This window comes from Brevundimonas sp. AC546 (assembly GCF_979258305.1).
In genome coordinates this window covers 5,001-61,115 of the sequence record NZ_OZ409849.1, presented here as the reverse complement: position 1 = coordinate 61,115, position 56,115 = coordinate 5,001, and the positions used below count along the sequence as shown (strand labels likewise).

Below are 56,115 nucleotides of genomic sequence, written 5' to 3'. Positions count from 1 at the left end.
CCGTCGCGGCTCTAGCGCCGCTCGACCGGCTGGGGGAACCAGGCGGTGAAGGCCGCGCCCATGCCGGGTGCGCTTTCGACGACCAGGCCGCCCTGATGCCGATTGATGATGTGCTTGACGATGGCGAGCCCCAGGCCAGTCCCCTGTCGCTCGCCGCTCTTCTGGCCCTCGACCCGATAGAAGCGCTCGGTCAGCCGTGGCAGGTGTTCGCGCGCCATGCCGGGTCCATGATCCCGCACCGTCACCGCGGCATAGGAGATGCCGGACGCGCGGTCAGGGGTGACCAGCGGCAGCCGGGTCGCGCCGGGCATCCGCGACGCCCAGGCCTCGTCGAACGACAGGTCCGAACGGACCGAAATCTCGACCGTCCCGCTCCGTGACGAATATTTGACGGCGTTGTCGAGCAGGTTCTGCACGACCTGCAGGATTTCGTCGCGATCCCCACTGATCGACGCCCTCGCCTCCCCCTGATCCAAGGCGATGACGATCTCTTTTTCACGCGTCAGCACGCTGATGGCGTCCACCACATCGGAGGCGGCGCGGTCCAGATCGACGCGGCCCGAGGGCGGAATATGCTCGTTCAGTTCGATGCGGCTGAGCGACAGCAAGTCCGCGACCAGACGCCCCATCCGGTCCGCCTGGGCCGACATGATGTCGAGGAATCGGTCGCGCGCGGCGACGTCGTCGCGGGCATGACCTTTCAGCGTCTCGATGAAGCCGCTCAAGGAGGCCAGCGGCGTGCGCAGTTCATGGCTGGCGTTGGCCAGGAAATCGACACGCATCATTTCGGTGCGCCGGGCGTCGGTCTCGTCGCGCAGGATCAGCAGGGCCAGCTCCGCCCCGGGCAGCGTTCCCGCCTCTACGGACAAAGGCCGCGTCCAGGCCCGCCAGCGCCGATCCCTCTGCCCGCCCGTCGCATAGTCCGTGGTGCGGGCCGTGCCCCCGAACAGGGCCTCGTCCACCGCCTCCAGCACGCCGGGTTCGCGAATGACCTGAACCAGCAAGGCGCCCTGACGCTGTATCCGCAGAAGGTCGCGCGCGGCGCCATTGGCCATGACGATGCGTCGGCCGGCGATGTCGTCCGGCTCGCCCCCGCTGACGACCAGCACCGGATCGTCCAGCGCCTCGAACACCCGATCCAGCAGGTCGCCGTTGACTACATCCGAGGCGGACTCCGCCGCGCCGCCGTCATGTGCGGCTGGAGCCGTCGTCGCCGCTTCGGACACGTTCAGAAGCCAGGCCGAGGCAGCCACGACCACGGCCCCGCCGACAAGCCAGTTCGCCAGTTCGGGATGAAGGACCGCCAGCAGCAACAGGACCACGATGGCGATGCCGATGCTGGCGCCCACCGTCCATAGCCGCGAGGTGGAGACCGGCGCGACGGGCGATGGCGAGACTTCGTAAGGCATGGAGTGGAGGCGACCTCGTTCTGGAACGCGTTTTCCGATCCTTGCACGGATTCTGTGACGGCGCTCCGACAGCCTGAGGTCATTAGAAGCTTCGCCGCACGGTTTCTTTAGGATTATCGCCCATGGTATCGCCCAAGGGGGCTTCGTGGACCGCATTATCTTCTGCATTGCGCGCGATCACGACTGGCGGATCACTCTGTTCGCAGTGCTGATCTGCATGGTCGGCCTTGGCGTTTCAACCCGCTTGATGCAGCGGATGGGAACCCGCGATCCCAGACGTCGCCGTCGATCTGTCATCCTGGCCATCATCATCGGCGCACTATCGATCTGGGCGACCCATTTCGTCGCCATGCAAGGGTTTGTCGCCGGCGTGCCGGTGCGTTACGACCCGGTGCTGACCCTCGCGTCCATGGGTGTCGCCCTCGCCATGATCGGCCTGACGATCGGTTCAACCATAATGGGCAAAGGCCCCATCTGGCGGGTTCTGGCGGCCGTGATCGCCGTCGCCGGCGTCGGCGCCATGCATTATCTCGGCATGGCCGCAATCAAGGCGCCTGCGCATATCAGCTGGGATCTGGGACTTGTGGCGACCTCAATCGCCGCCGCCATGGCCGTCGGGTGCAGCACCGCCTTGTTCTACCGTCGCGGCGGCGCCGCGCGGCTGCTCATCACGACGACAGGCTTATCCCTGACGATCATCTCGTTGCATTTTATCGGCATGGCGGCGATCAGCATCACGCCCGACCCTGCCGCCTCCCTTGATCAAGGAATCTCGACCGGCGCCATGCGAATCCTGCTCGGCGCCATTCTGCTGCTGATCTGCGGCGTAGCCTGCGCTCTGGGCGTCATGGCCTATATGTCGCGCGCGACAGCGCTGCGCCGCATCCGCGAGGCGGTGGACGCCATGCCGGATGGATTAGGCTTCTATGACGCAAGAGATCGACTGGTTCTGTGGAACGCCCGCTACGCCGAGGTGAATCCCGAGCTTGAGCCACACCTCGTCGTCGGCCTGTCCTTCCGCGAGGCGCTGCGCATCGGTATCGACGAGGGTCGCTACGATGAGGCCACGGGGCGCGAAGAGGAATGGCTGAACGAGCGCATGCTGGCGCGACGGCAGTTGTCGTCCAACAGCGAGCAGCAGGTCGCCGGCGGCCGTTGGCTGCGCATCCAGGATCGGCGCACCTCCGAAGGTGGCACGGTCACGGTCTGCAACGACATCACCGACCTTAAACGGGACGCCGAAGCGCTGGCCGAGGCCCGCGACGCCGCAGAAGCCGCCAACGTCGCCAAGAGCCAATTCCTGGCCAATATGAGCCACGAGATTCGCACACCCCTGAACGGTGTGATCGGCCTATCTCAGGCGCTGTCCAAGACGGATCTGACGGCCGATCAGCGCGAAATGCTTGACCTGATGCAGGCGTCGGGAAAGACGCTGCAGACCCTGCTCAGCGACATTCTGGATCTGGCCCGCGTTGAATCGGGCAAGCTGGAATTGACCGACGACGCCTTCGAACTGGCGACCGCCGTGCGCGAAGCGGCGCAGCTCTATGCCGAGAACGCCCGCGAGAAGCATCTCGACTTCCACGTCGACATCGATCTGGAAGAGGACATGTGGGTGCTGGGCGACGCGGTGCGCCTGAAACAGGTGCTAACCAATCTGATCTCCAATGCGGTGAAGTTCACCAGCCAGGGTTTCGTCGGCCTGATCGTCCAGCGCGGCGTGGATCGGGACGGAAGCCCCGTCCTGCGTTTCACCGTCGAGGATAGCGGCATCGGCTTCGACGCCGCGACCCGCAGCAGATTGTTCAGCCGATTCGAACAGGCTGACGGCGGCATCACGCGCCGGTTCGGCGGCTCCGGCCTTGGCCTGTCCATCTGCCGTCAGCTGGCGGAAATGATGGGAGGCGACTTGGGATGCGAAAGCGAACCCGGCGGCGGGGCAGCCTTCATCCTGACGCTGCCGTTTAGACAATGCGAAGCTCCGTCACTCAGAGAGCCTCTGGCTACGGAAGCATATGCCGACGACGAACAGCGCGCCGTGCGCGTGCTGGTGGCGGACGACCATCCGACCAACCGCCGCGTCATCGAACTGATTCTCGCCCAGACGCCGGCCCAGATCGTGATTGCAGAGAACGGCGCCCAGGCGCTGGAGGCTTTCCGCGCCGGGACGTTCGACCTGGTGCTGATGGACATGCAGATGCCGATCATGGACGGGTTGACGGCGACGCAGGAGATTCGCCTGCACGAGGCGACGATGGGAATGGATCGCACGCCGATCGTCATGCTGACCGCCAACGCCATGCCCGAACACGTCGCCGCCGGACGCGCGGCCGGGGCCGACCACCATCTGGCCAAGCCGTTCAACGCCGCCGAACTGCTGGGCATCGTCGCGGCGCCTGGCGCGCTGCTCAAGGATCGCGCGCAAGCAGCTTAAGCGGACCTTTGACGGTTGCGCCTTGGGCATGATGCGTGTAATAGCCCGCGCTCTTGAATTCGAGGGTTCATCACCCCCGCCGCGAGAGCCCAGGGTTGGCGCGGCGTTTCCGTTGTTGTTGAGGCGAGCCACATGGCCGAGATCATTCTGAACGTGGACGTCCGCGATGGCGTCGGCACCGGCGGCGCTCGCGCTGCGCGTCGCGCTGGTTTCGTGCCGGGCGTGCTTTACGGCGGCGAGCAAGCCCCCGTCGCCATTTCGGTGAACGAGAAGGACTTCCGCAAGTCGCTCTACACCGGCAAGCTGCTGGGCCACCTCGTGACCCTGAAGTATGGCGATGAGACCCAGCCGGTCATCGCCAAGGATGTGCAGTTCGACCCCGTGTCGGACCGTCCCCTGCACTTCGACCTGATGCGCGTCGATGCGAAGGCCCCGCTCAAGATCGAAGTGGCGGTCCACTTCGCGAACGCCGACGAAGCTCCGTTCTCGCGTCAGGGCGGTTCGCTGGAAGTCGTGCGTCACGCCGTCGAGATCCTGGTCCGCGCCGACCAGATCCCGGAAGAGCTGGTTGTCGATCTGGCCAAGGCCGAGATCGGTGACACCATCCGCATGTCGGACATCAAGCTGCCCAAGGGCGCGGAAGCCACCATCACCGACCGCGACTTCGTGATCGCCACGATCAAGGTCTCGTCCGCCGCCCTGTCGGCCGCCGCCGATGAAGCCGCCGAAGCCGAAGCCGCTCCGGTCGAGAAGACCGAAGACTGATCCTTCGTCTCTTCGTGAAGATTACGCCCCGCCCGGTTCGCCGCGGCGGGGCTTTTCTTTGCCCGACGCACGCGGCATGAGGACGCCATGATCATCATCGCTGGGCTCGGCAATCCGGGCGGCAAATACGAAAAGAACCGCCACAACATCGGCTTCATGGCCGCCGACGAGATTTCGCGGCGCTGGCGCTTCGGTCCCGAGCGGGCCAAGTTCCAGTCGATCGTCAGCGAGGGCCAGGTCGAGACGGCCGACGGTTCGGTCAAGGTGCTGCTGATGAAGCCTCAGACCTATATGAACGAGAGCGGGCGGGCCGTCGGCGAAGCGGCGCGCTTCTACAAGATCAAGCCGTCCGAGGTCATCGCCTTCCACGACGAGATCGACCTGGCGCCCGGGCGCTTCCGCATGAAGACAGGCGGCGGCGCGGCCGGTCAGAACGGCGTCCGCTCCCTGATCAGCCACCTGGGCGCCGACTTCCGTCGCGCGCGCATGGGCATCGGCCATCCGGGCGAGAAGGAGATGGTCATGCCCCATGTGCTGGGGGACTTCCACAAGGCCGAACAGCCGTGGCTGGACGCCATGCTCCAGGCCTGCGCCGACGCCCTGCCCTTCGCCGCCGCCGGCGATGACGAACGCTATCAGGGCGAGGTGATGCGCCTGGCCCCCGCACCGAAATTCAGCCCGCGTCAGGCGGCGCGCGGCGAGCTTTAGGACAAACCGCCGCCTATCGCGCCGTCACGAAACGCCGTAGAGGCGAGGCGTGACCCGTTCCCAGGCCGATCATTGGTCGACTTCGAAATCGCTCGCCTTCCTGGCGGCGGTCTTCGCGCTCGTGCTTGGAAGCCTGTTGCCCTTCGCGGCCCTGGCGGCGGTCCAACCGGGCCAGCCGCTGGTCATCTGCTCCGCTGAAGGGCCGCAGACGATCCAGTCCGGCGGGATGGACGGCCCGGTCAACAAGCACGTCGGGGCCAAATGTGCGGCCTGCGTCATGCCCCTGGCCGCCGCCCTGCCCTGCCCGCCCGCACCGCAGCCCACGCCGCTCGTTCGCACCGTCGAGCGCATCGTCTATGCTCCCGCCAGCGTCAGCCCGCCGCCGCCCGCACGTGCGCCGCCGCGCCCCCCCTCCACCGCACCGCCCCAGGCCTGAACCAGACCCCGAGCCCGCGCCGGCCTTGAGCCCGCGCGCCCTTCTCGTTCTGATTTCAGGATCATCATGTCTTTCAAGACCACCGCAGCGCCCTGCGCGCTGTTGCTCGCCGCCCTGGCCAGCGCTGGATGGGCCAGCCCCGCCGTCGCTCAGCAAACCTCCGAGCCCGCCGTGCTCGACAGCGTCATCGTCACTGGCCGCCGCGATGCGGAAGACCCCGCCGTCGTCGCGGATGCCCGCGCCCTGCTGTCTCGCACCCCCGGCGCCGTGGCCGTGGTGGCGTTGGAAACCTACCAAGACCGCTACGCTCTCAGCTTTGCAGACACACTACGCGGCGTGCCCGGCGTTTTCGCCCAGCGCCGCTGGGGCGAAGAGGTTCGCCTGTCGATCCGAGGATCCGGCATCGGCAACGGCGCCCATCTGCGTGGCGTCCTGCTGGCCCAGGACGGCGTGCCGTTCAATGCGCCAGACGGGTTCGGCGAGTTTCAGGAGATCGACCCCCTGATCGCGCGCCATATCGACGTGTACAAGGGAGGCAACGCCCTGCGCTTCGGCGGTGCAGCCCTGGGCGGCGCGATCAATGTGGTCACGCCCACCGGTCGCACGGCCGCCAGCCGCAACCTGATCCGCGTTGAAGGCGGATCGTTCGACACCCAGCGCGGCCATGTCGCCGTCGCTCGCGATCTTGGCGACTGGGACATCTACGCCGCCGCCACCGTCGCCCGCTCGGACGGTTTCCGCGAAAATCAGAGTTCCGACAGCAAACGACTGACCCTGAACCTGGGTCGCACCTTCGGCGAGGGACGCGAGTTGCGCCTTATCGTTCAGGGCAATGATCTGGACCAGTCGGTGTCGTCCGCCGTCACCTTGCAGCAGGCGCTGACCGACCCGAGCGGCGTGCCCGACAACAACCGCGCCCTGGCCTTCGCCCGCGATGTAAAGTCCCTGCGCACCACGGTTCTGGGGCGCTGGCGTATCGACGACAGCCTGTCCGTCGAGGGGGCCGTCTATGTCGTGGACAAGGATCTGTATCACCCGATCTCCATCGTCATCGACCAGAACAGCCTGCAATGGGGCGGCTATGGCCGCGCGGACTGGAACGGTCGGCTGGGCGGCCTGCGCGCCGACGCCTATGCCGGCTTCAGTTATCGGGGCGGCACGACCGACGCCTTCACCTTCGTCGCGGCCGGCGGCGCACGACCGGGGGCCAAGATCGGCGATTCGGTTCAGGACGCCGCGGGCCTGGATGTCTTCGCAGAGGGGCGCCTGTTCGTGACCGACCGACTGGCCCTGGTCGCAGGCGGCAGCTACGGTCGCGCAGAGCGGGATTTCACCAACAATCTGGTCCCCAGCAACAATGCCGACGCGACCTTCGACTGGTTCTCGCCGCGCATCGGCCTGCTTTGGGAAGACGAAACCGGCACGCAGGTCTACGCCAACCTGACCCGCTCGGTGGAGGCGCCCAGCTATGGCGCCCTGGTTCAAAGCACCGTGCCGCGTTTCGTCGACCTTGAGGTTCAGGACGCCTGGACTGGCGAGGTCGGCGCCCGGGGCCGACGCGGCCCCTTCACCTTCGACCTGTCAGCCTATCGCGCGGAGATCACCGGCGAACTGCTCAACTTCATCGTCACCCCGGACATCCCCGCCTCGACCTTCAATGCGGGCGACACGGTTCACCAGGGGATCGAGGCCGGGCTGGATTGGCGGATCATGACCGGACCCGGCGGTCGGCTGACGCTCCGCCAGACCTACGCTTGGTCCGACTTCTTTTTCGCCGGAGACCCGGTCTATGGCGACAACCGCCTGCCGGTCGTGCCGGAGCATCTGTATCGTGCGGAGCTGAAATACGCCCATCCGTCGGGCTGGTTCGTGGCGCCCAGCGTAGAGTGGTCGCCGACAGACGTCCTGATCGACTATGCCAATACGCGTAGCGGCGCAGACGGAACGCCGCTGACCGCGCCCGGCTATGCCATCCTGTCGTTGAATGCGGGCTGGAGCTTCGACAACGGCGTGTCCCTATTTCTGGACGCACGCAACCTGACGGACGAAAACTACATTTCCTCGGTCAACGCCGTCACGGATGCGCGGGTCGCCCCGACGGCGGTCTTCGTGCCGGGCGAGGTGCGGTCGGCCTATGTGGGAGTTCGCTATGCGTTCTGAACCGACGGACGATCTCTCCGGCGCCTACCGCGCGGTATGGCGCTGGCACTTCTATGCGGGTGTGTTCGTCATGCCGGTGCTGATGCTGCTGGCCCTGACCGGCGGGCTGTATCTGTTCAAGGACGAGATCGACGGGTTTCTGTATCGCGACATGATCCGCGTGCCGGCCGCCCAATCCCAGACGGCGCCCGAGACCTGGCTGGCCAACGCGGCGCGAGCGGGCGGCGGCGGGCGGGTCGCCAATCTGGTCATGCCCAGCCGCGACGACCAGGCGATCAGGCTGCGGGTGGATCGGCCGGATGGGGGCCAGAAGACGGTCTTCGTCGATCCGCACACCGGCCTCGTCACCGGCGTGATCCCGGCCGGCGGGTTCATGGAACTGGTCAAGAAGACCCACAGCCTGACGCTGCTGGGTCGGCCCTTCAACATCCTGGTCGAGATCGTGGCGGGCTGGACGATCATCCTGTTCGCCACGGGTCTCTACCTGTGGTGGCCGCGTGGGCGCGCGGCAGCGACCTTCGCGCCTCAGACGACCGATAGCAGGCGACGCCCCTTCTGGCGCGACCTGCATGCCCTGACGGGTTTCTACGTCGGCGGGGTCGTGCTGTTTCTGGCGGTCACGGGCATGCCGTGGTCGGCGGTGTGGGGTGACCGGGTCATGGGGCTGGTCAAGGAGACGGGGCTGGGTCGGCCGCCCGCACCCGTCGCCGGGGCCTGGCAACGCGCCCAACACCATGACGAGCCCGCCGGCGCCGGCTGGACCATGGAAGGGATGGTGATGGCCCATGATCACGCCGGCCACGGCGGACTGGCGCAGGTGCTGCATGTCGCGGATCAGGCCGGTCTGGCGCGGCCCTTTGCAGTGAATATCCCAGCAGCCGACGGCACGGCCTACACGGTCACGACCCAGGCGACGCGGGTTCAGGACAGCCGCTCGCTCTATATCGACGCTGCATCCGGGCGTCTGCTGGGCGACATCGGCTATGATCAGTTCGGCGCCGGCGCCAAGGCCATTGAACTGGGTATATTCACCCACCAGGGGACGCAGTTCGGTCAGGCGAACCGTATCGTCATACTGTTAGGCTGCATCGGCGTCTGGCTCCTGGCGATCAGCGGCCTTGTCATGTGGTGGAAGCGTCGCCCCCCGAACCTGTCGCGCCGCCGCCTGGGTGCACCGCCTGCCCCGCCAGGTCCGCGCGTGCGCGCCGCCGTGCTGGGCATCGTCCTGCCCCTCGCCATCCTGTATCCTCTGACGGGACTGAGCCTTATCGCCGCCGTGCTGCTCGATCGAGCCGTGCGACCGATGATCCGGCGCCGTTCCGCCGCTTCGTGAAAGACCTGACGACATGAAAACCAAACTCGCCCTCGCCGCTGTCGGCCTGTCTTTGGCGGCCTGCAACCAACCCGAACAGGCGAAGGCGCCCGCAGCGGATGCGGTCGGTCCTGTCGCAGCGGCCGCTGTAGTCGCAACCGGGGCCTGGTGCCGCCCGTCGCCGAATGGGGCAAAGGCCGGCGGCTGCTACGTCACCCTCAAGGCGACGACCAACGATCGCCTAACTGGCGGTTCGACGCCCGCCGCCGGGTCGCTGCAAATCCATGAGATGACGATGGAGGACGGCATGATGAAGATGGGCGAGCTGACGCAGGGCCTGCCCCTGCCGGCCGGTCAGGCCGTGGCCTTGGCGCCTGGCGGCAATCACCTGATGCTGATCGGCCTGACCGCGCCGCTGGCGGAGGGTTCGACCGTCCCGTTGACGCTTCAGTTCGCCTCGGCGCCGGCCGTCACGGTGCAGGCTGCGGTGCGTCAGCCGGAGATGGCGGGCATGGATCACGACGCGCATTGACGCCAGTTGAAGCGCGAGCCTGACAAACCGGTTCGAACCGGGTAAAGGCTCGCGCCTCACGAGGAATACCATGGCCCTTAAAGTCGCGATCGTCGGCCTGCCCAATGTCGGCAAGTCCACCCTGTTCAACGCCCTGACCAAGACGGCGGCGGCCCAGGCGGCCAACTATCCGTTCTGCACCATCGAGCCGAACACCGGCGACGTGGCGGTGCCGGAGGCGCGGCTGAACGCCCTGGCCGAGATCGCCGGCTCCAAGGAGATCATTCCCTCGCGCATCACCTTCGTGGACATCGCGGGTCTGGTGCGCGGCGCATCCAAGGGCGAGGGCCTCGGCAACCAGTTCCTGGCCAATATCCGCGACTGCGACGCCGTGGCCTTCGTGGCCCGCTGCTTCGTGGATGACGACATCACCCACGTCGAGGATCGCATCGATCCGATCGCCGATCTGGAGATCATCGAGACCGAGCTGATGCTGGCCGACATGGAGAGCCTGGAGCGCCGCCGGCCCCAGCTCGAAAAGCGCGCCAAGGGCGGCGATAAGGAATCCGGCCTGACGCTGAAACTGGTCGATCTGGCCCTGGCCCAGCTGAACGCCGGCAAGCCCGCCCGCACCGCCGACGTGTCCAAGGACGACGCCAAAGCCTGGCATATGCTGCAACTGCTGACGGCGCTTCCTGCCCTCTATGTCTCCAACGTAGAGGAAGGTTCGGCCGACAAGGGCAACGATCTGTCCGACAAGGTCGCCGCCCGCGCCGCCCAGGACAACGCCAACTCGGTCGTCATCTCGGCCCAGATCGAATCCGAAATCGCCGTGCTGGATGACGAGGAGCAAAAGGAGTTCCTGGAGACTCTGGGTCTCGAAGAGCCCGGCCTGAACCGACTGATCCGCGAGGCCTACAAGCTCCTGGGCCTGCAGACCTATTTCACGGTCGGCCCCAAGGAGGCCCGCGCCTGGACCATCCCCGTGGGCGCCACCGGCCCGCAGGCGGCCGGCGTGATCCACACCGACTTCGAAAAGGGCTTCATCCGCGCCGAAACTATCGCCTACGACGACTTCGTCTCCCTGCGGGGAGAGGCCAAGGCGCGCGAGGCCGGCAAACTGCGCGCCGAAGGCAAGACCTATGTCGTCAAGGACGGCGACGTGATGAATTTCCTGTTCAACTAGGCGGCGCTGCGGGCGGGGTCTCGGCCCCGTCCTTCTTCATCATCTTTTCCAGCGGATTGGCGGGATCGGGCGCACGCGGCGAGCCGGGGCAGCGCGCCAGTTTCACCGTCGTCATGTTCCGGTCGACATAGGTCAGGTTCATCACGTCGCCGCTCGTGCCCATATGCACGCGCTCGGTTTTGATCTGGCCTTGAGCCGCGCACCTCAGGGCCGCGACATAGCCTGAGTTCGTCTCGTCGATGCTGGCGATATCGCAATTGTGCCCATAGGCGTCGAACCGCAGCGGCGTCAGGGTGATCGGGCTGCGCTCACCCTGAGACTGGGCGCACCATTGCGGATTGGCCGCCCACACTCCCACGAAACTGCGCGGCCCCCGCCCCGCCAGCGCCGACGGCCCCTTAGGCTCGATCTGCTGCATGGCCTCGGGCGTGCGCAGCGGCGCAGCCGGCTCATTGGGCGGATTGACCTGCCGATCGCCACAGGCGGCCAGAGCGGCGATGGCGGCCATCATCGGGAACAGGGCTGTTTTCATCCCGCCACAACGTCACGGCCAAGGTTCGGGTTCAAAACCGCACAGTCATTGCGGTTGATTCTGATAGTCGTTCGCAGTAACACGCCCGCCAGTCATCAAGCGGGGCCATTCATGCGTAACCTTCTCCTCCTCTCCACCGCCGCAGCCGCCTTCGGTTCGGCCCTGATCATCCAACCGGCGCGCGCTGAAGCGCCCGCAGCGGCGCCGGCGGCCGAAGTCGATCCGGTCGTCGTCATCGGCACGCGCTCGCAGCGGCTGGCCTCCAATACGCCGGCGACGGTCAGCGTCATCGACGCCGCCCAGATCGAGACGATGCTGGCGACCGACATCAAGGACCTGATCCGGTTCGAGCCGGGCGTCAGCGTTCCCACCTCCCCTGCGCGTTTCAGCCTGGCCCTGTCCGGCGCGGGCCGCGACGCCAACTCCGGCTTCACCATTCGCGGCATGGGCGGAGATCGGGTGTTGATCATCAATGACGGCGTGCGCCTGCCCGCCGGCTTCTCCTTCGGGGCCCAGGCAGTCGGTCGTGGCGGTTACAACGACCTGGATCTGGTCAAGTCGGTCGAGATCCTGCGCGGCCCGGCCTCGGCGCTTTATGGGTCTGACGGCGTCGCCGGCGCCGTGGCCTTCACGACCAAGGATCCGTCCGACTTCCTGATCGGCGACCAGACCTTCGGCGCGCGCGGTCGCGTGGCCTACAACTCCGCCGACGAAGGCTGGACCGAGGGCGTGGCCTTTGCCGGTCGGTCGGAATCGCTGTCAGGGCTGTTGGCCTATACGCGCCGCGACGCGCAGGAGACCGAGAACAAGGGCTTGGTCGGTGGCGTCGGCGCGACCCGCACCGAGCCGAACCCCCAGGACTTCAGCTCCAACGCCATCCTGGGCAAGCTGGTGTGGGAGGTGAACCCGAACCACACGCTGCGCCTGACCTATGACCATCTGGATTCGGAGATGGACGGCGATGCGCTGAGCAGCCGCTCGGCGACCGTTCTGGCCGTCACCGCCCACGACGAGACCCAGCGCGACCGCGTCAGCGCGGACTGGCGCTTCCAGGACTTCGCCGGCCTCAGCGACGGCTCGGCGTCGTTGTATTGGCAGGACGCCACCACGCGTCAGTACACGTTCGAGGACCGCATCCCGGCGGTGGACCGCGTCCGCGACACCACCTTCGACAACACCGTCTATGGCTTCGCCGCCCAAGGCGCCCGCGTCTTCGGTGAAGGCAGCGCCATGCAGCACCGCGTCACCGTCGGCGGCGACTGGTCGATGACCAGGCAAGAAGGCGTCCGCGACGGCGTGACCCCGCCGGTAGGCGAGACCTTCCCCATCCGCGCCTTCCCCAAGACCGAGTTCCAGATCGCCGGACTGTTCGTGCAGGACGAGATCGAACTGCTGGACGGCGCGCTCAGCATCATCCCGGCCGTCCGCTATGACTGGTATGACCTGTCGCCCAAGGTCGACGCCCAGTTCCCGGCGGCGGCTTCGGGCCAGAGCGACGACCACATCTCGCCCAAGCTGGGCGTGGTCTATTGGACTGGCGCGCACCTTGGCGTCTTCGCCAACTACAGCCTGGGCTTCCGCGCACCGTCGCCGATGCAGGTGAACAACTTCTTCGAGAACCCCGTCTTCGGCTATCGCTCGATCCCGAACCCGAACCTGTCGCCCGAAACGAGCGAAAGCTTCGAGGCCGGCTTCCGGCTGCGCGATATCGATGTGGCGGGCGGCAAGATGCGGTTGAACACCACCGCCTTCGCCACCCACTATGACGACTTCATCGACCAGGTGGTGGTCAGCGGCACGGGCGTCCCCGGCGTCGATCCGCTGGTCTATCAGTACGTCAACCTGACCGAGGTGGACATCAGGGGGCTGGAAGCGCGCACCGACATCTATTGGGACAATGGCTTCAGCCTGATCGGCTCGGCCGCCTATGCTGAGGGCGAACAGACGACCGACGGGCGCCGTTCCGAGCTGGGCAGCATCGATCCGGTCAAGGTGGTCGCCGGCGTGAACTATGCCGCTCAGTCGGGCGTCTGGGGCGGTTCCGCGACCGTCACGTGGTCGGGCAAGAAGGACGCCGCGACCTATGGCGGCCTGTCGTGCGGATCGGCCTGCTATCTGGGCGACAGCTTCACCCTGCTGGACCTGACGGCCTATTGGAACGTGACGGAACGGGCCACGCTGCGGGCCGGCGCCTTCAACGTCTTGGACGAGACCTATGGCTGGTGGAGCGACGTGCGCGGCCTGTCCGCCGCCTCGACCGTCAAGGACGCCTACACCCAGCCGGGCCGCAACTTCGGCGTCTCCCTGACCTTGCGCCTGTAAGCGACCATGCAATCTTCCCACATCTCAAGGAGCCGCCCGATGCGCGCCATATTGATCGCCGCCGCCCTGTTGACGGCCGCCGCCCCGACCGTACAGGCGTCGGACGCCGCCGCCACCCAAACCGCGCCGTCCTCTGCGCACGCCAGCGCCTTCGAACGGGATCGTCAGTCGATCCTGGCCCAGGCCGGCCAATACCGCGTCCACTTCGACATGCGCGAGAACGTCAGCTTCCGCGCCGACTACGACCCGCTGGAGGAGAAGCTGTCAGGCGGCAGCGAGATCGTCCGCGTGGTCTATGACAAGGGCGACCGCATCAGCCTTCAGCACATCCTGGTGATGGAGCATGAGGGCCAGGTCATGGTCATCAAACACTGGCGTCACGACTGGGTTTATCAACCGCAGACGGTCCTGACCTATGCCGGCCCGAACCAGTGGACCCTGACGGCGGTGCCCGAAGCCGAGCGCATCGGCGCCTGGTCCCAGACGGTGTGGCAGACCGACGATTCCCCCCGCTACGGCGGTGTCGGCCGCTGGACCTATGACAACGGCCTGTCCGCCTGGACCTCGAACGCCACGTGGCGACCGCTGGCGCGGCGCGACGCGGTGCGCAACCCGGTTTATGACCGCTATCTGGGCACAAACCGCCACATCCTGACGCCGGACGGCTGGGTCCATATCCAGGACAATATGAAGATGTCGGGCAAGGCCGGCGGCGAGCCCACCGCCATCGTCCAGGAAGACGTCATCAACACCTACGACCGATCCACCAGCTATTCGCCTCAGGCGGGCGACGACTACTGGACAAAGACCCAGGGCTTCTGGTCCGCCGTTCGCGACGCCTGGGACGCCGCCATCGCCGCCCACAACGGCGTCCATCTGCAGGAGATCGGCGAGACGGGTTCGGTCACCGGCACGCCGTTGATGGACCTGGCGCAACAGATCGCGGACGGCGAAACGACCGAGGCCGAGGCCGTCGCAAAGGCGCGCGTCCTGATCACCGAGGCCACGACGCCGCGCTGACCATCCCCCAGCGCTGACCGTGAGACGGCGGCCGGTTGTCCGGGCCGCCGTTTTCCGTTTCAGCTCAGGACGATGCGGCCATTGTCTAAACGGAAGGCCACGCCTGTGCGCTGGAACAGGCGCGCGATCACGGCGGACGGATCAGCCGCCCCCTGGTCCAGCATCCGCTCCATATCTCCTCGCAGCGACGGATCACGCGATGTCCGCGTCAGGGCCGTCAGCCATTCCTCGCGGCTCAGCACCCCGTCCGGCTGCCTCAACAGGGGCTTCAGGAAGTCGAGCCAGTCGCCGCCCGTTCGCTGTTTCTGCGCGCCCTCTGCCGCCATGGCGAAGACGGCGCCGCACGCATAGTAGGCGCGGTGTTCGCCGCGAGCTCCAGCCTGGGCGACCGGCTTCTTGGCCAGATTCACGCAATCGTCCACCTCGGACTGAAGCTCGCTGCGGTCATCATAGGCGGGGTCCAAACGCTTCAGCGCCCGCACCGCCATCAGGTCGGCCCCGCCCTCGGTGATCCAGGCCTCGTCAGCGAACTGATAGCGGACCGTCTGACCCAGCCAGAAATGCGCCGCCTCATGGCCAATAAACCAGCGCGACCGCTCCATGATGTCGGGCTGGGCCGTGGTCACGCCCCGCCCCTCGAACGACATGACGATCAGACCGGGCAGGACGCTGCCGCCCATACTGGTCATCTGTTCGGTCGGACCGTTCCAGGCCACCATGACGATGGGGGTGTCGCCGCCGGAACCGGGCGCACCCAGCCGGTCGCGGTAATATTGGCCGACGCGCGGGGCGAAGCCGCGAATCTCTTCGCCGATCCAGGGCGGCAGGTTCGGGTCGATCACGGTCGACAGCCCCTCGCCCGGCGTGACCGTCGCCTCGCCCAGCAGGACGTAGCTGCGCTCGTCCATCGTGGTCAGTTGGTCGTGCCGACGCCCATTGAACAGCACCGGCCCATTGTCGTCGCGCCAAGTCACGCGCGACGACCCGCCGTCCAGGGTCACCCGGTTCAGGTCATCCGGCACATCCTCTGCCGCCCGGGCCGACGGCAGGGCGAAGACGTCCAGTTGTCGCGTCGGCAGGGCGACCGCGCCGTTGGAGAACAGCAGGGTCGGATATTCGGCCTCCAGATCCACCGCCTGGGGCCTGACGCGGAACTGAACTTCACGCGGTACGGGGCCGCCGTCCGTGCTGCGGATGATGTCGTAGTGCCCGCGCCGCTCCATCACGACGCCCGGCGTCTGCACCGTCCATTGGCGAGGCCGCCAGGGCTGGCGCGAATCCGTCTCCAGCGCCGAATCCATGAAGGCCCAGACAGGCACGTCGCGACCGAACCGATAGTCGATGTTCAGATGGTCGCCGTCGCGGGTCACGGTCACCTGGGGTCCGCTTTCATCCAGAACGGCAGGCCGCGAAACGGTCGGGCCGGCCGCACAGGCGGCGCCCATGAGAACAACAGCGGCGATGGCGGACGAAGCGTAGGCGTGGACGCGCAAGGGCGATCTCCTGAAGGATGGTCGGCGCGGAGCCTAGCGGTGCTGAACGCACCGCGTCAGCTTACGGTTTCGTCAGGCTGAGGCCCGTTCGAGGGCGCGCCCCGCCGCCGCCAGTTCTCCGGCCATGACGGCCTTCAACCGTTCGGGCGCCAGGATCTGCGCCTGCTCGCCCCAAGTGAACAGGTGCCAGGCCAGTTCGCGCATGCCCGAGGCGCGGAACCGCACGACGACCGCGCCGTCCGCCTGATCCTCGAAACTCTGGGTCGGATGCCAGCGCCAGCTCTTCGCCTCGGCCGCGCCCTGGGACGTGATCCGAAGCACGACGTCCTCGATCTCGTCCTGATAGATGCCGAAGGACTGGCTGGCGAAGACGCTCAGGTCGAAATCGGCGGGCGGGACAGCCAGCCCCTCCTGCGGCGCGACGTGGCTCATCCGATCCAGGCGGAAGGTCTGGATGCGACTGGTTTCACGGTCGGCGGCGACCAGATAGTTGGCTCGCCCGAACATGACGCCGCACGGGGCGACGCTGCGCCGACGCGGCTCGGCCCCCGGCCGCGAATAGGTGAAGCCCAGCGGCTGCTGCGCCAGCACGGCACCGCGAATGGCGGTCAGCATGGCATCGTCCGCCGATGGACGCGGCCCGGCCTGGACGGCGATGGTCTCGGCCCGAACCAGGGCCTCCAGATCCGGCGCCATCCGGTTCAGGGTTGTGGACCGCATCGCGGCCTTCAGCTTGCGCTCCAGCCCCTCCAGCGCCGTCGCCCGCGCCGGCTCGCCGGCAGCCCGCAGGGCGGACGCCGCCTTGGAAAGTTCCAGCATCTCGGTCGCCGTCGGGGCCTGTTCGAACGCCGACAGGCCGCCGCGAATACGCCAGCGCTTGGACGGCGGGTCCGAAATCTCGTCGACCTGGGGGAACAGCATCATCACCGCGTCGCGCATCCGCTCGGCGGTGCGGCGCCCGACGCGCATTTCGCGCGCCATTTCCTCGATGCTGAGACCTTCGGCGCTGGCCGCCATGCGCCGCGCCAGTTCGATCACCATCGCCGCCTTGTCATGTCTCATTGCGGCTTCCTGAACGATACGACCGTTTCTGACGCAACACTGCTGCAAAACAAAATCATCGACAAGAGGCCACCGCTTCAGGAGATCATCGCATGGCTCGCTTTCAACCGTCCGCCGCCGTCAACGCCAACCGCTACATCATCGTGCCGTGCGAGGCTGACGGCTCGTCCGACCTCGCCGTCATCTGGGACCGGCTGGAGGAACAGGTGGTCGATGTGATCTCGGCCGCCGCCGTCGCTCGCTATTCGGACGAGGACGTGCTGTGGGACGAAGCCCGCACGGGCCATGTCGAGCCGGAATGGCGGATGGCCGCCTGAGGCTCAGGCCGCTTTCGGCTTGGTCCAGCGGTCGATCATCCGCTGCGCCGGCTGTTCGACCAGTCGGTGAGCGACGACCGCCACGGCCACGATGAAGCCGAACATGGCGACAGCGAACAGGTCGTTCAGCCAGACCGAGCCGAAATCGATACGCCGCACCGGCACCCAGTCCAGCTTCCGGGCCAGGATCATCATCACGGTCAGGATGAACATGTGGACCATGTAGATGGCGAACGACCACCGCCCCAGGGTGACCAAGGCCGGATGATCCAGCAGGCGTGACAGGGCGCCGTCCTCGCCCGCGAAGACCCACACCAAGGCGACGAAGACCAGGGTGACGGCCACGGTGATCGGCCCTTGCGCATAGCCGATGAAAACGCAGGCCGCGATGATAGCGGCGATCTCAAGCACCGTCGCGGCGGCGCCCTTGAGCCGAGGGATCCGCGTCCACAGCCCCTGCAGCAGACAGCCCAGAAAGAAACCATAGACCGCTCGCGGCACAGCGAGATCGTAGGTGGTGTTCATCCAGCGCCGGGCGTAGCTGACCACCAGCACACTCCCGATGATCGCCAGAACCAGGCCGATCCAGCGGAACCGTTTCGGCGCAACCAGCACCAGACCGGCGAAGATCAGATAGCAGGCCCATTCGGCGCTCAGCGTCCAGGACGGGCCGTTCCAGGTCAGATAGGGATGCACATGCCAGGCCTGGATCAGCGCCAGATTGGTGAAGATCGCCTCGATGGACCGGTCCCGCGTGAACGGCGGCGCGCTGTCGAACTGGAACATCAGCCGCGCCAGCTCCAGCCCGACGAAGGCCGCCAACATCAGCAGATGCAGCGGCCAGATCCGCCCGAACCGCCGCACCATGAACCGCCCGGCGTCCCGTCCCGACGTCAGCCGGTTCGCATAGGCGTGGGCGATGACGAAGCCCGACAGCACGAAGAAATAATCGACGAACAGATAGGAGTGCTGAATGAAACCCCAGTCACGCCAATGGCTTGCCACCGGCATATGGAACATCACCACAAGAATGGCGCAGACTCCGCGCAGGGAGTCCAAGGCTTCAAATCGCTGGTGTCCGGAGGTCTTCACGAGCGCGTGATAACGGGTCTGCAAGCGCTGCGATAGTGGGCCTGATGCGAGCCTCTAAGCGCCCCTCCGACCGGACCTATGGCGCGTCTGCCGCAGTCGCCACGATACGCCATTGGCCGTCGCGAAAATGGAAGCGCGCAGAGCCTCTCCACGGTATCTTCGACAACGGATGGGTCGTCGATCCGCCGCCGACGGCTTCATATATGCCATCCGGTCGCAGGGGCGCGTCGGGCGTCAAGACCGAGAAGCCGAGAGGCGTTTGGCCATAGACGACGTGACGCAACATCACGCACCGCCGCCCCTCGGCTTCGATGGACCAGAGGGGCGCCGCTGCGTCGTTGGCCTCATAGACGGTCAGTTCATTGACGCAGGCCTTTCGCCCATCGTCGAACGTCACCTCGGGGCGGTCGAGACCGCCTGCCAGGGTGAAGGTCATCATCGCCGAACACGCCGACAGGCCCATGAGACCGGACAGGCCGACGAGCAAAGCAAAACGCGGTGTCACAGCCCCTTCACGATCCCCTCGACCATCTTCTTGGCGTCGGCGAAGAGCATCATGGTGTTGTCGCGGAAGAAGAGTTCGTTTTCGACGCCGGCATAGCCCGAGCCCATACCGCGCTTGATGAACAGGACGGTCCCGGCCTTTTCCACGTCCAGGATCGGCATGCCGTAGATGGCGCTGGTGAGGTCCGTCTTGGCGGCGGGGTTGGTGACGTCGTTGGCGCCGATGACGAAGGCGACGTCGGCGGTGGCGAACTCGGCGTTGATGTCCTCTAGCTCGAACACCTCGTCATAGGGGACGTTGGCCTCGGCCAGCAGGACGTTCATGTGGCCGGGCATCCGGCCGGCGACGGGGTGGATGGCGTATTTCACCTCAACCCCTTCTTCCTTGAGCTTGTCGGCCATTTCCCGAAGCGCGTGCTGGGCCTGGGCCACGGCCATGCCGTAGCCGGGCACGATGATGACCTTGGAGGCGTTCTTCATGATGAAGGCGGCGTCCTCGGCCGAGCCCTGTTTGACCGGCCGCGTCTCCTTGGCCCCGGCGGGACTGGCCGCCGCGTCCCCGCCGCCGAAGCCGCCCAGGATGACGCTGATGAAGCTGCGGTTCATGCCCTTGCACATGATGTAGCTGAGGATCGCCCCTGACGAGCCGACCAGGGCGCCGGTGATGATCAGGGCGATGTTTTCCAGCGTGAAGCCCAGGGCCGCCGCCGCCCAGCCGGAGTAGGAGTTCAGCATCGAGACGACGACCGGCATGTCGGCCCCGCCGATGGGGATGATCAGGGTCGCGCCCAGCACCAGGGCGATCAGGAAGACGCCCCAGAAGGCCCAGGTCGCCGCGCCGTTGGTGCCGATTAGAATGCCGATCAGCAGCACCAGCCCCAGCGCCAGGCCAACGTTGATCAGGTGGCGCGCGGGCAGGATGATCGGCGCGCCGCTCATGTTTCCGTTCAGCTTGGCGAAGGCGATGACCGAACCGGTGAAGGTGATGGCCCCGATGGCGACGCCCAGCGACAGCTCGATGATCGACAGGGTCTTGATGCCCGTCCCGTCGTCGGTGAGGATGCCGAAGGCCTCTGGCGCATAGACGGCGCCTATGGCGACCAGGCAGGCGGCCATGCCGACCAGGCTGTGGAAGGCGGCGACCAGTTGCGGCATGTCGGTCATGGCCACGCGCTTGGCGATCAGGGCGCCGGCCCCGCCGCCGACGATGACCCCACCCGCGATCAGGGCCAGGGTCACGGTGTCCAGCGCTCCGGTAGTGCCCAGCGTCAGCAGGGTCACGCCGATGGCCAGCGCCATGCCGATCATGCCGAAGGTATTGCCCTGACGGCTGGTCTCGGGGCTGGACAGCCCCCGCAGCGACAGGATGAACAGGACGCCGGAAACCAGATAGGCCAGTGCGGCCAGCGATGCGTTCATCACGCCCCTCCCCTCAAGACGTGCGCGCCAGCCGCCACAGGGCGGCGGCGATGAACAGCGGGCCGATGAAAAACAGGGCCCATTCGAAGACGCCCAGCGGCCGATCCTGCGTCACCACGCGAACCAGGATGGCCGAAAAGACCAGGGCGATGCCGCAGTCGTGCAGCCGCTGGCGCTTGATCGGGATTTTGGTCCCGAACCAGCCGTATAGCCACAGGCCGAAGCCGATGCCGGTGGCGACCCACGAGCCCGTGATGGCGATCTGCGCAGCGTCCGTCACGAAGACGCCTCGAGAGCGGGCTTAGGCGCCGGCCGCTCCTTTTTCTTGTACATCGCCAGCATGCGCCGTGTGACCATGAAGCCGCCGAAGATGTTGACGCTGGCCAGGGTGACGGCGACCACGCCGGCGCCCTTGGCGATCCAGGCGCTGGGGCCGGTCACGTCGCCCGACACGGCCGCCGCCGCGATCAGGCCGCCGACGATGATAACGCTGGAGATGGCGTTGGTCACGGCCATCAGCGGCGTGTGCAGGGCCGGCGTCACGCTCCAGACGACGTAATAGCCGACGAAGATGGCCAGCACGAAGATGGCTAGGCGGAAGATGGTGGGGTCGACGTGTTCCATAACTCTACGTCCTGTTCTTTGGGCGGGCCGGATCGTTCTTGGGTTCAAGCCCAAGGCGACGAGCCAGATCAACAGCGGCCAGCATCGCCACCATCACGCCGGTGTAAGCCGCAAAATGCTGCCCCGAGGGATCGACTTTCCAGAGAACCACAGCGACTGCGGCAGCGCCGGCGACAATCGCGACGAGGTGGAATGGGTGTTTCCAGATCGCCTTCATCCCCTCACCCCCTCGTGCACCACGGCCCCGCCATTGGTGACCAGCGCCGCCTTCAGAATCTCGTCCTCCAGATCCACCGCCAGAACCCCGTCCTTGATCAGCAGGCCGACGAAGGCGGACAGGTTGCGGGCGTAGAGGGCGCTGGCGTCGGCGGCGATGCGGCCGGGCAGATTGGCCCAGCCGACGATGGTGACGCCGTTCGCCGTGGTCACGACCTCGTTCAACTTCGCGCCCTCGACGTTTCCGCCCGCCTCGACCGCCAGATCGATGATGACCGAACCCGGCTTCATCGAGGCCACATGGGCCGCCGTCAGCAGCACCGGCGCAGCGCGGCCGGGGATCAGGGCGGTGGTGATGACGACGTCCTGCTTGACCACGTGGGTCGCGGTCAGTTCGGCCTGTTTGGCCTGATATTCGGGCGACATTGGCTTGGCGTAGCCGCCGGCGGTCTGGGCGTTCTTGAACTCCTCGTCCTCGACGGCCAGGAATTTGGCGCCCAGGCTCTCGACCTGTTCCTTGGTGGCGGGGCGGACGTCGGTGGCGGTGACGACGGCGCCCAGACGCCGGGCGGTGGCGATGGCCTGAAGGCCCGCGACCCCGACGCCCATGATGAAGACCTTTGCCGGGGCGACCGTGCCGGCCGCCGTCATCATCATCGGGAAACCCTTGCCATAGGCGTTGGCCGCCTCGATCACCGCGCGGTATCCGGCCAGGTTCGCCTGGGACGACAGCACGTCCATGACCTGGGCCCGCGTGATGCGGGGCACGAACTCCATGGCGAAGGCGGTGGCGTTCGCCCCGGTCAGGGCCTCGACCGTGGCCTTGTCGCGGTAGGCGTCCAGCATGGCGACGACGATGGCGCCGGGCTTGAGGGCGCTGGTCTCCTGGGCCGTGGGACCGCGCACCTTCAGCACGATGTCGGCGCCGTCCAGCACGGCGCGGGTGTCCGGCTTCACCGTCGCGCCGGCGGCGGCGTAGTCGGCGTCGGGAATGGAGGAGCCCAGGCCGGTCCCGGCCTCGACCGTGACGGTCGCGCCCAGGGCGATCAGCTTCTTGACGGTCTCGGGCGTGACGGCGCAGCGCGTCTCGCCTTCGCGGCGTTCTCTCGTGACGGCGATAGCGACGGCCAAGCGAATCCCCTCGTTCTTTTCGTTGAACGAAGGTTAGGCCGTTCCGGCGCAAGCCGTCAAAGCACGGTTATGCCAAAGCTTGGCGAGGTCGCGTGATTTCAGACCGCCGCAGCAGGAAACGGTGCAACCGATGAAGGGATCAGTGCGCGGCGCCCGGCTTGGACTTCAGCGCGAAGAAGCCTGCGCCGCCCAAGACGACCGCGCCGATGACGGCGGCGATGAAGCTGCCGCCCGGATGGAACCACAGGGTCAGAAACAGCAGCAGGACGGCGATGGCCAGGCTGCCCCACTTGGCCAGGTTCAGGAACAGGCGGTAGGTCGAGACCTGCTCGCGCACTTCCATATGGCCGTGCAGATAGGCTTGCGCATCGGCGTCGGCAGGTGCGTTGGCGGTGTCGTGCAGGTCGGCCATGCGTGAAATCCCCTCGTCGTTATCGCGGACTTACACCGAGGCGCCCGCCCCGCTCAAGCCCGCAGTCATTCGTTCGTCAGGCCAGCGCTTCGAACTGATCCACCAGACGCTCCAGCCTCTGGCAGCCCACGCTCCAGAAGGCCGGGTCGCGCGGGTCCAGGCCGAACGGCTTCAACGCCTCGACATAGGTGCGCGATCCGCCGCCGGCCAACAGCTCGCGATACAGAGGCGTGAAGCCCGTCGGATCGTTGCGCCGCGCCTCCATCAAGGCCGCCACCAGCAGATCTCCGAAGGCGTAGGCGTAGACGTAGAAGGGCGAATGGACGAAGTGGCTGACGTAGGCCCACCAGTGTTCATAGCCGGGGTTCAGCTTGACCGACGGCCCCAGCGAGGCGGCCATCTCCTCCAGCCACAGCTGGTTGATGCGCTGCTGCGACACCTCGCCCTGCAGACGTTCGTCGTGGAATCGGGTCTCGAAACGGTGGAAGGCGATCTGGCGCACGACGGTGTTCAGCCCGTCCTCGATCCGGCCGGCCAGCAGGCCGCGCTGCTCTGACTTCGGCGCCGTCGCCAGCAGGCGGTCGAAGGTCAGGCCCTCGGCGAAGATGGAGGCGGTCTCGGCCAGGGTCAGCGGCGTGTCGGCCAGAAGCGTGCCCTGATCCGCCGCCAGGGTCTGGTGGACACCGTGCCCCAGTTCGTGCGCAAGGGTCAGGACGTCGCGCCGCTCGCCCATCCAGTTCAGGAAGACATAAGGATGGCGGTCGGCGGTGACGGGGTGAGCGTAGGCGCCCGACTGCTTGCCCGCCCGCGCCCGGCCGTCGATCCAGGGCTTGTCGAAGAAGCCGCCCGCTCGATCGGCGAAATCGCCGCCCAGGTCCGAGAAACTGTCCAGCACGATCTCGCGCCCTTGCGTCCAGGTGAAGGCGCGCGGGGCGGTCGTCTCGATGGGCGCATTGCGGTCCCAGTGGTCCAGCCGCGCCTTGCCCATCGCCTTGGCCTTCAGCGCATAATAGCGGTGCGACAGGCGTGGGTAGGCGGCGGCGACGGCCTCGGCCATGGCGTCCACGGCCTCGCCGTCAACCTCGTTGCCCAGGTGGCGGCTGTCGGCCGGACGTTTGAAACCGCGCCAGCGATCCTCCATCGCCTTGTCGGCGGCGACGGTGTTCAGCACCAGGGCCAGGGTCGGGGCGCGGCCGGCCAGCGCCTCCGACAGGCCCTCAGCGGCGGCCTTGCGGCGCGCGGGTTTGGCGTCCGACAGGCGGTTGAGCGCCTCGGCCAGGGTCAAACTCTCACTACCCGCCTTGGCGCGCAGGGCGGCCAGTTGCTCGTCGAACAGGCGCGGCCATTGGGCGGTGATCGGCCCGCGCTCGGCGATGAAGGTCTCCAGCTCGGCCGACAACTCATGCGGCTTCATCGCCCGCACCCGGCGCAGCCACGGCCGCCAGCGGGCCGCGCCGTCGTGGGCGGTCAGGGCCGCTTCCAGCGCTGCGTCGTCGATCTGGTTGATCTCCAGCGTCAGCCAGACGGTGGGGGTGGCGATGGCGGTGATCTTCTCGCGCACATCCGCCTCGAACCCCTGCGCCGTCGCATCGTCGCGCGCGGTCGAAGCCGACAGGAAGGCGTAGGCGCCCAGCGCGCCCAGCACGTCCGACGCCTGCTCATACAGGTGAATGGCCCGGTCCAGCACGGCGCCCAGGCTGGCGGCGTCCTGTTCGGCGGCCAGTTTCCCCTTCAGCCCATTCAGCGAATCCACCAGACCCCGCGCCTTTTCCAGGTCGGCTGCGACCTTGGCGTCGTCGCGTGAGGCGTAGAGATCGGTCAGGTCCCACAGCGGGGCTTCGGTGCTGGGCGTCTTGAAGGGAGCGTTCATGCCCCCTGTTCTGGGGATGCCGGACGACGGCTGCAACCTTCCGCCACGCTTTCTCGACGATGCCGGCCGTGCAATCCTGCGTTTTGGAGGCACGTGAATGACCGAGACGACGCATCAAGATACCGGCCGCACAGGCCTGGGCGGGGCGTCCGGCCTGTTCGCGATTCGGCTGGCGACCGGTTTGGTCCAAGGCTTGGCGCTTTATCTGCTGTATCTGGCGGCCGACAAGAATGTTTGGCCCGAGACCCAGCCGGCGATGTTCGGCGCCCTGGCCCTGGCGGCGGGCTATGGTCCCGTGGTCGTGCTGGCGGCGGCGGGGCGGATCAAGCCGCTGGCCCTGGCCCTGTGGACGGGCGTGGCTGCGGTGGTTCTGGCCTTGCTGGGCGCACACGACGTAGCGCGTCAGTCGGCGGACGCCTTCCATCAGGCGCCCTTCCTCAGCTTCCCGGTCCTGGCATTCGGCGCGGCGGCCCTGTTCATCGCCCATCACCTGATCGTCCCGGCGATCCGCGAACGGCGCTGGATCGTCGACTATCCCGAATATTTCGACGTGGCCTGGAAGGCCGGGGTGCAGTTGGCCCTGTCGCTGGGCTTCACCGGCGCCTTCTGGGTGCTGCTTCAGTTGGGCGCGGCCCTGTTCAAGATGATCGGCCTGAGCTTCCTTGAGGACATTCTCCGCGAGGCCTGGTTCGCCATTCCCGTGACGGCCCTGATCTTCGCCACGGCGGTCCAGCTCACCGATGTGCGTGACGGCCTGATCCGGGGCGTGCGGACCGTGGCCCTGATGCTGCTGTCCTGGCTGCTTCTGGTGATCACCGTGCTGGTCGGCGGTTTTCTGGCGGCCCTGCCCTTCACCGGACTGGACGGCCTGTGGGAGACGCGCAGCGCGACGGCCTTGGTCCTGTCGGCCGCCGCCGCCCTGATCGTGCTGATCAACACGGCCTATCAGGACGGTCGGCCCGACAATCTGCCGCCGGTCGTGCTGAAATACGGCGTGCGTGTCGCCTCGGTCCTGATCGCGCCTCTGGTCATCCTGGCCCTGTGGGGGCTGGGCCTGCGGATCGGCCAGCATGGCCTGACGCCCGACCGGATCATCGCCGCCGCCTGCGCCCTGGTCGGGGCGGTCTATGGGGCGGGCTATCTGCTGGCGGCGACGAAGCCGGGCGGCTGGATGAGGCCGCTGGAGCGGACCAATATCGTCGCCGCCGTCCTGTCGGTCCTGGTCATCCTGGCCCTGTTCAGCCCCCTGGCCGATCCGGCGCGGATGTCGGTGAAGGATCAGATCGCACGACTGGAACGCGGCGCGGTCTCTGCGCGAGACTTCGACTATGATTTCCTGAGGTTCGAGAGCGGCAAGGTCGGGACGGCCGCCCTTGATGTGTTGACGCGATCCACCAATGCCGAAACCGCGCGCCTGGCCCGCGCCGCCAAGGCCCGTGACTATCGTTCGGGCTCCACGCCACGCGATCGCCGCGACCGCGCGACGGCCATTCGGCTCCAGCCCGCGCTCGGTCAGACCATCCCCGCCAGCTTCACCGAGCAGCTCGAACGCCAGGTCGATCAGCTGTTCAACTGCACGAGCGACAGTCCGTGCACCTTGCGGACGCTGGATCTGGACGGCGACGGCCGAGAGGATGTGCTGGTGGCGATGGCGCGGACTGTCCTTGCCTATGATCAGGACGCCGAAGGGCAATGGCGCCTTGCCGCGCGCTATCAAGTTTCGTGCAGCCGCAACGCCGAGACCCTGGAATCGGCCCTGAGCACCGGTGTGACGGCAGCCCCGGCCGCGCTGCCGGACCTGATCGTCGGCGACCAGAAACTGCAGGCCGATCCCGAGATTCGGTGCGATACGCCACGGCGGCGTTAACGGGGCGGACACCATGCCCTATCACTCGATTTTCACCTCGACTTCGTAGAAATCGTCCCGAAACGATCCATCCGCGACAGGGGTGGGCGACAGCACAAGGGGCTTTCATGGCCAAGACCATTCTGGTCGTTGACGACGATCCGACCCAGCGCCGGCTGATCCAGGCCGTGCTGGAGCGGGACGGCAACGCCGTGGTCCATGCCGCCAGCGGCGGCGAGGCCATCGACCGGATGGTGCGCGGCGGCGGGGCCGACCTGGTCCTGCTGGACATGGTCATGCCCGAGATGTCGGGGCTGGAGTGCCTGGCCGAACTGCGCAGCGCCGGCATGAACGAGCCGGTCATCGTGCTGACGGCCAACGGCGGCATCGACATGGTGGTCAAGGCCATGCAGGCCGGCGCCCAGGACTTCTTCGTCAAGCCGGTCGGGCCGGAACGCCTGTTGGTCGGCGTGCGCAACGCCATGCAGATGAAGCGTTTGACGGCCGAGGTCGGACGTCTGACCAAGCGCGTCCAGGGCCGCACCAGTTTCGACGACATCGTGGGCGACAGCGCGCCGATGCGGATGGTCAAGGCGCTGGGCGCCCGTGCCGCCAAATCCTCGATCCCCGTCCTGATCACCGGCGAGAGCGGCGTCGGCAAGGAGGTCATCGCACGCGCCCTTCACGGCGCCAGCGACCGGGCCGGCAAACCCTTCATCGCCGTCAACTGCGGCGCCCTGCCCGCCAATCTGATAGAATCCATCCTGTTCGGACACGAGAAGGGCGCGTTCACCGGCGCCGTGGACAAGACGCTGGGCAAGTTCCGCGAGGCGGACGGCGGCACCCTGTTCCTGGACGAGATCGGCGAACTGCCGCTGGACATGCAGGTCAAGCTGCTGCGCGCCCTGCAGGAAGGCGAGATCGACCCCGTCGGCGGCAAGCGGCCGGTCAAGATCGACGTGCGCATCGTCTCGGCGACCAATCGCGACCCGGCCCAGCAGGTCAAGGACGGCGCCTTCCGCGAGGATCTGTTCTATCGCCTGAACGTGTTTCCGATCGAGGCCCCGTCGCTGCGTGAGCGGCGCGAGGACATCGCGCCTCTGGTCGATCACTTCATCGCCCGCTTCAACGCCGAGGAGGGCAAGCGGATCGCCGGATGTGCGCCCGAGACCCTGGCTCTGCTTCAAGGGTTCGACTGGCCCGGCAACGTGCGCCAGCTGGAGAATGCGGTGTTCCGCGCCATCGTCCTGGCCGATGCGCCCTTCCTGCAGCCGCACGATTTCCCCGCCGTCTCGGGCGTCGCCGCCCCCATGCCGGACGCCCAGCCCCTGTATGCCGCCACGGCCGCCAGCGCCCAGGCCGACCACGCCAGCCAGGCGGACCAGCCGATCCGCATCCTGGACGACCGCGGGCATCTGCGGACGCTGGAAGACATCGAACGCGACCTGATCCAGCACGCCATCGAGGTCTATGCCGGCCATATGAGCGAAATCGCCCGCCGCCTCGGCATCGGCCGCTCGACCCTGTACCGCAAGGTCCGCGAGCAGGGCCTGGAAGGTCAGTTGAAGGAAGCGGGCTGAGCCTTATGCGCCTCATTCCAGCTTTTTAAGAAATGAAGCGACACTCCCCTCTTCGTCATCCTCGGGCTTGACCCGAGGATCAGGCGTCCAGCCGCATAGACTGGGATAGAGATCGACCCATCCAGGGTTCGTCCGTTCGATCAGCTCCAGCTTCCAAACGCGATTCCAGCGCTTCAACGCCTTCCAGACCAGCATCCCGCAGCCATATCGACTGGCGAAGCCTTCGAAAGCCCCGATCCTGTGCTGATGGCCGCGTTCGAAGAGATTCGACGTCATGCCGATGTAAAGGACGCCGTGCGGTCGGCTCGCTTGGATATAGGTGGCGATGAAAGGTCGGCGCTCGCTTATAAACGCTGAGTTGTGGATGGCCCGGTCCTCGGGTCAAGCCCGAGGATGACGAACGGTTATGGCTCTTTCGGCTTCCCGCCCCACCGCCGTTTCGGCTCTTCGCCGTTGGCCTTGGCGGTGATTTCCTTGAGCTTGCGGCCCTGCATGGCCGAGAGGGCCTGGCCCGGCGCGCCCTTTTCGGGGTCGGCGAAGGCGCGGCCGTGGGTCTTCACCCGTTCACTGACGGAATCGAGGAATTCGCCCTCCCATTCGGACAGAGAAACGCCCGCCTTCTCTGCCGAGCGGCGGGCGCGTTTCAGGGCGTTCAGAGCGACGCGTTTGGCCGCTTCGCGCTGCTGATCCCAAGGGCTCAGCAGCTTTTCTTTTTTGGCGCTATCGCCCTTCGGGCTGCTTGAGCGCAGCTTGGATGCGCCGTCGCCCTTGAGGCCGCCCGATCGCGACAGCCCGCCTCCTGGCTTGAAGGGGGTGCGCTTCAAGCCGGGTCAGCCTCAGATCTCGCCGAGGGCCGACAGATAGAGGTCCAGGATGGCGTCCTCTTCCTGACGCTTGGCCTTGTCCTGCTTACGGATGCGGATGACCTTGCGCAGGATCTTGACGTCGTAGCCCTCGCCCTTGGCCTCGGCGAAGACCTCCTTCATGTCCGTCATGACGGCCTGCTTGTCCTCTTCGAGGCGCTCCAGGCGCTCGATGATGGTGCGCAGGCGGCCCTGAGCCGTCGCGTTGAGAATGTCGGGACCACCGTCGAAGGACGCGTCGTCAGCCATGAGGGATACTCCAGAAATCAGGCGCGGACGCTAACCATGCCGACAGGCGCGACTCAACCGCGAACACGAAAAAGGCCGCGGACAAACATCCGCAGCCTGTGGATCGTAAGTAGGACCCAACGTGTGCACGCCGACGAGGCGGCGCGCAGCAAACGCTGCTTAGCCCTGCTTCGCCTTGAAGCGCGGGTCGGTCTTGTTGATGACGAAGACGACGCCCTTGCGACGCACGACCTTGCAGTCGCGGTGGCGGGTCTTCAGGGACTTGAGCGAGCTACGGACCTTCATGGTCGGACGTCCTGAGAGAAACCAATAAGAAAGCCGCTGACCCGGTCGGATCGCGGCGGAGGCGGTCGTATAGAGAGAGGGGTTCAGAAGGTCAACCCGCCAAAGGTCAAAACCGCATGAAAGGCAGGCACAGCCTGCCTGGCGACGCATTTTCTCTGACGTGCTCAAGTAGCCCGAAGGGCGATAGCACGCTCAAAAAAGCTGGAGGCCTGACCTCCGAGTCGAACGGAGGGTTTACGGGGTTGCACGCCCGCCGCGTCGCCACTCCGCCATCAGGCCGTCAGAGCTTGTGCGTCATTACGCCACACACGCTTAAATCGTCCATTAGAAAGAGCGTTAACAGCGCGCATTGCACCCGCATGGGGAGAGCAAGGCAACGCTTTCGCCTCACAAGCGCTTTATGGCCGTGAAATGGACATTCGCGCGGATGTCATTTCACGTCTGACCTCGGGGGCTTTAGTTTGAATCTCATGCGCTTTTCCTATCGCCTCCTCCTCATCGGCTGTGTTTCGGCCTGCGCGCCCATGTTGCCCGAGCCGCAGGTGGGTCTGCCGACGCCGCAGCCCCAGCCGCAGCCGGGCGCGCCCGTCACGGCCCCTGCCCCCACACCGCCGACGCCGCCGCTGGCGGCCTATGACCAGCAAGGGTTCGAGGGCTGGAAACAGGGCTTCCTGGCGCGAAAGGGCGGCGCCCGCCGTGCCGACTACGCCCGCGAGCTGGACGGGCTGACGCCCGATCCCACCGTGATCCGGCTGGACCGGAACCAGCCGGAATTCTCCAAGCCGGCCGGCGCCTACATCCAGAACGCGGTCACCTCGGTGCGAATCGCCCAGGCCAAGCAGCGAATCGACCGGGTGCCGTGGTCGGTGGTCCAGCGGTTCGGCGTGCCCAGCGAAATCCTGGTCGGGGTCTGGGCGCAGGAGAGCGCCTTTGGTCAGGTGCAGGGCGACTATGACGTCATCCGCTCGCTGGCGACCCTGGCCTATGACGGGCGTCGCCGCGACTGGGCCGAGGGCCAGTTGAAGGATGCGCTGGACATCGTCGTGGACGGCCGGCGCGAGCGCGCGGGGCTGAAGGGCAGTTGGGCGGGGGCCATGGGCCAGACCCAGTTCATGCCCGACAACTATCTGCGTCTTGGCGTTGATCAGGACGGCGACGGCAAGGTCGACATCTGGGCGGACGACGCCGACGCCCTGGCGTCCGCCGCCAACCTGCTGGCCCAGGCCGGCTGGAAACGCGGCCAGGGCTGGGGCTATGAGGTCACCCTGCCCTCCGGCTTCGACTATGCCGAGGCGGAAGGGCCCAAACACAACTGGGCCTATTGGGCGGCCAAGGGCGTTCGTCTGGCCCAGGGCGGCACGCCGAATGGGGCCGAGGCCCTGGAAGAGGCGACCATCCTGCTGCCGCAGGGCGCGAACGGGCCGGCCTTCCTTGCGCTTCCGAACCACTATGTGATCCGCCGCTACAACAACTCGGTCAGCTACGCCCTGGCCATCGGCCTGACGGCGGACGGGATCATGGGCAAGCCAGCCCTGAGCAAGGCCTGGCCCAACGACCCGTCGATGTCGCGCGAGCAGAGGATCGGGGCGCAGCGCGCCCTGACCCAACTGGGCTACGACACCCAGGGCGTCGACGGGGTGATCGGGTCCAACACCCGCGCGGCCCTGCGCCGCTGGCAGGTGGCGACGGGCCGCACCGCCGACGGCTATCTGACGCCGACGCTGGCGGACGAACTGATCCGCCGGGCGAACTGAGGACGTAAATCCGGGCATGGTGCGGCGCTCCTGCCTTTCACGGGCGGAGGTGTTGGAGGGCTGGGCGGAGCGCCGGGCCTTCGCCCGGAGTTGTTTTGTGTTGTTACCGTTTCGACGAAGGGTTGACGCTCCGCGCGGGTGGTTGGCCTGCAAGCTCGGGGCGTCGAGCGGTGGCGGTCTTATCGCCTAACCCCATAAGCCTGCGACGGGTCGGCGGGGTCTGCGAAACCCCGTCCCGAGTGCGATCGAGTATCCCCCTCGACCCTCCGACACCGCTCCATGAGTCGATGTCAGCGCGAGCCGTTTCAGACCCGCTCCCGTTCCATCCGCTCCCGCCGCCGCAAGGTCGCAGGCCAAGCGAGCCCTCCGGGCGACGGGACGGGTGTATTATGGGGCGGTTTGACCCCGTGGGCAGGAGAACGGGGACATAAATCGGCAAGCGATTGGATTCGCTGGGAATGGACCAGCGACATTGTGATGGCTGACCATCGTCTCCTCCCCATTTCATGGGGAGGTGGCGCGGCGCGTCTTCCGCGCCGTGACGGAGGGGCTCTCCACCGCATCGCAGGCGCCTGTGGGACTTCAAGAGCCCCTCCACCACGCTACGCGCGGTCCCCCTCCCCACAAATGGGGAGGAGACGTGGAGTCGTTTAGCCCTTCATCCGCCAGGTGGCGCCTTCGGGGCCGTCCATGACGACGACGTTCAGGGCGTTGAGACGGTCGCGGATGCGGTCGGCCTCGGGCCAGTCCTTGGCGGCGCGGGCGCTAGCGCGTTGTTCCAGCAAGGCCTCGACCTCAGCCTTCAGGGCGGGATCGCCGCCCTCAAACCAAGCGTCCGGCGTCAGCGAAAGCACGCCGAGCAGGCTGGCGGCTTCGGCCAGGCTCCAGCGAGCCATGGCGATGTCGTTGATGTCCGCCTCGGCATCGTTCAGCAGATCGCGAAGGGCGTTTCCCAGCCCGAACAGCTGGGCGATGGCGCCCGGCGTGTTGAGGTCGTCCTCCAGCGCGTCCAACACCGGGTCCAGGGCGTTATCGGCCAGCTCCATCTCGGCCTCGTCCAGCGTGGCGAAATCGAAATCGGCCAGGGCCGCGTCGGCGTCGCGCAGAACGCCATAAAGACGATCCAGGTTCTTGCGGCTCTGCTCCAGCAGCCCCTGGTTCCAGTCCAGCGGCTGGCGATAGTGGGCGCTCAGCAGCGCCCAGCGGACGACCTCGCCCGGCATGGCCTGGACCAGGTCGTGCAGCAGCAGGACGTTGCCGATGGACTTGGACATCTTCTCGGCGTCCACGGTCAGGAAGCCGTTGTGCATCCAGTAGCGGGCGTATTCGTCGTGCGCCTGATCGTCATGGGCATGGCCGTGGGCGCAGACGCCTTGCGCGATCTCGTTCTCGTGGTGCGGGAAGACCAGGTCGATGCCGCCGCCGTGGATGTCGATGGGCAGGCCCAGGGTTTGTTCGATCATGGCCGAGCATTCGATGTGCCAGCCGGGCCGCCCCTCGCCCCAGGGCGACGGCCAGGACGGTTCGTCGGTCTTTGACGGCTTCCACAGGACGAAGTCGTGAGGGTTCTTCTTGTATGGCGCGACCTCGACGCGGGCGCCGGCGATCATGTCGTCCAGGTTCCGGCCCGACAGCGCGCCGTATGACTTGTAGGACGAGACATCGAACAGGACGTGCCCTTCGGCCGCATAGGCGCAGCCGGCGTCGACGATGGCCTGGATCTGATCGACGATGGCCGGGATATAGTCGGTGACGTGCGGGGCCAGGTCAGGCGGCGACACGTTCAGCAGGCCCATGTCGGCAAGATAGGCCGCCTCGTATCGGGCCGTGACCTCGCCGATCGGCACGCCCTCGCGGGCGGCCTTCTGATTGATCTTGTCGTCCACGTCGGTGACGTTGCGAGCGTAGACGACCTTGTCCGCCCCGTAGGTCCGGCGCAGCAGCCGCACTAGGACGTCGAACACCACCGGCGGGCGGGCATTGCCGATATGGGCGTAGTCATAGACCGTCGGGCCGCAGACATAGAGGGTCACCCGGTTCGGATCGCGCGGTTCGAACAGGCGCTTTTCACGGCGCAGGGTGTCGTGGATGTGCAGCGGCATGGATAAGTCTTCAGCGGGTTTTCTTGCGGGACGGAGGGTCCGTCCCATATAGCGGCCTGATATACAGTCCCGACGGATTGTAGAAGCTATACCGGGCGACCCCGCCCGCCCCGGCCGGAAATCGAGTTCATGAGCGTCATCCCCGCCAAGCCCGTCCTCGTCAGCGACGAAACCGTGCAACGCCCCAGCCGCGAACAGGCGCTGGAGGCCGTGCGGACCCTGATCGCCTGGGCCGGCGACAATCCGAACCGTCCCGGCCTGATCGACACGCCCAAGCGGGTGGTGGACGCCTATGGCGAATGGTTCGACGGTTACGAAGCCGATGCGGGCAAGGAGCTGTCGCGCACCTTCGAGGACGTGACCGGTTACGACGACATGGTCATCCTGCGCGACATCGAGGTGGAGAGCCATTGCGAGCACCACATGGCCCCCTTCCTGGGCAAGGCCTATGTCGCCTATCTGCCCGGCGAGAAGGTGGTGGGCATCTCCAAACTGGCGCGGGTGGTCGAGATCTATGCGCGACGCCTGCAGAACCAGGAAACCCTGACCAACGACATCATCGACGCCATCGAATCGCACCTGCAGCCGCGCGGCGTGGCGGTTCTGGTGGACGCCGAGCATCAGTGCATGACCACGCGCGGCGTGCATCATCGGCACGTTTCGACCATAACGACCCGCTTCACCGGCGCCTTCAAGGACGATCCTGCCCTGGCGGACCGTTTTTTGAAGCTGGCCAAGGCCTGAAGCCCGATCTGGCCCCCGCCCGCCGCGAGACTGTCGCGTATAATTGACGTTCGGGAACGCCGGATCGTTTAGAACCGCTTTACAAGCCCGCATCGGGACGCCAAGAACCGAACAAGCCTTCGGGCGATCCATAGGGAAATGCCGGCGCGGATTGCAGCCGGCGAGTAACGGAGACGAGCATGGCTGCGAAGATCGGCGGTTCCGGTGGGGACAAGCACACGATCGAACAGACGGCGGATATCAACATCACGCCGTTCATCGACATTCTGCTGGTGCTCATGATCATCTTCATGGTCGCCGCGCCGATGGCGACCGTCTCGATCCGTCTGGACCTGCCGCCGGCACAGCCGCCCACCAATCCGACCGAGGAAAAGGAACCGGTGTACATCACCATCCAGGACACCGGTCAGCTGTTCATCGCGGAACAGCAAACCTCGATCGACAACCTGGCGGCTGACGTCTGCACCGCCCTGGGCGGCGGTTCCTGCCAAGAAGAGCGCGTCTTCGTCCGCGCTCAGCCGGAAGTGAAATACTCGCAGTTCATGGAAGTCATGAACAAGATGCAGGAGAACGGCTTCTTCAAGGTCGGTCTGCTGAACGAAGACATCGAATAGGACTGTCGTCCGTTTCAGGATTTGGGCCGCGCTCCGAGAGGGGCGCGGCCTTTTTCTTTGGCGGCGCGATCTGAGAATGGGGGTTGCCGGATGGGCGTGACGCGGCCTTGATGCGCATCGGTTGTTCGAGGAGTTCGCCCATGCGTCGTCGCACCTTCCTGTCCGCCCTGCCCGCCGGCGCCCTGAGCGTCGGAACGATGGCGGCGACGGCGACCCAGGCCCGGCAAGCCTCACCGACCGCCAAGCCGACAGAAGCGGCCCCCGCACCCGCGCGACCCGATCCCTATGCCGGCGTCGGCATCGGCGACCGCATCACGGGGCCGAAGTTCATGGGCCGCTCGACGGTCTGGGGCGCGAATGGGGCGGCAGCGACGGCGCATCCGGCGGCCAGCCTGATCGGCATCGACACCCTGAGGCGCGGCGGATCGGCCATCGACGCGGCCATCGCCATCAATGCGGCCCTGGGCTTCCTGGAGCCGGTGGCCAACGGCATCGGGGGCGACGCCTATTGCATGCTGTGGGACCCCAAACAGAAGAAGGTCGTCGGGCTGAACGGCTCGGGCGCGAGTCCGCAGGGCCTCAGCCTGGAGACCGCGCGGTCCAAGGCCATCGACGGCTATCTGCCTCGCTATGGCGCGGTGACGGTCAATGTGCCGGGCACGGTGGACGCCTGGTGGAGCGCGCACCAGAGGTATGGAAAACTGCCGTGGAAGGACGTGTTGCTGCCCGTCGCCGAACTGTGCGAACAGGGCGTGCCCGTGCCCCAGGTCATCGCTTACTACCTGGAACGCAACATGGCTTCCTTCGACCGGGGCCAGATCCCGATTGAGGAGAACGCCAACCGCAAGCGCATCTGGGCCGCGAACGGGGCGACGCCCAAGGTGGGCGAGATCTTCGCCAACCCCTATCTGGGCAAGACCCTGAGGCTGATCGCCGAGGGCGGACGCGACGCCTTCTATGACGGGCCGATCGCGGATCAGATCGAGGCCTATTTCAAGCGAATCGGCGGCTGGATGACTCGCGCCGACTTGGCCGTGCATCACACCGAATGGGTCGAGCCGATCCAGACCAACTATCGCGGGGTCGATGTCTTCGGCCTGGGTCCGAACACCCAGGGCCTGTCCACCAACCAGATCCTGAACATCTGCGAGCAGTTCGATCTGAAATCCATGGGCTTCCAGTCCGCCGCCTCGCTGCACGTCCAGGCCGAGGCCAAGCGGCTGGCGTTCGAGGACCGTGCGCGCTGGTTCGCCGACGACCGATTCTCCAAGACCCCGGTCGAATGGCTGAACTCCAAGGCCTACGCCGCCGAGCGCGCCAAGCTGATCCGGCCCGACCGGGTCATGGACCGCGTCATGCCGGGCGACGCCCCGCACCACGGCGACACGACCTATTTCAGCGTCGCCGACGCCGACGGCATGATGGTCAGCTGGATCCAGTCCAACTATCGCGGCATGGGCTCGGGACTGGCGCCGGACAACGGCTCGGAACCGCTAGGCTTCATGTTCCAGGACCGGGGCGAGCTGTTCGCCCTGACCGACGGCCATCCCAATATCTATGCGCCCGGCAAGCGGCCGTTCCAGACCATTATCCCCGGTTTCGCGGTCAAGGACGGCGAGCCCTGGATGGCGTTCGGCGTCATGGGCGGCGCCATGCAGCCCCAGGGCCAGGCCCAGATCATCATCAACATGGTCGACTACGGGCTGGAGCCCCAGGCGGCGGGCGACGCCCCGCGCTGGCAACACTATGGCTCGTCCGAACCGACCGGCCAGCCGCAGGAAGGAACCGGCGTCCTGCATCTGGAAAGCGGCGTGCCTGAGGCGACCAAGGCCCAACTGCGCGCCATGGGCTGGACCCTGGGCGAACCCGACGGCGGGTTCGGCGGCTATCAGAACGTCGTGATGCAGCAGAACCCCGGCGCTCGCTGGACCTACGGCGCGGCGACCGAGATGCGCAAGGACGGGATCGCCTTGGCTTACTGAGGTTGGGCTACTGACATGACCCACGACGAAGTCCGCGACCTGCTGCTGTCATTTCCCCGCGTCGAGGACGGCGTGTCCTACGGCGAAGCGTCTTTCAAGGTGGCGGGCAAGTTCTTCACCTGGCTGCGACCCCAGTTGGACGACAGCATCGTGGTGCATCTGGACAATCGCGATGAGCGCGACCTGCTGATTGAGATGGACCCGGCGACCTTCCATTTCACCGACCACTATCGCGACCATCCGATCGTGCTGGCTCGGATCGCGACGGTCGATCCGGTCTGGTTGAAGGCGGCGCTGGACAGGCGCTGGCGCAAGGTCGCGCCGAAAAGTCTGTCGAAACAGCATCCGCTCCTTACCGGAACGGGCTCGGGCGCCTAATTACACCGCTCCCTGAACGCAGCGAAGGCGCGCCCCATGGCCTATGGCGACCAACCCACGATCACCGTCGATGACGTGGAAATCCCCCTCCTCGGCTTCGGCACCTGGCAGTTGGAGCCCGACGATGCGCGCCGCATGGTCGCCGAGGCGTTGCGGATCGGATATCGCCACATCGACACGGCTTGGATCTACAAGAACGAGCAGGCCGTGGGCGAAGGCATCCGGGATTCGGGCGTGGCGCGCGAGGATCTGTTCCTGACGACCAAGATCTGGGTCGAGCATTTCACTCATGACGCCCTGCTGAAACAGGCCGAGGAATCGGCGGCCAGCCTGGGTACGACGCCGGACCTGCTGCTGCTGCACTGGCCCAAGACGACGCCGTCGTTCGAAGAGACGCTGGGCGCGTTGAACGCAGCGAAGGACGCGGGGCTGACCAAGTCGATCGGCCTGTCCAACTTCCCGTCCAAGGAATTCCGCCGGGCGCAAAGCCTGTCGAAAGCCCGTCTGCTGACCGATCAGGTCGAGCACCATCCCTATCTCGGCATCGACCAGTTGGTCGCGACCGCGGCCGAGCTGGGATCGTCGATCACCGCCTGGTCGCCGCTGGCCCAGGGCAAGATCGCCGACGACGCCACCATCAGCGAACTGGCCAAGGCGCACGGCAAGACCAATGGCCAGATCACCCTGCGTTGGCTGATCCAGCACGGGATCATCGCCATTCCCCGCACCACCAAGGAAAGCCGGGCCCGCGAGAACTTCGACATCTTCGATTTCGCCCTGACGGACGAGGAGATGCAGCGGATGGATGCGCTGGATCGCGGTGAAAGGTTGGGCGACTGGCTGGACCCGGCGTTCGAATGGGACAAGACCGCCGCCTGATCGAAGACGGGGAGCCGAAGAACGCGAAGGTGTCGGCCTTGATATGCCCGCGCGACACTGCGTCATCTTGTCAAATCGGCCTTCGCCCCCCAACTGCAAAGCCTACCCAAAACGACCCCTTTGCTCGCGACAGGAGCCCTGATGCCGCATGCCGACAGCCTGATCCTCACCCTGGTCGGGGGCTTCGTCCTCGCCTTCGTGTTCGGCATGCTGGCGCATCGGCTGAAACTGTCGCCCCTGGTCGGCTATCTGGTCGCCGGGGTCATCGTCGGCCCCTATACGGGCGGCTTCGTCGCCGACACCGAACTGGCGCCGCAATTGGCCGAGATCGGCGTCATCCTGCTGATGTTCGGCGTCGGCCTGCACTTCTCGCCCAAGGATTTGATGCAAGTCCGAAAGGTCGCCATTCCCGGCGCCCTGGTCCAGATCACCGTCGCCACCGTGCTGGGCTGGGGTCTCGGCCGGTTCGTCCTGGGGCAGGGCGATGTCGAGGCCCTGTTGATGGGTTTCGCCCTTTCCGTCGCCTCCACCGTCGTCCTGCTGCGGGCGCTGGAGGAGCGCAAACAGGTCAAGGGCGAGATCGGGCGCATCGCCGTCGGCTGGCTGATCGTCGAGGATCTGGTCATCGTCATCGCCCTGGTCATGCTGCCCATGATCCTGGTCCCGGCCGGAACCCAGACGGACTTCGCGGCCCTGGGAACCGACGTCGGCCTGACCCTGCTCAAGGTCGTGCTGTTCGTGGTCGGCATGCTGGTCGTCGGCGGCAAGGTCATTCCGTGGCTGCTGATCCGCATCGCCCACACCAAGTCGCGCGAGCTCTTCACCCTGGGCGTTCTGGCCATCGCCCTGGGCATCGCCTGGCTGGCCTATTTCCTGTTCCACTCGTTCGCGCTGGGCGCCTTCCTGGCCGGTCTGGTGATGAACGCCTCGCCCCTGGGTCACAATGCGGCCGAGCGGTCCCTGCCGCTGCGCGACGCCTTCGCCGTGCTGTTCTTCGTCTCGGTCGGCATGCTGTTCGACCCGATGATCGTGGTGCGCCAGCCCTGGGCGGTCCTGGGCGTGCTGGGCATCGTCATCGTCGGCAAGTCGGTCGCGGCCCTGGTCATCACCAAGACCTTCAAGCTGGACCGCCCGACAGGCTTCACCGTCGCGGCGTCGCTGGCCCAGATCGGCGAGTTCTCCTTCATTCTGGCCGCGCTCGGCGTGTCCCTAGGCGCCATGAGCCGCGAGACCCACGACCTGATCCTGGCCGCCGCCCTGCTGTCGATCTCGTTGAACCCGTTCGTCTTCCTGTTCACCGACCGGATGGGCGGCAAGCCCAAGCCGCCCCCGGCCGGCGCGACCCGCCCGCCTTCCGCCGACGGTCCGATCACGGATGCGGTCGCCACGACCTGAACCCCTTTTCGCACCGCGCGACGCCCGCTATCGTCCGATCATGGACATGACCGCAGCAGACCAAGCCGTTCTTCACTATGGCGACGGCGAGTTCGCGGTGCTTAAGCCCGGCCGCTTCGTGCGTTGCGCCGTGACGGACAAGCCGATCCCGCTGGAAATCCTCCGCTACTGGAGCCCGACACGCCAGCAGCCCTATTTCGGGCCCGCCGAATTCATCGCGGCCCAGCAAGCCGCGACATGATCCCGTCGCGCCGCGCCCTGCTGACCGGCGCGGGCGCCAGCCTGATCGCCGCGCCGCTCGCCGCCCAAGACCGCAACGCCCTGCCGCTGGCTCTGAACGGCGCCTGGCGTCAGGGCGGCTACGCCTTCGGCCGCACCGCGCCCCGCGCGCTGATCTTCGTCGATGGCGAGGCCCTGACCACCGCCTCGGCATCCGGCCTGTTCGTGATCGGCTTCGACCGCGACGCCGCCTCCAGCGTCCAGATCGAGGCCCGCGCCGGCAATCGCTCGGCCCGGCGCACCCTCGACATCGCCCCCTACCCCTTCCCCTCGACCAGCGTGAACGGCCTGCCGCCCTCGACCGTCGAGCCCAGCGACCCCGCCCTCCTGGCCCGCATCCAGCAGGAAATCGCCCTCAAGACCGAGGGCTTCGCCAGCCGCATCGACGCCGATGACTTCAAGTCCGGCTTCATCTGGCCGCTGGAGGCCTACCGCGTCTCCAGCGCCTGGGGCGCCCAGCGCATCCTGAACGGAACCCCCGCCCGCCCCCACTACGGCATCGACCTGGCCGCGCCCCAGGGCAGCGTCATCCGCGCGCCCGCCGACGGCCGCATCGCCTTCGTGCGACCCGACATGCATTTCGAGGGCGGCCTGACCCTGATCGACCACGGGCAAGGCCTGATCACCTGCTATCTGCACCAGTCGCAGCTGGACGTGCAGCAAGGCCAGCGCGTGCGGCGCGGCGATCCGCTGGGCCGCGTCGGCATGACCGGCCGCGCCACCGGCCCGCACCTGTGCTGGCGCATGAAATGGCGCGACCGCAATCTGGACCCATCGCTGATGGTCGGCGCCCGCGCCCCGGAAACGCTTGCCTGATCAATGGCTCCGCTTGCGGGGCTACGCACATCCCCTTAGATTCGGCGATCTACCTGCCGGGGCCCGATGTTTTCTCTCAAGTCGCTGAACGTCCTGCTCGTGGACGACAATCAGAACATGCGCGCCATCGCCGCCGCCGTGCTGCACTCGGCTGATATTCGCAACGTCCATGAGGCGGCCGAGGGCGCGACCGCCTTCGATCTGCTGCGTCGCCACGCCATCGACCTGGCCATCGTCGATTTCAACATGTTCCCGCTGGACGGCGTCGAGTTCACCCGCCTGGTCCGCACCAGCCCCGACAGCCCCAATCCGTTCCTGCCAATCATCATGATGACCGGCCATTCCGAGCGCACCCGTGTCTATGAGGCTCGCGACGCCGGAGTGAACGAATTCATCGTCAAGCCCATCACCGCCAAGGCCGTGCTGGACCGGATCAACGCCGTCGTCATGCGCCCTCGGGCCTTCGTCAAGACCGACGACTACAACGGCCCCTGTCGCCGACGTCGCGAGACGCCGGACTACGCCGGGCCGTTCCGCCGCTCCTCGGATGCGTCCCGCTCCAACGCCGCATAGACCTTGTCGGGCCAGCGTTTGTGGACCCAGAACCAGTCCACCGGACGCTCCCTCACCCGGTCCTCGACGAAGCGATTGGCGGCCTGAATTCCCGCCAAAGTATCGGCCGCCTTGTCCTCGCTCTGGCTGACGACGATCGGTTCGTGCGCCGTCACCCGGAACCGGACGCCCGGCAGCCGCACCACCGATAGTGGCAGCATGACCGTATCGAACTTCAGCGCCAGCCTCGCCGCCCCTGGCGAGGCGTTGACCGGCTGACCGAAGAACTCGACCTCCGGCCCCTGATTGTATTTCTGATCGACCAGCAGGGCGATGGAATCGCCGCGCTTCATCCCCGCCATCAGCTCGCGCGTCCCGTCGCCCTTGGGCGCGAACAGGCGGATGCCGTATCGCTCGCGGCTCTGGCGGATCAGGGCGTCGACATACGGATTGTTGGCCGCCCGATAGGTCACCTGGCACGGCACGCCCGAGGCCATGATCACCGCCGCCATCACCTCGAAATTGGCCAGATGGCCCGAGATCAGCACTGCCGGCCGGCCGCTGTCGCGCAAGGCGTGCAGCCGCTCCATCCCGATCACCTCGACCCGCCCGCCCTCGGGCGTCAGATGGTCCATGACCGCCAGTTCGGCGAAGGTCCGGCCCGTCTGATCCCACTGCGCCAACGCCAGCGCCTGACGCTCGTCGGCTCCCATGTCGGGAAAGGCGATCCGCAGATTGCGCATCACCGTCCTCTGCGTGCCGGTCAGCGGACCCAGCGTTCGCAGCAGCCAGCCGCCCAGCCCCGACGCCCCCTCGACGCCCAGCAGGCGCAGAAACCCGAACAATGCCTGGAAGCCGAAGGCCTCCAGGCGCCAAACTAGATCCTGCTTCCAGTCGTTACGCTCACCAGGCAATCGTCAATCCACCGTCCACCACAAGGGTCTGGCCGGTCACATAGGCCGACGCAGGGCTGCACAGATAGACCGCCGTGCCCGCGATTTCATCGGGCTGGCCGATCCTTTTCAGCGGCGCGGGCTCGGTGACCGTCTTCAGCAGTTCGGGATTCTCCCACAGGTATTTGGCGAAATCGGTCTGGACCAGGCCCGGCGCGATGCAGTTGACCCGCACGTTCGACGGCCCCCATTCCACCGCCAGGTTCCGCACCAGCTGCATGTCCGCCGCCTTGGAGATATTGTAGGCGCCGATCAGGGCGTTGCCGCGCAAGCCCCCGATGGACGAGATCACCAGGATCGCCCCGTCCTTGCGCTCAACCATCTGCGGCGCGACCATCTGGATCAGCCAATGGTTCGAGATGACGTTATTCTGCAGGATCTTCTCGAACTGGTCGTCGGCGATCCCCGCCATCGGGCCGGCATAGGGATTGGTCGCGGCGTTGCAGACCAGGATGTCGACCCTGCCGAAGGCGGCGTTGGTCTCGTCCACCAGCCGCTGCAGGTCATCCTTGGAGGCGATGTTGGCGGGAACCGCGATGGCCCGTCCCTCTCCGTATTTGCCGTTGATCTCTGCGGCGACCTCGTCGCATGGCCCGGCTTTGCGTGACGAGATGACGACCTTGGCGCCGTGCTCCGCCAGCCGTTCGGCGATCGCCTTGCCGATTCCGCGCGACGATCCGGTGATGATTGCGACCTTGCCGGTCAGATCGAACAGTTCCATTGCGTTTCCCGTGGTTCTGGCGGGGATATTTATCGTCCCGCTCTAGCCGAATGACATTGATAGCCTGATACTCGGGCAATTCCATCCGGGAGTGGCCGACCGCCAGTCGATGCGCAACGTAACAACGGGCTTTCTGTATTTCGCCTATCTGTTCCTCGGCATGACCGTGGGCGCCTTCCTGTGGCGTGCCGGTTTGGGGATCGGGGCAGGCGTGGCCGGAACGCTTGGCGCGCTGGGTCTGCTGGGCGCCTTTCAGGGCATCGTCACCGGCATCGCCGAGCGCCGCGTTTTGAAGAAGGAAATCGGTCAGGTCCGCGAGGCCCACCGCCTGCTGGCTGATGCGATGGAGTCGACGCAAGGCGCCCTGACCGAACTGGCCCATGCCATCGAGAGCGGCGTCCTGTCCGACACCGACGCCCTGACGGGCGAAGTCCGCATGCTGGAATCCCTCGTCCAGCAGATGAGCGAGAGCATCGACGAACGCCTGTCGGGCGCGCCCCACATCGGCATCGAGACCTTCGAGGGCCGTCGCATGGCCCAATCCAACGTCCTGCTGCGCACCATCCATGAGGCGCTCAGCGAGGGTCGCGTCGACCTGTATCTCCAGCCGGTCGTCTCCCTGCCCCAGCGCCGGACGATCTTCTACGAAAGCTTCACCCGCCTGCGCGACTCGACCGACCGCGTGATGATGCCGGCGGAATACCTGTCCATGGCGGAGGGCGAGGGCCTGGTGCCGGCCATCGACAACCTGCTGCTGTTCCGCTGCGCCCAGATCGTGCGCCGCCTGGCGCGCCAGGATCGCAAGGTCGGCGTCTTCTGCAATGTGGCCCTGACCTCGCTGGGCGACGACACCTTCTTCCCGCAGTTCCTGGATTTCCTGTCCGAGAACCGCGACCTGAACCAGGCTCTGATCTTCGAACTGGGTCAGGCCACCTTCGACGCCCGCGGCGCCATCGAGGCCCGCAACATGGCCAAGCTGGCCGACCTCGGCTTCCGCTTCTCGCTGGACAAGGTCCAGACGCTGGACCTCGACTTCGCCGACCTTCAGCGGTCCGACGTCAAGTTCATCAAGGTCTCGGCCGACCTGATGATCGAACAACTCCTGGACCTGGACGGCGGCGCGCCGCTGCGCTCCATGCCCGACATCCAGGCCGCCGACTTCGCCGCCCTGACCCGTCGCTACGGCGTCGAGGTCATCGCCGAAAAGGTCGAGAACGAACGCCAGGTCGTCGACATCCTGGAGCTCGATGTTGCGATGGGCCAGGGCCACCTGTTCGGCGAACCCCGCGCCATCAAGGAACAGGTCCTGGCCGAAACCGACCCCCCGGCCGAGTTCCTCCGCTCCACCCTGCGCAGCGCCGAACAGCGCCGGCGGTTCAGCTAGCGCCTTCCTGTCTCCTCCCCGCTTCGCGGGGAGGTGGCGCGGCGCTTCTTCAGCGACGTGACGGAGGGGTTCTTTCCGCATCACAGGCGCCGAGCGCGCTTAAATAACCCCTCCACCGCTTCGCGGTCCCCCTCCCCATTTCATGGGGAGGAGACTTTCATGGGCGGCCTCAACCCGCTACTTGCCTCCCATGACCCTCCCCCACGCCCTGCCCCACTTCGGCGCCGTCGCCGGCGACTACGACATCCTGCTCTGCGACGTTTGGGGCGTGATCCATAACGGCCGCGAAAGCTGGGCGGCGCCGTGCGAGGCGCTGACGCGGTTCAACCGCGAGGGCGGCCATGTCGTGCTGATCTCCAACTCGCCCCGCCCGGCCTCGGATGTGATCGCCCAACTCGACGGCCTGGGCGTGCCGCGCGAAGCGTGGAAAGCCTTCGTCACCTCCGGCGATGCGACGCGCGCCGAACTGGCCAAGCGTGCGCCCGGTCCGGCCTGGATCGTCGGCCCCGAGCGCGACGCCCCTCTTTACGCCGGCTTGGGACTGACACGTGCCGACAGCGCCCAGGACGCCGCCTTCATCTCCGTCACCGGCCCCTTCGACGATACGGTCGATACGCCCGAGGACTATCGCGAGCGGTTCGCCGTCGGCGCGGCGCGCGATATTGAACTGATCTGCGCCAACCCCGACCGCGTGGTGCAGCGCGGCGACCAGTTGATCTACTGTGGCGGGTCGCTGGCCGATCTCTACGAATCCTTGGGCGGCCGCGTGGTCATGGCGGGCAAGCCCTTCGGCCCCATCTACGACCTGGCCCTCCATGAGGCGCAAACCCTGCTGGGCCGGCCGGTCGATCGCTCGCGCGTCCTGTGCATCGGCGACGGCGTCGTCACCGATGTCATGGGCGCCAATGCGCAGGCGCTGGACTGCCTTTTCATCGCTCAAGGCATCCACGGCGACCAGGCCAAGGGCGAGGACGGAACCCTGGATCCCGCCCGCGCCGGCGAGCTTCTGAAGGCGGAAACGACCTATGCGCGATACGCCGCGCTCGAACTCGCCTGGTAAGGCTCGCCATTTTGTCGCACCGCCGCTAAAGCCTCATCCATGGTCGAATTGGTTCAACAGCATCCGTCCGGTGGTTACATCCTGGACGAACTTCACGTCGGCATGGCCGCCGAGAAAATCGTGGTCGCGACGGAGGACCGCATCCGGTTGTTCGCCGAGGCGTCCGACGACTTCAATCCCGTCCACCTGGACGAGGCCTTCGCATCCAAGACCGCCTATCGCGGCCGGATCGCCCATGGCCTGCTCAGCGCCTCGTTCGGCTCTGCGGTGGTCGGCACCATGCTGCCGGGCGCGGGATCGATCTACATCTCCCAGACCCTGTCCTTTCACCAGCCGGTCCGCATCGACGACGTCGTCCGCATCCTGATCACCGTGATCGAGGTCGAACCCGAGAGCGCGCGGGTCAAGCTGAGCTGCGAAGGCTTCGTCAACGACGTGATGATCATGGACGGCGTCGCCGTCGTCCGCGTTCCCCGCCGGCGCAAACCCTCCCAGCGTTGATGCAGGTTGCGCGTATTTGGCGCGACTGGCGCGGCCTGCCTGACGCGCTGAAAGGCGCTGCGGTCGCCGTCGGCGCCTTCGACGGCGTGCATCGGGGGCACCAGGCCGTCATCGCCGGCGCGCGCGACGCCGCCGAACGGCTGGGCGCGCCCCTGGGCGTCGTCAGCTTCGATCCCCATCCGCGCCGCTGGTTCCAGCCCGAGGCCGCCCCCTTCCGCCTGATGACCGCCGACCAGATGGCCGAGGCCCTGGCGCCGCTGGGCGTCGACATCCTGTATCTGCTGCCGTTCGACGCCGAGATGGCCGGCATGACCGACGCCGCCTTCGCCGAGCGCGTGCTGTCCGAGGGCCTGGGCATCCGCCACGCCGCTGTCGGTTTCGACTTCACCTTCGGCAAGGGCCGCTCCGGCTCGCCGGAGGGTTTACGCACCTATGGCGAGCGGCTGGGCTTCACCGTCTCGGTCGCCGAACGCCTGGACGACGCCGATGGCTTGAAACTGTCGTCCAGCGCCGTGCGTGAAGCCTTGAAGGCCGGCGACATGGCCCGCGCCGCCGCCATTCTGGGCCGCCCCTTCACCATCCGGGGCGAGGTCATCCACGGCGACAAGCGCGGCCGCACCATCGGCGTGCCGACCGCCAATATCGCTCTGGGCGACTACATGCGCCCCGCCTACGGCGTCTATGCGACCCGCAGCCGCCTTCCGGACGGACGCATCATAGACGGCGTCGCCAGCCTCGGTTTGCGCCCCATGTATGCGCTGGAGACCCCTTTGCTTGAGGTCTGGCTGTTCGACTTCGACGGCGACCTCTACGGCCAGACGCTGGACACCGAACTGGTCGCCTGGCTGCGCGGCGAGGAAACGTTCGACGGCCTCGACGCCCTGAAGGCCCAGATCGACGCGGACGCAGCGGGGGCGCGGGCGGTTCTCGCGACCTGAGGGTCAGACCTCCCTCAACTCCGCCGCAAACCGCTTCCAGTTCTGCACATAGTGCTCGGCCGACATTTGCAGCACAGCGATTTGCGCCGGGTCGCGCTCTCGCACCACCTTACCCGGCTGACCCACCACCAGGCTGTTGTCGGGAATGATCTTGCCTTCGGTCAGCAGCGCATTCGCCCCGATGATGCAGTTGCGGCCGATTTTCACCCCGTTCAGCACCACCGCCCCGATGCCGATCAGGCTGTAGTCGCCGACCTCGCAGCCGTGCAGCATGGCCTTGTGCCCCACCGTCACGCCGCGCCCCAGCGTCAGGGGCGATCCCATGTCGGTATGCAGGACGCTGCCGTCCTGGATGTTGCTGTCGGGACCCACTGTGATTGGCTCGTTGTCCCCGCGCAGCACGGCGCCGAACCAGACGCTGGCGTTGGCGTGCAGAATCACATTCCCTATCACCGACGCACTTGGAGCCACCCAGTATTCGCCCTCAGGCGGAAGCTGAGGTTTGCTGTCGCCCAATGCGTAAATGGTCATCAGTACACCACCTAATCTTTGAAAAATGAGGGCTTTAACGGATCGCTAACCACGATAGCATCATTGTGTTGATGCGATTCGTGGGTCGCCATTTCGCCCCCGGATCCGAAGCCGGATCAAGCCCGGTCCGGTCAGTAGTCGGGGCTTTCGCGTGGCGCGTTGGGATCCTGGTTCGGTCGTTTGTCGGCGGGTTGATCCCGTTGCTGACGGCCCTGCTGTCGATCCGGGCCGCTGCTCTGCAGGCCATGACCCTTTCCTCCCCAAGACCATCCAAGGCGGCGCCCGTTCGGGTCCGCCTTTTTTCATGCCCTGGAGGCGTCCATGACCAAGCGTGCTGCAACCAAGCGTCAAACGCGTGAACACGGAATCCTGGATTCGCGCGACTTCATGGAGGAGTCGAAAGTTCGCCGGCTCCATGCCCCGCATAACGAACGATCGGGTTGGTCGCCCAGCCCATCCAACGACGACCGGGAACAAGGCTACCTCAAGACCCTGAAGCCCAAGTCGGAGGGCCAGATCGAGATGATGGAGGCCATCGACACCCATAATCTGGTCATGGCGCTCGGCCCCGCAGGCACCGGCAAGACCTATCTCGCCGTCGCCAAGGCCGTCGAGGCGCTTGAGGCCGGCAAGGTCGGCCGCATCGTCCTGAGCCGCCCTGCCGTCGAGGCCGGCGAATCGATCGGCTTCCTGCCGGGCGACATGGAGGACAAACTGGCCCCCTATCTGCGCCCGCTCTACGACGCCCTGTCGGATCGGCTGTCGATGAAGCGGGTCAAGGCCCTGATGGCCGAGGGCCTGATCGAGATCGCCCCCATCGGCTATATGCGCGGCCGCACGCTGAACAACGCCTTCATCGTCGTGGACGAGGCCCAGAACTGCACCTACGTTCAGTTGAAGATGCTGCTGACCCGCCTGGGCTGGCACTCGACCATGGTGGTCACGGGCGATCCGCAACAGTCCGACCTGCTGCCTGGTATCTCGGGTCTGTCCGACGTGTCCGCCCGACTGGAACCCGTTCCGGACATCGCCGTGGTCCGCCTGGCCGAGCGCGACATCGTTCGTCACCCGCTGGTCGCCTCGATGATCGGCGTCCTCTAAGTCGCTCTGGCTGCAGCCGGCGCCGCGAGGCGTCGGCTGCACTCGGTTGCACCGCGAAACCAAAAGCCATTGTCCCTAAGCGCACGGCCCCGCTAAAGGTCGCGTCGCCGCTGATGAGGGATTTCGATGCGCGTAGCGATGATTGGGACGGGTTATGTGGGCCTAGTGTCCGGCGCCTGTTTCGCCGACTTCGGGCACGTCGTCACGTGCATCGACAAGGACTCATCCAAGATCGAACGGCTGGAGCGGGGCGAAATCCCCATCTACGAGCCGGGCCTGGACGATCTGGTCGCCGCCAACGTGCGCGAAGACCGACTGTTCTTCACCCTGGATGGCGCCGAGGCCATCCGTAACGCCGACGCCGTCTTCATCGCCGTGGGCACGCCGACGCGTCGCGGCGACGGCCACGCCGACCTCTCCTACGTCCACGCCGCCGCCGAAGAGATCGCCGGCCTGATCGAGGGCTTCACCGTCATCGTCACCAAGTCCACCGTCCCGGTCGGTACGGGCGACGAGGTCGAGGCCATCATCAGAAAGACCAACCCCCAGGCCGACTTCGCCGTCGTCTCCAACCCCGAGTTCCTGCGTGAAGGCGCCGCCATCGGCGACTTCAAACGTCCCGACCGCGTCGTGATCGGCATCGAGGACATCGACGGCGACGCCGGGTCACGCGCCCAGAAGGTGATGAGCGAACTCTATCGCCCGCTGAACCTGAACGAGAGCCCGCTGCTGTTCGTCGGCCGGCGCACGTCCGAGCTGATCAAATACGCCGCCAACGCCTTCCTGGCGATGAAGATCACCTTCATCAACGAGATGGCGGATCTGTGCGAGGCCGTCGGCGCCGATGTGCAGCAGGTCGCGCGCGGCATCGGTTTGGACAAGCGGATCGGCGCGAAATTCCTGCACGCCGGCCCCGGCTATGGCGGCTCGTGCTTCCCCAAGGACACCATCGCCCTGGTCCGCACCGCCCAGCAGTACGGCGCGCCGACCCGGCTGATCGAAGCCACGGTCGAGGTCAACGATGCGCGCAAAAAGGCCATGGCCGACCGTGTCGCGGCGACATTGGGAACCAGCGTCCGGGGCAAGACCGTCGCCCTGCTGGGCCTGACGTTCAAGCCGAACACCGACGACATGCGCGACGCGCCCAGCCTGGACATCGCCCCGGCCCTGATCGCCGCCGGCGCCAAGGTTCAGGCCTTTGACCCCGAAGGCATGCACGAGGCCGCCAAACTGCTGCCCGACGTCGAGATGAAGGACAACGCCTATGACGCCGTCGTCGGCGCCGACGCCGTCGTCCTGGTCACCGAATGGGACCAGTTCCGCGCCCTGGACCTGGACCGTATCAAGCTGTTGATGAAGCAGCCGGTTCTGGTCGATCTACGCAACATCTATCGGCCCGAGGACATGAAGAGCCGCGGCTTCCGCTACATGGGCATCGGGCGCGGCTGATGGGTTCGCCGATCCTCGTCACCGGTGCGGCCGGCTTCATCGGCATGCACGTCGCCGAGCGCCTGCTGGACCGGGGCGAACAGGTGATCGGCGTCGATGTCTTCAACGACTACTATGATCCGCGCCTGAAGGCGGCTCGCGCCGCCCGGCTGGAGGGCCGCGACGGCTTCCGCATGGTGCGCGCCGACATCGCCGACCACGAGCAGATGCGCGCCCTAGTTGGGGACGCAGGCGTCAAGCGGATCGTCCATCTCGCGGCCCAGGCGGGCGTCCGGTATTCGCTGGAAAACCCCTTCGCCTATGAGCGCTCCAACCTGGCCGGCCATTTGTCGATGCTGGAGGCTGCGCGCCACAACGGCGTGACCCATCTGGTCTATGCCTCGTCCAGCTCGGTCTATGGCGATCGGCCGCTGGAGGGTGCGGGATTTCGCGAGGACGACCCGACGGTAAATCCGGTTTCCCTCTACGCGGCGACCAAACGGTCTTGCGAACTGATGAGCCAGAGCTACGCCAAGCTCTATGGTTTCCCGCAATCGGGCCTGCGCTTCTTCACCGTCTATGGCCCCTGGGGCCGGCCGGACATGGCCTATTTCAGCTTCACCCAGAAGATCGTGCGCGGCGACGCCATCGAGGTCTATGGCGAGGGCCGGATGGCGCGCGACTTCACCTATATCGACGACATCGTCGACGGCGTGGTCGCCGTGCTGGATCACCCCCCGGCCCAGGGCGTGCATGAGGTCTACAACATCGGCGACAGCCAGCCGGTCGGTCTGATGGAGATGATCTCGACGTTGGAAACCGCCTTGGGCGTCGAGGCGAAGAAGGTCATGCGGCCGATGCAGCCCGGCGACGTGACCGCCACATATGCCGACATCTCCAAACTGAACGCCCTTTGCGGATATCAGCCCAAGGTGCCGCTGAAGGCCGGGCTGGAGACGTTCGTCGCCTGGTGGCGGCAATACGAGAACGGCTGAAGCGTTGAGGCGGGCGCCGATGCGACGCGACATCCTTCCGGCCGCCGCCGCACTGGCCCTGTTCGGCGGGTCCGAGGCTTCGGCCCAGTCCCTGCGCACGGCCCAGGACCGCACGGCCGACCTGTTCGCCCGTGACCGCGCCGTCGCCGTTCGCGACCGTCCTCAGCCCGCGTACGACGCCCTGGGTATCCGCACCGGAGGCTTCACCGTCTTTCCCCGGCTTCCGTTCGACATTGTCCATGACGACAATGTCTTCGCCGCCGACGACGACCGCCAAGCCGCCACGACCCTGCGCCTCCGGCCCGAAATCGTCGTTAGGTCCAACTGGTCCCGCCACGCGCTTCGGGCCTATGCCCGCGCCGCCATCGACCGCAACCTCGACTTCGACAGCGAGAACACCACCGACTGGAGCCTGGGCGCCGCCGGCCGCCTGGACGGGGTTCGCGGCGCCCACATCGTCGCCGGCGCCGACTACGCCAAGGCCCACGAGGCGCGCACCGCCGCCGGCGCCGATCCGATCACGCAGCGGCCCGTCGCCTACGACCTGGCCTCCGCCTCTCTCGGCGCCGAACGGGCCAGGGGACGTCTGCGCGTCTCGGCGCGAGCCGCCGTTCACCGCTACGACTACCGCGACGGTTTCAGCGAAACGGGCGACGTGATTGAACAGGACGACCGCGACCGAACGGTCTTCACCCTGACCGGCCGCGCCGACTACGCCCTCTCCCCCGCCACGGCGATCTTCCTGCAAGTCACCAGCGACGACCGCGATTACGACCGCGTCACGGGACGCCCCCTGCGGACCTCGTCAGGCTATCACACCCTGGCCGGAGTCGATTTCGAACTGGGCGCGCTGGTCCGGGGCGAGATCGCCGCCGGCTACATCCGCCAAGATTTCGAGGACGCCGCCTTCGGCGACCTGGACGGCGTCGGGGGTCGGGCCAAACTGTCCTGGTTCCCCACTCAACTGACCACCGTCACGGCGGCCGCAGTGCGAACTGTCGAGGATACGGGCGTCATCGGCGCGGCCGGCGCCGTGCGCACCGACCTGTCGCTTACCGTCGATCACGAACTGCTGCGCAACCTCGTCCTGACGGCTCAGACGACCTATGCCGACGACGCCTACAACGGCCTGGCGCGCGCCGACACGCGCTTCGGCGCCGGCTTGAGCGCCGCCTACCGGGTCAATCGTCGCTACGGTTTCACCGCCGGCCTGACCTGGCTCGACCAGTCGTCGTCCGGCGCCGCCCAAGGTCCCAGCTATCGAACCACGCGGTTCTACGTGGGCTCCACCGCCCAGTTCTAGGTCGCGCGACGGTTGACAACCTGAAGGCGACGCCGCACCACTGACACGGACGATCACCGTTCTATGGCGCGATGACACAGACGAACGACCCTGGTTTCGGGGCTATGCCTTCCGACGACGACATCGACCTCCAACGCTACGTCGTCGCCTTCCGCCGTCGCGCCGGCCTGTTCATGGCGGTCGCGGCGGTCGTCTGCCTGATCGTCCTGGCCCTGATGCTGGGCCAGACGCCAGTCTATACCGCCACCGCCAACCTTCAGATCAACACCCGCAAGGAACAGGTCGTCGTCGGCCCCGCCGTCCTGTCCGCCCTCGACGCCGAGGCCGCCATTGTCGACACCGAGGTCGAGGTGCTGAAGTCGCCTCAACTCGCCGCCGGAGTCGTGGATGCGCTGAACCTGACCCAGGATCCCGAGTTCAACGCCCGACTGCGCGCTTCCCCCTTCGTCGCCCTCACCCATCGGATCGGCCGCGCCGCGATCCCCGACCGCGAGATCGAGCGCCAGCAGGTCATCGACGCCGTCAGCCGCCGCCTGACCGTGCGCCGCGTCGGCCTGACCTATTCGATGGCGATCGGCTTCACCTCGGACAACCCGACCAAGGCGGCCCGGATCGCCAACGCCTTCGCCGAACGCTACCTCCAGTCTCAACTGACGGCCAAGTTCGACGCCAACAGCCAGGCCAACGCCTTCCTCGGCGCCCGGCTGGAAGACTTGCGCCACCAGGTCGAGACCGCCGACGCCGCCGTCTCCCTCTACCGTATCGAAAACGGCCTGCTCAGCGCCCAGGGGGCGACCCTGACCGAGCAGGAGATCTCGGTCTATAACCAGCAACTGGCGTCCGCCCGCGCCCAGCAGGCCGAGCAGTACGCCCGTCTGCGCACCGCCCGCTCCCAGATGGCGGCCGGATCGAACGGCGACGACGTAGGCGAGGCCCTGACCTCACCCGTGGTCCAGAACCTGCGCGCCCAACGCGCGGCGATCAGCACCCGCGTCGCCGACCTGTCCGTCCGCTACGGCCCCCTGCACCCCGACATGATCCGCGCCCGCCAGGAACTGGCCGACATCGACGCCCAGATCCAGGCCGAGATCCGCCGCGTCGTCTCCAACCTGGACGCCCAGGCCCAGGTCGCCCAGCAGCGGACGGCTTCGGTCGAGACAAGCCTAAGTGCAGCTCGGGGGACACTGGCCGACAACAACGCCGCCTCGGTACGGCTGCGCGAACTGGAGGGCGAGGCCGAGGCCGCCCGCGTCATCTACCGCGCCTTCCTGGATCGCTATCGCGAGACCAGCGCCCAGACCGGCGTCGAACAGGCCGACGCCCGCATCGTCTCACGCGCCACGCCCCCGACCTCGCAGAGTGCCCCGAACCTGATGCTCAGCCTCTCTCTGGGTCTGGTGCTGGGTGTCGGCGCAGGCGCGCTCGCCGTCATCGTGGCCAACACGCTGCAGACCGGCCTCGGCGGCCCCGACGATATCGAGCGCAAGCTGGGCCTCGCCGCCATCGGCGCCATCCCGCTGGCCTCATCCGTCGCCGCCCTGGAAGACCGCGACCTGCATCCGATCGACCTGGTGGTGCAACGCCCGCTATCGGTCTTCGCCGAGGCGTTTCGCGCCCTGCGCACCTCGATCACCCCCATCGTCAGCGTGGTGGGCGAACCGATCGCCCGGATCGTCGCCATCACCTCCGCCCTTCCCGGCGAAGGCAAGACCACTGCCGCCCTCTGTCTGGCCCGCGTCGCGGCTCGGTCGGGCGGCCGCGTCCTGCTGATCGACGGCGACCCGCGTCGGCGCGGCGTCACGCGGATGCTGGGTCTGAATCCTGATGCGGGTCTGGCCGAGGTGCTGCACGGCGCGGCGTCCTGGCGAAATCTCCTGGTGCTGGACCCCGCCTCCGGCGCACACGTCCTGCCGCTGTCGGGCGCCGGCCTGTCGGCGGACGACCTCTTCGCCGCCCCGCCCATGGAAGTACTGCTGGCCGAGTTGCGTCAGGCCTTCGACCTCATCGTCATCGACACAGCGCCCGTGCTGGTCCTCGCCGACGCCCGCGTCCTGGCGACCAAGGCTGACACCGTCCTGCTGCTCGCCCGCTGGCGCAGGACGCCGGCGCGGGCCGTCAGCGCCGCTGTCCGCATTCTGAACCAGGTCGGCGCCCGCACCCTCGGCGTCACCCTGACTCAGGTCGATGTCAGGGCCCAGGCGAAGCATGACTACGGCCACGCCGGCTACGACTATCAGGCCTACCGGAAATACTACGCCGCCTGACGGCATGGACGGGCGCGTGATGAAGTTCGCGAGGGAGCCGCCCTCGATCATCGCCGCTGTATCAAAAGACTTGGGGCTTGGTCCCCGCGGTCTGCTGAGGATCGGCACTGACTCGCCCCCTGTGCCGCTGCCTTGATCGCTCAGGATCGCACCATCGCAGACCTGCAAGAGGCGAGAACCGCGCTACGCCGCTTGGCCGACGCCTGTCGAGTGACGGACAGCGGCGCCTGCCCGATCATCGCCGCCTTCCATGGCGAAAGCGGCTTGAAATGGAACTGTGTGAGGCGCCGGAGATCGTCTCATCGCTCAATGAGCGGGGGGAAAGCGGATATCTTCGATGAAGGCGTCGAGCGGCGCCTTACCGTAGCGCAGCACCAGATCGAGCGGAACAGGACCACGGAGGAAAACTGGCGTGCCCGAACGGCCGCGGGATTATAAGCGCCGAGATCGAGGCGCGCTTCCTGCAAAACTGGAGAGTGATCTTGCAGAAGTAAAGCGGCCTAGTGGAGCATTACCGGGCGGTCGTGGGCTCACTGGAGCGCGCTTTAGAACGCAGCGATAGCGAGGCTGGGGCCGAGGCTCGGGACTTGGTGCGCAAGTTGATTGAAAGCGTGGTGGTGATGCCGTTGCCGGAGTGCGGCAAGTTTGCGTTGACGGTACAAGGCAAAATCGCCGCCCTAGTGAACCAGGACGGCGATAATACTATGAAGTTGGGTGCGGGAGTAGGATTTGAACCTACGACCTTCAGGTTATGAGCCTGACGAGCTACCGGGCTGCTCCATCCCGCGGCAAACGGTAGTGTCGTGAAGGAAGAACGGTTCGAGAAGCGCCCTCAAGCAGCGCGAAGCGCTTTAGGGCGAATATCATGTGTGCTTGGTAGACCCGGCGACGACCTACTCTCCCGCGCCTTGAGACGAAGTACCATTGGCTCTGGAGGGCTTAACGACCGAGTTCGGAATGGGATCGGGTGGGGAACCTCCGACATAGTCACCAGGTCAACCAAGCACACATGATTTCTTGCTGGGCCTATCGCGCTTACGCGCTACTTGAGGCCGATCGCTCTCTAGTAGGCCGAGGGCCGATAGAGCGAGCAAGAACAACATCCAAGCTCAAACAGCGCGAAGCGCGGTAGCTTGAACAAGGATTGCGAAGAAGACATTGTCTGAGATTGCTTCAGTCAAGGAGCAATCATCGAATGAGTTTTGCTGAGAAACGATCAAACCGATCGGATTATTAGTACCAGTAAGCTTCATGGGTCGCCCCACTTCCACACCTGGCCTATCAACGTGGTAGTCTTCCACGATCCTCAGCGAAGCCTTGTTTTGAGGTTAGTTTCCCGCTTAGATGCTTTCAGCGGTTATCTATTCCATACTTAGCTACCCTGCTGCACAGCTGGCGCCATGACAGGTACACCAGAGGTATGTCCATCCCGGTCCTCTCGTACTAGGGACAGATCCTCTCAAGCTTCGAACACCCACGGCAGATAGGGACCAAACTGTCTCACGACGTTCTGAACCCAGCTCACGTACCACTTTAAATGGCGAACAGCCATACCCTTGGGACCTGCTCCAGCCCCAGGATGTGATGAGCCGACATCGAGGTGCCAAACTTTGCCGTCGATATGGACTCTTGGGCAAAATCAGCCTGTTATCCCTAGAGTACCTTTTATCCGTTGAGCGATGG

53 protein-coding genes, 2 tRNA genes and 2 rRNA genes (1 of these 57 cut by a window edge) are annotated in these 56,115 nt (G+C 66.5%); 32 read left to right on the top strand and 25 right to left on the bottom strand.

Annotated features, from left to right (window positions below):
- Nucleotides 1-11 precede the first annotated feature (11 nt).
- A complete protein-coding gene (locus ACZZZD_RS00300) occupies nt 12-1,409 on the bottom strand; it encodes an ATP-binding protein (RefSeq protein WP_463431558.1) in 1,398 nt (465 codons plus the stop codon).
- Between the two features lie 145 nt (nt 1,410-1,554).
- Here ACZZZD_RS00300 and ACZZZD_RS00295 point away from each other — a divergent pair, with 145 nt between their 5' ends.
- The 8 genes from ACZZZD_RS00295 to ychF all read left to right on the top strand — a co-directional run bounded on the left by ACZZZD_RS00295 (nt 1,555) and on the right by ychF (nt 10,921).
- Nucleotides 1,555-3,843: an ATP-binding protein gene (locus ACZZZD_RS00295; protein WP_463431556.1), complete on the top strand. Its 2,289-nt coding sequence runs from the start codon at nt 1,555-1,557 to the stop codon at nt 3,841-3,843.
- A 132-nt stretch (nt 3,844-3,975) separates the two neighbouring features.
- Nucleotides 3,976-4,608 carry a 50S ribosomal protein L25/general stress protein Ctc gene (locus ACZZZD_RS00290; RefSeq protein ID WP_463431554.1) on the top strand — a complete coding sequence of 211 codons (633 nt, stop codon included), beginning with the start codon at nt 3,976-3,978 and terminating at the stop codon, nt 4,606-4,608.
- Nucleotides 4,609-4,695: 87 nt separating this feature from the next.
- Nucleotides 4,696-5,316, top strand: coding sequence for an aminoacyl-tRNA hydrolase (gene pth, locus ACZZZD_RS00285; protein WP_463431552.1), 621 nt, complete (start codon nt 4,696-4,698; stop codon nt 5,314-5,316).
- 49 nt (nt 5,317-5,365) lie between these two features.
- Nucleotides 5,366-5,752, top strand: coding sequence for a hypothetical protein (locus tag ACZZZD_RS00280; protein ID WP_463431550.1), 387 nt, complete (start codon nt 5,366-5,368; stop codon nt 5,750-5,752).
- A gap of 66 nt (nt 5,753-5,818) precedes the next feature.
- Nucleotides 5,819-7,912 carry a TonB-dependent receptor family protein gene (locus ACZZZD_RS00275; RefSeq protein WP_463431548.1) on the top strand — a complete coding sequence of 698 codons (2,094 nt, stop codon included), beginning with the start codon at nt 5,819-5,821 and terminating at the stop codon, nt 7,910-7,912.
- Nucleotides 7,902-9,245 (top strand): PepSY-associated TM helix domain-containing protein, encoded by a 1,344-nt coding sequence (locus tag ACZZZD_RS00270; RefSeq protein ID WP_463431546.1) that lies wholly within the window; start codon nt 7,902-7,904, stop codon nt 9,243-9,245. Before ACZZZD_RS00275 ends, ACZZZD_RS00270 begins: the two co-directional genes overlap by 11 nt.
- Nucleotides 9,246-9,258: 13 nt before the next feature.
- Entirely contained in the window at nt 9,259-9,756 is a 498-nt protein-coding gene (locus ACZZZD_RS00265) for a copper chaperone PCu(A)C (RefSeq protein WP_463431544.1), read from the top strand.
- Between the two features lie 70 nt (nt 9,757-9,826).
- Nucleotides 9,827-10,921 carry a redox-regulated ATPase YchF gene (gene ychF, locus ACZZZD_RS00260; RefSeq protein WP_463431542.1) on the top strand — a complete coding sequence of 365 codons (1,095 nt, stop codon included), beginning with the start codon at nt 9,827-9,829 and terminating at the stop codon, nt 10,919-10,921.
- Here ychF and ACZZZD_RS00255 read toward each other — a convergent pair.
- Nucleotides 10,914-11,453, bottom strand: coding sequence for a hypothetical protein (locus tag ACZZZD_RS00255; RefSeq protein ID WP_463431540.1), 540 nt, complete (start codon nt 11,451-11,453; stop codon nt 10,914-10,916). The genes ychF and ACZZZD_RS00255 overlap by 8 nt on opposite strands.
- 111 nt (nt 11,454-11,564) lie before the next feature.
- Between ACZZZD_RS00255 and ACZZZD_RS00250 the strand changes: the two genes are divergently transcribed.
- Entirely contained in the window at nt 11,565-13,775 is a 2,211-nt protein-coding gene (locus ACZZZD_RS00250) for a TonB-dependent hemoglobin/transferrin/lactoferrin family receptor (RefSeq protein WP_463431538.1), read from the top strand.
- 39 nt (nt 13,776-13,814) lie between these two features.
- Complete coding sequence (locus ACZZZD_RS00245) at nt 13,815-14,795, top strand: DUF6607 family protein (protein WP_463431536.1); 981 nt, start codon at nt 13,815-13,817, stop codon at nt 14,793-14,795.
- 59 nt (nt 14,796-14,854) lie between these two features.
- Here the strand turns inward: ACZZZD_RS00245 and ACZZZD_RS00240 are convergent, their stop codons facing one another.
- Nucleotides 14,855-16,288 (bottom strand): hypothetical protein, encoded by a 1,434-nt coding sequence (locus ACZZZD_RS00240; RefSeq protein ID WP_463431534.1) that lies wholly within the window; start codon nt 16,286-16,288, stop codon nt 14,855-14,857.
- A gap of 72 nt (nt 16,289-16,360) precedes the next feature.
- Nucleotides 16,361-17,350, bottom strand: coding sequence for a helix-turn-helix transcriptional regulator (locus tag ACZZZD_RS00235; protein WP_463431532.1), 990 nt, complete (start codon nt 17,348-17,350; stop codon nt 16,361-16,363).
- Between the two features lie 92 nt (nt 17,351-17,442).
- Here ACZZZD_RS00235 and ACZZZD_RS00230 point away from each other — a divergent pair, with 92 nt between their 5' ends.
- Complete coding sequence (locus ACZZZD_RS00230; protein WP_463431530.1) at nt 17,443-17,667, top strand: hypothetical protein; 225 nt, start codon at nt 17,443-17,445, stop codon at nt 17,665-17,667.
- Nucleotides 17,668-17,670: 3 nt separating this feature from the next.
- Here ACZZZD_RS00230 and ACZZZD_RS00225 read toward each other — a convergent pair whose 3' ends face one another.
- The 9 genes from ACZZZD_RS00225 to ACZZZD_RS00185 form a co-directional block, all read right to left on the bottom strand.
- Nucleotides 17,671-18,726, bottom strand: a complete 1,056-nt coding sequence (locus ACZZZD_RS00225) for an acyltransferase family protein (protein ID WP_463431528.1) — start codon at nt 18,724-18,726, stop codon at nt 17,671-17,673.
- 109 nt (nt 18,727-18,835) lie between these two features.
- Complete coding sequence (locus ACZZZD_RS00220; RefSeq protein ID WP_463431526.1) at nt 18,836-19,264, bottom strand: hypothetical protein; 429 nt, start codon at nt 19,262-19,264, stop codon at nt 18,836-18,838.
- Nucleotides 19,261-20,682, bottom strand: a complete 1,422-nt coding sequence (locus ACZZZD_RS00215; protein ID WP_463431524.1) for an NAD(P)(+) transhydrogenase (Re/Si-specific) subunit beta — start codon at nt 20,680-20,682, stop codon at nt 19,261-19,263. Before ACZZZD_RS00215 ends, ACZZZD_RS00220 begins: the two co-directional genes overlap by 4 nt.
- A gap of 13 nt (nt 20,683-20,695) precedes the next feature.
- Nucleotides 20,696-20,962: a hypothetical protein gene (locus ACZZZD_RS00210; protein ID WP_205681400.1), complete on the bottom strand. Its 267-nt coding sequence runs from the start codon at nt 20,960-20,962 to the stop codon at nt 20,696-20,698.
- Nucleotides 20,959-21,306 carry an NAD(P) transhydrogenase subunit alpha part 2 gene (locus tag ACZZZD_RS00205; protein ID WP_463431522.1) on the bottom strand — a complete coding sequence of 116 codons (348 nt, stop codon included), beginning with the start codon at nt 21,304-21,306 and terminating at the stop codon, nt 20,959-20,961. Before ACZZZD_RS00205 ends, ACZZZD_RS00210 begins: the two co-directional genes overlap by 4 nt.
- A 4-nt stretch (nt 21,307-21,310) precedes the next feature.
- On the bottom strand, nt 21,311-21,523 hold the full coding sequence (locus ACZZZD_RS00200) for a hypothetical protein (RefSeq protein WP_463431520.1): 213 nt from the start codon (nt 21,521-21,523) through the stop codon (nt 21,311-21,313).
- A complete protein-coding gene (locus ACZZZD_RS00195) occupies nt 21,520-22,653 on the bottom strand; it encodes a Re/Si-specific NAD(P)(+) transhydrogenase subunit alpha (RefSeq protein ID WP_463431518.1) in 1,134 nt (377 codons plus the stop codon). Before ACZZZD_RS00195 ends, ACZZZD_RS00200 begins: the two co-directional genes overlap by 4 nt.
- A gap of 139 nt (nt 22,654-22,792) precedes the next feature.
- Entirely contained in the window at nt 22,793-23,065 is a 273-nt protein-coding gene (locus ACZZZD_RS00190) for an aa3-type cytochrome c oxidase subunit IV (protein WP_463431516.1), read from the bottom strand.
- Nucleotides 23,066-23,141: 76 nt separating this feature from the next.
- Nucleotides 23,142-24,935, bottom strand: coding sequence for a M3 family oligoendopeptidase (locus ACZZZD_RS00185; RefSeq protein WP_463431514.1), 1,794 nt, complete (start codon nt 24,933-24,935; stop codon nt 23,142-23,144).
- Nucleotides 24,936-25,032: 97 nt separating this feature from the next.
- Between ACZZZD_RS00185 and ACZZZD_RS00180 the strand changes: the two genes are divergently transcribed.
- Together ACZZZD_RS00180 and ACZZZD_RS00175 are read left to right on the top strand one after the other, a co-directional pair.
- On the top strand, nt 25,033-26,802 hold the full coding sequence (locus tag ACZZZD_RS00180) for a DUF4153 domain-containing protein (protein WP_463431512.1): 1,770 nt from the start codon (nt 25,033-25,035) through the stop codon (nt 26,800-26,802).
- Between the two features lie 107 nt (nt 26,803-26,909).
- On the top strand, nt 26,910-28,361 hold the full coding sequence (locus ACZZZD_RS00175) for a sigma-54-dependent transcriptional regulator (RefSeq protein WP_463431510.1): 1,452 nt from the start codon (nt 26,910-26,912) through the stop codon (nt 28,359-28,361).
- A gap of 12 nt (nt 28,362-28,373) precedes the next feature.
- On the opposite strand, the gene ACZZZD_RS00170 is transcribed toward ACZZZD_RS00175, so the two are convergent.
- From ACZZZD_RS00170 to ACZZZD_RS00150, 5 genes are all read right to left on the bottom strand, one after another.
- Nucleotides 28,374-28,556, bottom strand: a complete 183-nt coding sequence (locus ACZZZD_RS00170) for a hypothetical protein (protein WP_463431508.1) — start codon at nt 28,554-28,556, stop codon at nt 28,374-28,376.
- Nucleotides 28,557-28,765: 209 nt separating this feature from the next.
- A complete protein-coding gene (locus ACZZZD_RS00165; protein ID WP_463431506.1) occupies nt 28,766-29,185 on the bottom strand; it encodes a hypothetical protein in 420 nt (139 codons plus the stop codon).
- A 12-nt stretch (nt 29,186-29,197) separates the two neighbouring features.
- The gene (gapR, locus tag ACZZZD_RS00160) at nt 29,198-29,473 is read right to left on the bottom strand and encodes a nucleoid-associated protein GapR (RefSeq protein WP_135195123.1); all 276 of its coding nucleotides are present in this window, start codon (nt 29,471-29,473) and stop codon (nt 29,198-29,200) included.
- Nucleotides 29,474-29,632: 159 nt separating this feature from the next.
- Nucleotides 29,633-29,758 (bottom strand): type B 50S ribosomal protein L36, encoded by a 126-nt coding sequence (gene ykgO / locus ACZZZD_RS00155; protein WP_008263184.1) that lies wholly within the window; start codon nt 29,756-29,758, stop codon nt 29,633-29,635.
- A 202-nt stretch (nt 29,759-29,960) separates the two neighbouring features.
- A tRNA-Ala gene (locus ACZZZD_RS00150) sits at nt 29,961-30,037 on the bottom strand.
- A 191-nt stretch (nt 30,038-30,228) separates the two neighbouring features.
- Between ACZZZD_RS00150 and ACZZZD_RS00145 the strand changes: the two genes are divergently transcribed.
- Nucleotides 30,229-31,512: a lytic murein transglycosylase gene (locus ACZZZD_RS00145; protein ID WP_463431502.1), complete on the top strand. Its 1,284-nt coding sequence runs from the start codon at nt 30,229-30,231 to the stop codon at nt 31,510-31,512.
- Nucleotides 31,513-32,162: 650 nt separating this feature from the next.
- Here ACZZZD_RS00145 and cysS read toward each other — a convergent pair.
- Nucleotides 32,163-33,614, bottom strand: a complete 1,452-nt coding sequence (gene cysS / locus ACZZZD_RS00140) for a cysteine--tRNA ligase (RefSeq protein WP_463431500.1) — start codon at nt 33,612-33,614, stop codon at nt 32,163-32,165.
- A 129-nt stretch (nt 33,615-33,743) separates the two neighbouring features.
- On the opposite strand from cysS, the gene folE reads away from it, so the two are divergent.
- The 9 genes from folE to ACZZZD_RS00095 all read left to right on the top strand — a co-directional run bounded on the left by folE (nt 33,744) and on the right by ACZZZD_RS00095 (nt 41,274).
- Nucleotides 33,744-34,358, top strand: coding sequence for a GTP cyclohydrolase I FolE (gene folE / locus ACZZZD_RS00135; RefSeq protein WP_463431498.1), 615 nt, complete (start codon nt 33,744-33,746; stop codon nt 34,356-34,358).
- A gap of 179 nt (nt 34,359-34,537) precedes the next feature.
- A complete protein-coding gene (locus ACZZZD_RS00130) occupies nt 34,538-34,972 on the top strand; it encodes a biopolymer transporter ExbD (protein WP_463431496.1) in 435 nt (144 codons plus the stop codon).
- A gap of 140 nt (nt 34,973-35,112) precedes the next feature.
- Nucleotides 35,113-36,954 carry a gamma-glutamyltransferase family protein gene (locus ACZZZD_RS00125; protein ID WP_463431494.1) on the top strand — a complete coding sequence of 614 codons (1,842 nt, stop codon included), beginning with the start codon at nt 35,113-35,115 and terminating at the stop codon, nt 36,952-36,954.
- A gap of 15 nt (nt 36,955-36,969) precedes the next feature.
- Entirely contained in the window at nt 36,970-37,332 is a 363-nt protein-coding gene (locus ACZZZD_RS00120) for an MmcQ/YjbR family DNA-binding protein (RefSeq protein WP_463431492.1), read from the top strand.
- A gap of 36 nt (nt 37,333-37,368) precedes the next feature.
- Nucleotides 37,369-38,211: an aldo/keto reductase gene (locus ACZZZD_RS00115; protein WP_463431490.1), complete on the top strand. Its 843-nt coding sequence runs from the start codon at nt 37,369-37,371 to the stop codon at nt 38,209-38,211.
- A gap of 141 nt (nt 38,212-38,352) precedes the next feature.
- The gene (locus tag ACZZZD_RS00110; RefSeq protein WP_463431489.1) at nt 38,353-39,606 is read left to right on the top strand and encodes a cation:proton antiporter domain-containing protein; all 1,254 of its coding nucleotides are present in this window, start codon (nt 38,353-38,355) and stop codon (nt 39,604-39,606) included.
- Nucleotides 39,607-39,646: 40 nt separating this feature from the next.
- A complete protein-coding gene (locus tag ACZZZD_RS00105; protein WP_463431488.1) occupies nt 39,647-39,847 on the top strand; it encodes a DUF2093 domain-containing protein in 201 nt (66 codons plus the stop codon).
- Nucleotides 39,844-40,701, top strand: coding sequence for a M23 family metallopeptidase (locus tag ACZZZD_RS00100; protein ID WP_463431486.1), 858 nt, complete (start codon nt 39,844-39,846; stop codon nt 40,699-40,701). The genes ACZZZD_RS00105 and ACZZZD_RS00100 overlap by 4 nt, the downstream gene beginning before the upstream one ends.
- A 66-nt stretch (nt 40,702-40,767) precedes the next feature.
- Entirely contained in the window at nt 40,768-41,274 is a 507-nt protein-coding gene (locus ACZZZD_RS00095) for a response regulator (RefSeq protein ID WP_463431484.1), read from the top strand.
- Here ACZZZD_RS00095 and ACZZZD_RS00090 read toward each other — a convergent pair.
- Entirely contained in the window at nt 41,220-42,167 is a 948-nt protein-coding gene (locus ACZZZD_RS00090; RefSeq protein WP_463431482.1) for a lysophospholipid acyltransferase family protein, read from the bottom strand. The two genes, ACZZZD_RS00095 and ACZZZD_RS00090, sit on opposite strands and share 55 nt — an antisense overlap.
- On the bottom strand, nt 42,157-42,927 hold the full coding sequence (locus ACZZZD_RS00085; protein WP_463431480.1) for an SDR family NAD(P)-dependent oxidoreductase: 771 nt from the start codon (nt 42,925-42,927) through the stop codon (nt 42,157-42,159). The genes ACZZZD_RS00090 and ACZZZD_RS00085 overlap by 11 nt, the downstream gene beginning before the upstream one ends.
- Nucleotides 42,928-43,036: 109 nt before the next feature.
- Here ACZZZD_RS00085 and tipF point away from each other — a divergent pair, with 109 nt between their 5' ends.
- The 4 genes from tipF to ACZZZD_RS00065 all read left to right on the top strand — a co-directional run bounded on the left by tipF (nt 43,037) and on the right by ACZZZD_RS00065 (nt 46,810).
- Nucleotides 43,037-44,311, top strand: coding sequence for a flagella assembly cyclic-di-GMP phosphodiesterase TipF (tipF, locus tag ACZZZD_RS00080; protein ID WP_463431478.1), 1,275 nt, complete (start codon nt 43,037-43,039; stop codon nt 44,309-44,311).
- A gap of 190 nt (nt 44,312-44,501) precedes the next feature.
- Nucleotides 44,502-45,371: a TIGR01459 family HAD-type hydrolase gene (locus ACZZZD_RS00075; protein WP_463431476.1), complete on the top strand. Its 870-nt coding sequence runs from the start codon at nt 44,502-44,504 to the stop codon at nt 45,369-45,371.
- 39 nt (nt 45,372-45,410) lie between these two features.
- Nucleotides 45,411-45,872, top strand: coding sequence for a MaoC family dehydratase (locus tag ACZZZD_RS00070; RefSeq protein WP_463431474.1), 462 nt, complete (start codon nt 45,411-45,413; stop codon nt 45,870-45,872).
- Nucleotides 45,872-46,810 (top strand): bifunctional riboflavin kinase/FAD synthetase, encoded by a 939-nt coding sequence (locus tag ACZZZD_RS00065; protein WP_463431472.1) that lies wholly within the window; start codon nt 45,872-45,874, stop codon nt 46,808-46,810. The genes ACZZZD_RS00070 and ACZZZD_RS00065 overlap by 1 nt, the downstream gene beginning before the upstream one ends.
- 3 nt (nt 46,811-46,813) lie before the next feature.
- Here ACZZZD_RS00065 and ACZZZD_RS00060 read toward each other — a convergent pair whose 3' ends face one another.
- Complete coding sequence (locus ACZZZD_RS00060; protein ID WP_463431470.1) at nt 46,814-47,341, bottom strand: gamma carbonic anhydrase family protein; 528 nt, start codon at nt 47,339-47,341, stop codon at nt 46,814-46,816.
- 309 nt (nt 47,342-47,650) lie between these two features.
- Between ACZZZD_RS00060 and ACZZZD_RS00055 the strand changes: the two genes are divergently transcribed.
- The 5 genes from ACZZZD_RS00055 (at nt 47,651) to ACZZZD_RS00035 (ending at nt 54,432) form a co-directional block, all read left to right on the top strand.
- Nucleotides 47,651-48,442 carry a PhoH family protein gene (locus ACZZZD_RS00055; protein WP_463436037.1) on the top strand — a complete coding sequence of 264 codons (792 nt, stop codon included), beginning with the start codon at nt 47,651-47,653 and terminating at the stop codon, nt 48,440-48,442.
- A gap of 126 nt (nt 48,443-48,568) precedes the next feature.
- Nucleotides 48,569-49,891, top strand: coding sequence for a UDP-glucose dehydrogenase family protein (locus ACZZZD_RS00050; protein ID WP_463431468.1), 1,323 nt, complete (start codon nt 48,569-48,571; stop codon nt 49,889-49,891).
- Nucleotides 49,891-50,865: an SDR family NAD(P)-dependent oxidoreductase gene (locus tag ACZZZD_RS00045; protein WP_463431466.1), complete on the top strand. Its 975-nt coding sequence runs from the start codon at nt 49,891-49,893 to the stop codon at nt 50,863-50,865. The genes ACZZZD_RS00050 and ACZZZD_RS00045 overlap by 1 nt, the downstream gene beginning before the upstream one ends.
- A gap of 19 nt (nt 50,866-50,884) precedes the next feature.
- The gene (locus ACZZZD_RS00040; RefSeq protein WP_463431464.1) at nt 50,885-52,168 is read left to right on the top strand and encodes an outer membrane beta-barrel protein; all 1,284 of its coding nucleotides are present in this window, start codon (nt 50,885-50,887) and stop codon (nt 52,166-52,168) included.
- Nucleotides 52,169-52,272: 104 nt separating this feature from the next.
- The gene (locus ACZZZD_RS00035; RefSeq protein ID WP_463431462.1) at nt 52,273-54,432 is read left to right on the top strand and encodes a GumC family protein; all 2,160 of its coding nucleotides are present in this window, start codon (nt 52,273-52,275) and stop codon (nt 54,430-54,432) included.
- Between the two features lie 711 nt (nt 54,433-55,143).
- On the opposite strand, the gene ACZZZD_RS00030 is transcribed toward ACZZZD_RS00035, so the two are convergent.
- The 3 genes from ACZZZD_RS00030 to ACZZZD_RS00020 all read right to left on the bottom strand — a co-directional run.
- Nucleotides 55,144-55,220, bottom strand: a tRNA-Met gene (locus ACZZZD_RS00030).
- A 92-nt stretch (nt 55,221-55,312) separates the two neighbouring features.
- Nucleotides 55,313-55,427 (bottom strand): 5S ribosomal RNA (gene rrf / locus ACZZZD_RS00025).
- 217 nt (nt 55,428-55,644) lie between these two features.
- Nucleotides 55,645-56,115: ribosomal RNA gene (locus ACZZZD_RS00020) — 23S ribosomal RNA — on the bottom strand; it runs 2,307 nt beyond the window's last position.

Bases quoted from the DNA above. Each gene is read 5' to 3' on its own strand.
- ACZZZD_RS00300 (WP_463431558.1), bottom strand. From the start codon at position 1,409: ATGCCTTACGAAGTCTCGCCATCGCCCGTCGCGCCGGTCTCCACCTCG.
- ACZZZD_RS00290 (WP_463431554.1), top strand. From the start codon at position 3,976: ATGGCCGAGATCATTCTGAACGTGGACGTCCGCGATGGCGTCGGCACC.
- pth (WP_463431552.1), top strand. From the start codon at position 4,696: ATGATCATCATCGCTGGGCTCGGCAATCCGGGCGGCAAATACGAAAAG.
- ACZZZD_RS00275 (WP_463431548.1), top strand. From the start codon at position 5,819: ATGTCTTTCAAGACCACCGCAGCGCCCTGCGCGCTGTTGCTCGCCGCC.
- ACZZZD_RS00270 (WP_463431546.1), top strand. From the start codon at position 7,902: ATGCGTTCTGAACCGACGGACGATCTCTCCGGCGCCTACCGCGCGGTA.
- ACZZZD_RS00265 (WP_463431544.1), top strand. From the start codon at position 9,259: ATGAAAACCAAACTCGCCCTCGCCGCTGTCGGCCTGTCTTTGGCGGCC.
- ychF (WP_463431542.1), top strand. From the start codon at position 9,827: ATGGCCCTTAAAGTCGCGATCGTCGGCCTGCCCAATGTCGGCAAGTCC.
- ACZZZD_RS00255 (WP_463431540.1), bottom strand. From the start codon at position 11,453: ATGAAAACAGCCCTGTTCCCGATGATGGCCGCCATCGCCGCTCTGGCC.
- ACZZZD_RS00250 (WP_463431538.1), top strand. From the start codon at position 11,565: ATGCGTAACCTTCTCCTCCTCTCCACCGCCGCAGCCGCCTTCGGTTCG.
- ACZZZD_RS00245 (WP_463431536.1), top strand. From the start codon at position 13,815: ATGCGCGCCATATTGATCGCCGCCGCCCTGTTGACGGCCGCCGCCCCG.
- ACZZZD_RS00235 (WP_463431532.1), bottom strand. From the start codon at position 17,350: ATGAGACATGACAAGGCGGCGATGGTGATCGAACTGGCGCGGCGCATG.
- ACZZZD_RS00230 (WP_463431530.1), top strand. From the start codon at position 17,443: ATGGCTCGCTTTCAACCGTCCGCCGCCGTCAACGCCAACCGCTACATC.
- ACZZZD_RS00215 (WP_463431524.1), bottom strand. From the start codon at position 20,682: ATGAACGCATCGCTGGCCGCACTGGCCTATCTGGTTTCCGGCGTCCTG.
- ACZZZD_RS00205 (WP_463431522.1), bottom strand. From the start codon at position 21,306: ATGGAACACGTCGACCCCACCATCTTCCGCCTAGCCATCTTCGTGCTG.
- ACZZZD_RS00200 (WP_463431520.1), bottom strand. From the start codon at position 21,523: ATGAAGGCGATCTGGAAACACCCATTCCACCTCGTCGCGATTGTCGCC.
- ACZZZD_RS00190 (WP_463431516.1), bottom strand. From the start codon at position 23,065: ATGGCCGACCTGCACGACACCGCCAACGCACCTGCCGACGCCGATGCG.
- ACZZZD_RS00185 (WP_463431514.1), bottom strand. From the start codon at position 24,935: ATGAACGCTCCCTTCAAGACGCCCAGCACCGAAGCCCCGCTGTGGGAC.
- ACZZZD_RS00180 (WP_463431512.1), top strand. From the start codon at position 25,033: ATGACCGAGACGACGCATCAAGATACCGGCCGCACAGGCCTGGGCGGG.
- ACZZZD_RS00175 (WP_463431510.1), top strand. From the start codon at position 26,910: ATGGCCAAGACCATTCTGGTCGTTGACGACGATCCGACCCAGCGCCGG.
- ACZZZD_RS00170 (WP_463431508.1), bottom strand. From the start codon at position 28,556: ATGCTGGTCTGGAAGGCGTTGAAGCGCTGGAATCGCGTTTGGAAGCTG.
- gapR (WP_135195123.1), bottom strand. From the start codon at position 29,473: ATGGCTGACGACGCGTCCTTCGACGGTGGTCCCGACATTCTCAACGCG.
- ykgO (WP_008263184.1), bottom strand. From the start codon at position 29,758: ATGAAGGTCCGTAGCTCGCTCAAGTCCCTGAAGACCCGCCACCGCGAC.
- ACZZZD_RS00145 (WP_463431502.1), top strand. From the start codon at position 30,229: ATGCGCTTTTCCTATCGCCTCCTCCTCATCGGCTGTGTTTCGGCCTGC.
- cysS (WP_463431500.1), bottom strand. From the start codon at position 33,614: ATGCCGCTGCACATCCACGACACCCTGCGCCGTGAAAAGCGCCTGTTC.
- folE (WP_463431498.1), top strand. From the start codon at position 33,744: ATGAGCGTCATCCCCGCCAAGCCCGTCCTCGTCAGCGACGAAACCGTG.
- ACZZZD_RS00130 (WP_463431496.1), top strand. From the start codon at position 34,538: ATGGCTGCGAAGATCGGCGGTTCCGGTGGGGACAAGCACACGATCGAA.
- ACZZZD_RS00125 (WP_463431494.1), top strand. From the start codon at position 35,113: ATGCGTCGTCGCACCTTCCTGTCCGCCCTGCCCGCCGGCGCCCTGAGC.
- ACZZZD_RS00120 (WP_463431492.1), top strand. From the start codon at position 36,970: ATGACCCACGACGAAGTCCGCGACCTGCTGCTGTCATTTCCCCGCGTC.
- ACZZZD_RS00115 (WP_463431490.1), top strand. From the start codon at position 37,369: ATGGCCTATGGCGACCAACCCACGATCACCGTCGATGACGTGGAAATC.
- ACZZZD_RS00110 (WP_463431489.1), top strand. From the start codon at position 38,353: ATGCCGCATGCCGACAGCCTGATCCTCACCCTGGTCGGGGGCTTCGTC.
- ACZZZD_RS00105 (WP_463431488.1), top strand. From the start codon at position 39,647: ATGGACATGACCGCAGCAGACCAAGCCGTTCTTCACTATGGCGACGGC.
- ACZZZD_RS00100 (WP_463431486.1), top strand. From the start codon at position 39,844: ATGATCCCGTCGCGCCGCGCCCTGCTGACCGGCGCGGGCGCCAGCCTG.
- ACZZZD_RS00095 (WP_463431484.1), top strand. From the start codon at position 40,768: ATGTTTTCTCTCAAGTCGCTGAACGTCCTGCTCGTGGACGACAATCAG.
- ACZZZD_RS00085 (WP_463431480.1), bottom strand. From the start codon at position 42,927: ATGGAACTGTTCGATCTGACCGGCAAGGTCGCAATCATCACCGGATCG.
- tipF (WP_463431478.1), top strand. From the start codon at position 43,037: ATGCGCAACGTAACAACGGGCTTTCTGTATTTCGCCTATCTGTTCCTC.
- ACZZZD_RS00075 (WP_463431476.1), top strand. From the start codon at position 44,502: ATGACCCTCCCCCACGCCCTGCCCCACTTCGGCGCCGTCGCCGGCGAC.
- ACZZZD_RS00070 (WP_463431474.1), top strand. From the start codon at position 45,411: ATGGTCGAATTGGTTCAACAGCATCCGTCCGGTGGTTACATCCTGGAC.
- ACZZZD_RS00065 (WP_463431472.1), top strand. From the start codon at position 45,872: ATGCAGGTTGCGCGTATTTGGCGCGACTGGCGCGGCCTGCCTGACGCG.
- ACZZZD_RS00060 (WP_463431470.1), bottom strand. From the start codon at position 47,341: ATGACCATTTACGCATTGGGCGACAGCAAACCTCAGCTTCCGCCTGAG.
- ACZZZD_RS00050 (WP_463431468.1), top strand. From the start codon at position 48,569: ATGCGCGTAGCGATGATTGGGACGGGTTATGTGGGCCTAGTGTCCGGC.
- ACZZZD_RS00045 (WP_463431466.1), top strand. From the start codon at position 49,891: ATGGGTTCGCCGATCCTCGTCACCGGTGCGGCCGGCTTCATCGGCATG.
- ACZZZD_RS00040 (WP_463431464.1), top strand. From the start codon at position 50,885: ATGCGACGCGACATCCTTCCGGCCGCCGCCGCACTGGCCCTGTTCGGC.
- ACZZZD_RS00035 (WP_463431462.1), top strand. From the start codon at position 52,273: ATGCCTTCCGACGACGACATCGACCTCCAACGCTACGTCGTCGCCTTC.